54 protein-coding genes and 1 pseudogene (1 of these 55 cut by a window edge) are annotated in these 56,941 nt (G+C 67.4%); 37 read left to right on the top strand and 18 right to left on the bottom strand.

Annotated elements, in window-relative coordinates:
* Positions 1-204: 204 nt before the first annotated feature.
* From qcrB to ctaE, 4 genes are read right to left on the bottom strand one after another with little or no spacing between them, the layout of a single operon-like run.
* Positions 205-1,842: a cytochrome bc1 complex cytochrome b subunit gene (gene qcrB, locus M1247_RS24635; protein WP_317159020.1), complete on the bottom strand. Its 1,638-nt coding sequence runs from the start codon at positions 1,840-1,842 to the stop codon at positions 205-207.
* Complete coding sequence (gene qcrA, locus M1247_RS24640) at positions 1,839-3,005, bottom strand: cytochrome bc1 complex Rieske iron-sulfur subunit (RefSeq protein ID WP_317159021.1); 1,167 nt, start codon at positions 3,003-3,005, stop codon at positions 1,839-1,841. The genes qcrB and qcrA overlap by 4 nt, the downstream gene beginning before the upstream one ends.
* Positions 3,002-3,808: a cytochrome bc1 complex diheme cytochrome c subunit gene (qcrC, locus tag M1247_RS24645; RefSeq protein ID WP_458695250.1), complete on the bottom strand. Its 807-nt coding sequence runs from the start codon at positions 3,806-3,808 to the stop codon at positions 3,002-3,004. The genes qcrA and qcrC overlap by 4 nt, the downstream gene beginning before the upstream one ends.
* A gap of 35 nt (positions 3,809-3,843) precedes the next feature.
* Positions 3,844-4,455, bottom strand: coding sequence for an aa3-type cytochrome oxidase subunit III (ctaE, locus tag M1247_RS24650; RefSeq protein WP_317159022.1), 612 nt, complete (start codon positions 4,453-4,455; stop codon positions 3,844-3,846).
* A 113-nt stretch (positions 4,456-4,568) separates the two neighbouring features.
* Between ctaE and trpD the strand changes: the two genes are divergently transcribed.
* The gene (gene trpD / locus M1247_RS24655) at positions 4,569-5,663 is read left to right on the top strand and encodes an anthranilate phosphoribosyltransferase (RefSeq protein WP_317159023.1); all 1,095 of its coding nucleotides are present in this window, start codon (positions 4,569-4,571) and stop codon (positions 5,661-5,663) included.
* Here trpD and M1247_RS24660 read toward each other — a convergent pair.
* Positions 5,601-7,511, bottom strand: a pseudogene (locus M1247_RS24660) (DEDD exonuclease domain-containing protein); the annotation flags it as partial. The gene trpD and the pseudogene M1247_RS24660 sit on opposite strands and share 63 nt — an antisense overlap.
* A 113-nt stretch (positions 7,512-7,624) precedes the next feature.
* Between M1247_RS24660 and M1247_RS24665 the strand changes: the two are divergent.
* The 4 genes from M1247_RS24665 to pimB all read left to right on the top strand — a co-directional run bounded on the left by M1247_RS24665 (position 7,625) and on the right by pimB (position 11,135).
* Positions 7,625-7,867 carry a hypothetical protein gene (locus tag M1247_RS24665; protein ID WP_317159024.1) on the top strand — a complete coding sequence of 81 codons (243 nt, stop codon included), beginning with the start codon at positions 7,625-7,627 and terminating at the stop codon, positions 7,865-7,867.
* Between the two features lie 153 nt (positions 7,868-8,020).
* A complete protein-coding gene (gene ripC, locus M1247_RS24670; RefSeq protein WP_317159025.1) occupies positions 8,021-9,157 on the top strand; it encodes a peptidoglycan hydrolase RipC in 1,137 nt (378 codons plus the stop codon).
* Positions 9,126-9,971 (top strand): peptidase, encoded by an 846-nt coding sequence (locus M1247_RS24675; RefSeq protein WP_317159026.1) that lies wholly within the window; start codon positions 9,126-9,128, stop codon positions 9,969-9,971. The genes ripC and M1247_RS24675 overlap by 32 nt, the downstream gene beginning before the upstream one ends.
* Positions 9,972-9,989: 18 nt before the next feature.
* Complete coding sequence (gene pimB, locus M1247_RS24680; protein ID WP_317159027.1) at positions 9,990-11,135, top strand: GDP-mannose-dependent alpha-(1-6)-phosphatidylinositol monomannoside mannosyltransferase; 1,146 nt, start codon at positions 9,990-9,992, stop codon at positions 11,133-11,135.
* Here the strand turns inward: pimB and M1247_RS24685 are convergent.
* Positions 11,132-12,955 carry an AMP-dependent synthetase/ligase gene (locus tag M1247_RS24685; RefSeq protein ID WP_317159028.1) on the bottom strand — a complete coding sequence of 608 codons (1,824 nt, stop codon included), beginning with the start codon at positions 12,953-12,955 and terminating at the stop codon, positions 11,132-11,134. The two genes, pimB and M1247_RS24685, sit on opposite strands and share 4 nt — an antisense overlap.
* A gap of 93 nt (positions 12,956-13,048) precedes the next feature.
* Between M1247_RS24685 and M1247_RS24690 the strand changes: the two genes are divergently transcribed.
* The 5 genes from M1247_RS24690 to M1247_RS24710 all read left to right on the top strand — a co-directional run bounded on the left by M1247_RS24690 (position 13,049) and on the right by M1247_RS24710 (position 16,448).
* Positions 13,049-13,447 (top strand): polyketide cyclase / dehydrase and lipid transport, encoded by a 399-nt coding sequence (locus M1247_RS24690; RefSeq protein ID WP_317159029.1) that lies wholly within the window; start codon positions 13,049-13,051, stop codon positions 13,445-13,447.
* A gap of 84 nt (positions 13,448-13,531) precedes the next feature.
* Positions 13,532-13,969 (top strand): SRPBCC family protein, encoded by a 438-nt coding sequence (locus tag M1247_RS24695; RefSeq protein WP_317159030.1) that lies wholly within the window; start codon positions 13,532-13,534, stop codon positions 13,967-13,969.
* A complete protein-coding gene (locus tag M1247_RS24700; protein ID WP_317159123.1) occupies positions 13,962-15,248 on the top strand; it encodes an ArsA family ATPase in 1,287 nt (428 codons plus the stop codon). Before M1247_RS24695 ends, M1247_RS24700 begins: the two co-directional genes overlap by 8 nt.
* Complete coding sequence (locus M1247_RS24705; protein WP_317159031.1) at positions 15,245-15,631, top strand: hypothetical protein; 387 nt, start codon at positions 15,245-15,247, stop codon at positions 15,629-15,631. The genes M1247_RS24700 and M1247_RS24705 overlap by 4 nt, the downstream gene beginning before the upstream one ends.
* A 97-nt stretch (positions 15,632-15,728) precedes the next feature.
* Entirely contained in the window at positions 15,729-16,448 is a 720-nt protein-coding gene (locus M1247_RS24710) for a lysophospholipid acyltransferase family protein (protein ID WP_317159032.1), read from the top strand.
* 9 nt (positions 16,449-16,457) lie between these two features.
* Here the strand turns inward: M1247_RS24710 and M1247_RS24715 are convergent, their stop codons facing one another.
* The gene (locus M1247_RS24715) at positions 16,458-17,735 is read right to left on the bottom strand and encodes a glycosyltransferase 87 family protein (protein WP_317159033.1); all 1,278 of its coding nucleotides are present in this window, start codon (positions 17,733-17,735) and stop codon (positions 16,458-16,460) included.
* Between the two features lie 82 nt (positions 17,736-17,817).
* On the opposite strand from M1247_RS24715, the gene M1247_RS24720 reads away from it, so the two are divergent.
* Genes M1247_RS24720 through M1247_RS24730 form a run of 3 tightly spaced genes read left to right on the top strand, consistent with a single transcriptional unit; the run spans position 17,818 to position 20,624 of the window.
* Positions 17,818-18,684: a hypothetical protein gene (locus tag M1247_RS24720; protein ID WP_317159034.1), complete on the top strand. Its 867-nt coding sequence runs from the start codon at positions 17,818-17,820 to the stop codon at positions 18,682-18,684.
* Positions 18,685-19,215, top strand: coding sequence for a polyadenylate-specific 3'-exoribonuclease AS (locus tag M1247_RS24725; protein WP_317159035.1), 531 nt, complete (start codon positions 18,685-18,687; stop codon positions 19,213-19,215).
* Positions 19,216-19,235: 20 nt separating this feature from the next.
* Positions 19,236-20,624: a class II 3-deoxy-7-phosphoheptulonate synthase gene (locus M1247_RS24730; protein WP_317159036.1), complete on the top strand. Its 1,389-nt coding sequence runs from the start codon at positions 19,236-19,238 to the stop codon at positions 20,622-20,624.
* Between the two features lie 11 nt (positions 20,625-20,635).
* Here the strand turns inward: M1247_RS24730 and M1247_RS24735 are convergent, their stop codons facing one another.
* Positions 20,636-22,084, bottom strand: a complete 1,449-nt coding sequence (locus tag M1247_RS24735; RefSeq protein WP_317159037.1) for a serine hydrolase domain-containing protein — start codon at positions 22,082-22,084, stop codon at positions 20,636-20,638.
* The gene (locus M1247_RS24740) at positions 22,084-23,502 is read right to left on the bottom strand and encodes an APC family permease (RefSeq protein ID WP_317159038.1); all 1,419 of its coding nucleotides are present in this window, start codon (positions 23,500-23,502) and stop codon (positions 22,084-22,086) included. Before M1247_RS24740 ends, M1247_RS24735 begins: the two co-directional genes overlap by 1 nt.
* Here M1247_RS24740 and M1247_RS24745 point away from each other — a divergent pair.
* Positions 23,501-24,337, top strand: a complete 837-nt coding sequence (locus M1247_RS24745; protein ID WP_317159039.1) for a TetR/AcrR family transcriptional regulator — start codon at positions 23,501-23,503, stop codon at positions 24,335-24,337. The genes M1247_RS24740 and M1247_RS24745 overlap by 2 nt on opposite strands.
* Here M1247_RS24745 and M1247_RS24750 read toward each other — a convergent pair.
* Positions 24,334-25,578 carry a protein kinase domain-containing protein gene (locus M1247_RS24750; protein ID WP_317159040.1) on the bottom strand — a complete coding sequence of 415 codons (1,245 nt, stop codon included), beginning with the start codon at positions 25,576-25,578 and terminating at the stop codon, positions 24,334-24,336. The genes M1247_RS24745 and M1247_RS24750 overlap by 4 nt on opposite strands.
* 42 nt (positions 25,579-25,620) lie before the next feature.
* Between M1247_RS24750 and M1247_RS24755 the strand changes: the two genes are divergently transcribed.
* Positions 25,621-26,025, top strand: a complete 405-nt coding sequence (locus M1247_RS24755) for an Rv2175c family DNA-binding protein (protein ID WP_317159041.1) — start codon at positions 25,621-25,623, stop codon at positions 26,023-26,025.
* Here M1247_RS24755 and M1247_RS24760 read toward each other — a convergent pair.
* The 4 genes from M1247_RS24760 to M1247_RS24775 all read right to left on the bottom strand — a co-directional run bounded on the left by M1247_RS24760 (position 26,012) and on the right by M1247_RS24775 (position 30,053).
* Positions 26,012-27,532, bottom strand: coding sequence for an alpha-(1->6)-mannopyranosyltransferase A (locus M1247_RS24760; RefSeq protein ID WP_317159042.1), 1,521 nt, complete (start codon positions 27,530-27,532; stop codon positions 26,012-26,014). The two genes, M1247_RS24755 and M1247_RS24760, sit on opposite strands and share 14 nt — an antisense overlap.
* A gap of 4 nt (positions 27,533-27,536) precedes the next feature.
* The gene (gene idsA2, locus M1247_RS24765; RefSeq protein ID WP_317159043.1) at positions 27,537-28,625 is read right to left on the bottom strand and encodes a bifunctional (2E,6E)-farnesyl/geranyl diphosphate synthase; all 1,089 of its coding nucleotides are present in this window, start codon (positions 28,623-28,625) and stop codon (positions 27,537-27,539) included.
* An 82-nt stretch (positions 28,626-28,707) separates the two neighbouring features.
* Positions 28,708-29,349 carry an LppM family (lipo)protein gene (locus tag M1247_RS24770; RefSeq protein ID WP_317159124.1) on the bottom strand — a complete coding sequence of 214 codons (642 nt, stop codon included), beginning with the start codon at positions 29,347-29,349 and terminating at the stop codon, positions 28,708-28,710.
* A gap of 95 nt (positions 29,350-29,444) precedes the next feature.
* The gene (locus M1247_RS24775; protein ID WP_317159044.1) at positions 29,445-30,053 is read right to left on the bottom strand and encodes a GNAT family N-acetyltransferase; all 609 of its coding nucleotides are present in this window, start codon (positions 30,051-30,053) and stop codon (positions 29,445-29,447) included.
* A 221-nt stretch (positions 30,054-30,274) separates the two neighbouring features.
* On the opposite strand from M1247_RS24775, the gene M1247_RS24780 reads away from it, so the two are divergent.
* From M1247_RS24780 to M1247_RS24875, 20 genes are all read left to right on the top strand, one after another.
* A complete protein-coding gene (locus M1247_RS24780) occupies positions 30,275-30,673 on the top strand; it encodes an SCO2097 family morphological protein (RefSeq protein ID WP_317159045.1) in 399 nt (132 codons plus the stop codon).
* 401 nt (positions 30,674-31,074) lie between these two features.
* Positions 31,075-31,506 (top strand): division/cell wall cluster transcriptional repressor MraZ, encoded by a 432-nt coding sequence (gene mraZ, locus M1247_RS24785; protein WP_317159046.1) that lies wholly within the window; start codon positions 31,075-31,077, stop codon positions 31,504-31,506.
* Positions 31,481-32,635 (top strand): 16S rRNA (cytosine(1402)-N(4))-methyltransferase RsmH, encoded by a 1,155-nt coding sequence (gene rsmH, locus M1247_RS24790; RefSeq protein ID WP_317159047.1) that lies wholly within the window; start codon positions 31,481-31,483, stop codon positions 32,633-32,635. The genes mraZ and rsmH overlap by 26 nt, the downstream gene beginning before the upstream one ends.
* A complete protein-coding gene (locus M1247_RS24795) occupies positions 32,632-33,672 on the top strand; it encodes a cell division protein FtsL (protein ID WP_317159048.1) in 1,041 nt (346 codons plus the stop codon). The genes rsmH and M1247_RS24795 overlap by 4 nt, the downstream gene beginning before the upstream one ends.
* Positions 33,669-35,594, top strand: a complete 1,926-nt coding sequence (locus M1247_RS24800) for a peptidoglycan D,D-transpeptidase FtsI family protein (protein ID WP_317159049.1) — start codon at positions 33,669-33,671, stop codon at positions 35,592-35,594. The genes M1247_RS24795 and M1247_RS24800 overlap by 4 nt, the downstream gene beginning before the upstream one ends.
* 68 nt (positions 35,595-35,662) lie before the next feature.
* The gene (locus M1247_RS24805) at positions 35,663-37,198 is read left to right on the top strand and encodes a UDP-N-acetylmuramoyl-L-alanyl-D-glutamate--2,6-diaminopimelate ligase (RefSeq protein WP_317159050.1); all 1,536 of its coding nucleotides are present in this window, start codon (positions 35,663-35,665) and stop codon (positions 37,196-37,198) included.
* The gene (locus M1247_RS24810) at positions 37,195-38,694 is read left to right on the top strand and encodes a UDP-N-acetylmuramoyl-tripeptide--D-alanyl-D-alanine ligase (protein ID WP_317159051.1); all 1,500 of its coding nucleotides are present in this window, start codon (positions 37,195-37,197) and stop codon (positions 38,692-38,694) included. Before M1247_RS24805 ends, M1247_RS24810 begins: the two co-directional genes overlap by 4 nt.
* Complete coding sequence (gene mraY, locus M1247_RS24815) at positions 38,691-39,770, top strand: phospho-N-acetylmuramoyl-pentapeptide-transferase (protein WP_317159052.1); 1,080 nt, start codon at positions 38,691-38,693, stop codon at positions 39,768-39,770. The genes M1247_RS24810 and mraY overlap by 4 nt, the downstream gene beginning before the upstream one ends.
* 1 nt (position 39,771) lies before the next feature.
* Complete coding sequence (murD, locus tag M1247_RS24820) at positions 39,772-41,241, top strand: UDP-N-acetylmuramoyl-L-alanine--D-glutamate ligase (RefSeq protein WP_317159053.1); 1,470 nt, start codon at positions 39,772-39,774, stop codon at positions 41,239-41,241.
* Positions 41,242-41,246: 5 nt separating this feature from the next.
* Entirely contained in the window at positions 41,247-42,800 is a 1,554-nt protein-coding gene (gene ftsW / locus M1247_RS24825; RefSeq protein WP_458695251.1) for a putative lipid II flippase FtsW, read from the top strand.
* The gene (gene murG / locus M1247_RS24830; RefSeq protein ID WP_317159054.1) at positions 42,797-43,966 is read left to right on the top strand and encodes an undecaprenyldiphospho-muramoylpentapeptide beta-N-acetylglucosaminyltransferase; all 1,170 of its coding nucleotides are present in this window, start codon (positions 42,797-42,799) and stop codon (positions 43,964-43,966) included. Before ftsW ends, murG begins: the two co-directional genes overlap by 4 nt.
* Entirely contained in the window at positions 43,963-45,447 is a 1,485-nt protein-coding gene (gene murC, locus M1247_RS24835; protein ID WP_317159055.1) for a UDP-N-acetylmuramate--L-alanine ligase, read from the top strand. Before murG ends, murC begins: the two co-directional genes overlap by 4 nt.
* A complete protein-coding gene (locus tag M1247_RS24840; protein ID WP_410506932.1) occupies positions 45,444-46,355 on the top strand; it encodes a cell division protein FtsQ/DivIB in 912 nt (303 codons plus the stop codon). The genes murC and M1247_RS24840 overlap by 4 nt, the downstream gene beginning before the upstream one ends.
* Before the next feature lie 205 nt (positions 46,356-46,560).
* Positions 46,561-47,715 (top strand): cell division protein FtsZ, encoded by a 1,155-nt coding sequence (gene ftsZ, locus M1247_RS24845; RefSeq protein WP_317159056.1) that lies wholly within the window; start codon positions 46,561-46,563, stop codon positions 47,713-47,715.
* Between the two features lie 36 nt (positions 47,716-47,751).
* On the top strand, positions 47,752-48,462 hold the full coding sequence (gene pgeF, locus M1247_RS24850) for a peptidoglycan editing factor PgeF (protein ID WP_317159057.1): 711 nt from the start codon (positions 47,752-47,754) through the stop codon (positions 48,460-48,462).
* On the top strand, positions 48,459-49,292 hold the full coding sequence (locus M1247_RS24855) for a YggS family pyridoxal phosphate-dependent enzyme (RefSeq protein WP_317159058.1): 834 nt from the start codon (positions 48,459-48,461) through the stop codon (positions 49,290-49,292). Before pgeF ends, M1247_RS24855 begins: the two co-directional genes overlap by 4 nt.
* The gene (locus M1247_RS24860; protein ID WP_317159059.1) at positions 49,289-49,930 is read left to right on the top strand and encodes a cell division protein SepF; all 642 of its coding nucleotides are present in this window, start codon (positions 49,289-49,291) and stop codon (positions 49,928-49,930) included. Before M1247_RS24855 ends, M1247_RS24860 begins: the two co-directional genes overlap by 4 nt.
* A gap of 121 nt (positions 49,931-50,051) precedes the next feature.
* Positions 50,052-50,342, top strand: a complete 291-nt coding sequence (locus tag M1247_RS24865) for a YggT family protein (protein ID WP_317159127.1) — start codon at positions 50,052-50,054, stop codon at positions 50,340-50,342.
* Between the two features lie 205 nt (positions 50,343-50,547).
* On the top strand, positions 50,548-51,366 hold the full coding sequence (gene wag31 / locus M1247_RS24870; protein ID WP_317159060.1) for a DivIVA-like cell division protein Wag31: 819 nt from the start codon (positions 50,548-50,550) through the stop codon (positions 51,364-51,366).
* A 75-nt stretch (positions 51,367-51,441) separates the two neighbouring features.
* Positions 51,442-51,828, top strand: coding sequence for a hypothetical protein (locus M1247_RS24875; RefSeq protein WP_317159061.1), 387 nt, complete (start codon positions 51,442-51,444; stop codon positions 51,826-51,828).
* Here M1247_RS24875 and M1247_RS24880 read toward each other — a convergent pair.
* The 4 genes from M1247_RS24880 to M1247_RS24895 are packed head-to-tail and all read right to left on the bottom strand — an operon-like array spanning position 51,825 to position 55,601.
* Positions 51,825-52,499: a phosphoribosyltransferase gene (locus tag M1247_RS24880; RefSeq protein ID WP_317159062.1), complete on the bottom strand. Its 675-nt coding sequence runs from the start codon at positions 52,497-52,499 to the stop codon at positions 51,825-51,827. The two genes, M1247_RS24875 and M1247_RS24880, sit on opposite strands and share 4 nt — an antisense overlap.
* Positions 52,500-52,545: 46 nt before the next feature.
* Positions 52,546-53,268, bottom strand: coding sequence for a type 1 glutamine amidotransferase (locus M1247_RS24885; protein ID WP_317159063.1), 723 nt, complete (start codon positions 53,266-53,268; stop codon positions 52,546-52,548).
* Between the two features lie 43 nt (positions 53,269-53,311).
* Entirely contained in the window at positions 53,312-53,971 is a 660-nt protein-coding gene (locus M1247_RS24890) for a response regulator (protein WP_317159064.1), read from the bottom strand.
* Positions 53,964-55,601, bottom strand: coding sequence for a sensor histidine kinase (locus M1247_RS24895; protein WP_317159065.1), 1,638 nt, complete (start codon positions 55,599-55,601; stop codon positions 53,964-53,966). Before M1247_RS24895 ends, M1247_RS24890 begins: the two co-directional genes overlap by 8 nt.
* Before the next feature lie 121 nt (positions 55,602-55,722).
* On the opposite strand from M1247_RS24895, the gene M1247_RS24900 reads away from it, so the two are divergent.
* Together M1247_RS24900 and M1247_RS24905 are read left to right on the top strand one after the other, a co-directional pair.
* The gene (locus M1247_RS24900; RefSeq protein ID WP_317159128.1) at positions 55,723-56,676 is read left to right on the top strand and encodes a Bug family tripartite tricarboxylate transporter substrate binding protein; all 954 of its coding nucleotides are present in this window, start codon (positions 55,723-55,725) and stop codon (positions 56,674-56,676) included.
* Positions 56,673-56,941, top strand: partial view of a tripartite tricarboxylate transporter TctB family protein gene (locus M1247_RS24905; protein ID WP_317159066.1) — the 5' portion only. The gene runs 256 nt beyond the window's last position; only the first 269 of its 525 coding nucleotides appear in the window; its start codon is at positions 56,673-56,675; the stop codon falls past the right edge of the window. The genes M1247_RS24900 and M1247_RS24905 overlap by 4 nt, the downstream gene beginning before the upstream one ends.

The raw sequence follows: 56,941 nt of genomic DNA on the forward strand, positions 1-56,941 counted from the left end.
CCTGGCGAACCCCGGTGAGCGATGCGGGGGGAGGGGAGTGGCCCAACCCAACACCGCGTCAGTAACGCCACGGCGAGAATATTGCCGTTCCAGCGCCGTGGCGTTACCGGCGCGGACAGTGATCCTCCGGCGGAAAAGACAATCGCCGCAACCTCTCGGTGGAGAGTGTTGCGGCGATTGCGGAGAAGCTACCGGCGGGGCAGATCAGTGGTGACCGTTGGTCTCCCCGTCGCCGTTTCGCTCCTGCTGCTCCTTGAGAGCCGTCAGCGCCTTGTGCTCGGAGGCATGTGCGGCCTCGGTGAGCGCATCGTGCTCGACGGCGGGATCGGCGAACAGGAAGCTGCCGGATCCGGGTGCACCGCCGGAGCCGAGCTTGTTCATCCGCTTCGGCAGCGCCGAACCCTGGTATTCCAGAGGGATCGGGTGACCATGGTCGTCGACCGGTCCCAGCGGCTGATGCAGCTCGACGTAGGCACCGTGCGGCAGGCGCTTGATGATGCCTGTCTCGATGCCGTGCTCCAGCACCGCACGGTCGCTGCGCTGCAACGAAACAGCCCAGCGGTAGGCGATGTAGTAGACGATGCCGGGCAGCACCACCATGCCGATACGGCCGATCCAGGTGGTCGCGTTCAGCGAGATGTGGAACTTCAGCGCGATGATGTCGTTCATCGCCGCCAGCGTCAGCACCATGTAGAACGCGATCGCCATCGAGCCGATCGCGGTGCGCACCGGTGCGTCACGGGGACGCTGCAGCAGGTTGTGGTGCGCGGTGTCGCCGGAGACCTTCTTCTCGATGAACGGGTAGGCGATCAACAGCCCGAACACCAGGCCCATGATCACGGCCACCCAGACCACCGCGGGGATGGTGTGGCCGAACGGGTAGAACTCCCAGGCCGGCCAGATACGGGCCAGACCCTCGGTCCACATCATGTAGAAGTCCGGCTGGCTACCGGCCGAGACCTGAGATGGTTTGTAGGGGCCAAGGTTCCAGATCGGGTTGATGGTCAGCAGACCGCCCATCAGGCCCAGCACACCGGTGATCATCGCGAAGAACGCGCCCGACTTGACGGCGAACACCGGCATGACGCGCACGCCGACCACGTTCGTCTCGGTGCGGCCGGGCCCGGGGAACTGCGTGTGCTTCTGGAACCACACCAGCGCCAGGTGCGCGCCGATGAGCGCCAGGATGATGCCCGGGATCAGCAGGATGTGCAGTGCGTAGAGGCGCGGGATCAGGATCTGGCCGGGGAAGTCTCCGCCGAACAGTGCCCAGTGCAGCCAGGTTCCGATCACCGGCATGCCGAGTGTGATCGACGACAGCGCGGCACGCAGGCCGATTCCGGAGAGCAGGTCATCGGGCAGCGAGTAGCCGAAGTAGCCCTCGAACATCGCCAGGATCAGCAGCAGCGAGCCGATCACCCAGTTGGCCTCGCGTGGCCGCCGGAAAGCGCCGGTGAAGAAGATGCGGGCGAGGTGCACCATGATCGCGGCAGCGAACATCAGTGCGGCCCAGTGGTGGATCTGCCGGACGAACAGACCGCCGCGGATCTCGAAGCTGATGTCCAGTGCCGATTCGTAGGCGCGCGACATCTGCACACCGCGAAGCGGTTGGTACACACCGTCATAGGTGACGTGTGCCATCGAAGGATCGAAGAACAGCGTCAACCAGACACCGGTGATCAGCAGGATGATGAAGCTGTACAGAGCGATCTCACCCAGCAGGAATGACCAGTGGGTGGGGAACACCTTGTTCAGCTGACGTCGGACCGCCGCCGACGGGTGATATCGCGAATCAATCGCATCGCCTTGGGCGGCTGCGATTTTGGCAAGGTCAGGGCTCATGATCTGCGCTCCCAGAATGCCGGTCCGACGGGTTCGATGAAGTCGCCGTTGGCGACGAGGTATCCATCTTTGTCGATGGTGATGGGCAGCTGCGCCAGGGCGCGTGCGGCCGGACCGAAGATCGGCTTTGCGAAGTGCAAGGCATCGAACTGCGACTGGTGGCACGGGCACAGAATCCGGTAGGACTGCTGCTCGTAAAGCGAAGAGGGGCAACCCAGGTGCGAGCAGACCTTGGTGTAGGCGAACAGCTCACCGAAGTTGAAGCTCTCCTGGCCCTTGCGCTTGACGACCCGGGGCATGTCCGCGGGCTTGATGCGGATCAGCATCACCGGGTTACGTACACCCATCGCGATCTCGGTCAGGTGATGCTCGGATTCCACAGTGGTGCCGTCGCCGTCAGAGGCCCGCCACGGGAACACCGTTTCCATGCCGCCGGCGTCGAGGTCTTCGGGCCGCATCTTCACGAACGGTGAGGAACCGGGCCGACCGGTGGCACGGGCCAGGTAGATCGTCTCGCCGTGGAACCGGGGGGTCCAGCCGGACGTCCACAGCACGGCCTTCTTGCCCTCGGCGGTGGGTACCACGGGCTTCCACGGGTTCTTGATCAGACCACCGATGAACGCGACCAGCGTGCCGGCCCCGAAGGCGCCGAGCCCGATTCCCAGCGACAAGCCGATCAGCTTGCGACGCTTGACCGTCGAGCCCTCGAGCGCATCGGTGAGGTTGGCCGCGACGGTCTTGCGGTGGACCTCGGGCGAGCTTCCGTCGTGGCGGTCCTGGACCGAGATCTCCTCGGGGATGAACTTCTTCTGGAACAGCACGGCGCCGACGCCGATCGCCAGGATCGACAGGCCGAAGGTCAGGCCGTACAGCGGCGTGGCCAGGGAGTAGAGGAACTCACCCTCGGAGCCGAACGGCTGGTATTCCCACGGCCAGAAGAGGAACACCAACAGCAGCGCCAGGCCCGAGAGGCCGCCGAGCAGAAGCCAGTACGCAACCAGGCGTTCGGTGCGCTTCTCGGCCTTGGTGCCGGGTACCGGCCAGCGCGGCTCCTTGAAGATCGTCTCGACGCCGTCGATCTTGCCGCCGAGTTCGACCAACTGCTCTCGTGACATCGAGGCCAGTTCGGCGTCGCTGGGAATCTTCGGAGTGTTGTCGGTCATGCTCGTACCCCGATCCACATGGCAATGCCGATGGCGGCGACCATTCCGATGATCCACATGGCCATGCCCTCCGGGGCAGGGCCGAAGCCACCGAGTCCGTAGCCTCCGTAGCTCGGGGTCTCGGCTGATTCGCGGACGTAGGCGACGATGTCGCGCTTCTCGTCGGGGGAGAGCTGCCGGTCGGAGAACTTCGGCATGTTCTGCGGTCCGGTCAGCATCGCGGTGTAGATCTGGGCCGGCTCGGCGTCGCCGAGGTCCGGTGCGTACTTGCCGGAGGACAGCGCGCCACCCTTGCCGGTGAAGTTGTGGCAGGAGGCGCAGTTCAGGCGGAACAGGTCACCGCCGCGGGCCACGTCGGAGCCCATCAACGACTCCTGGGCCACGGCGCCGTTCTCGTCGCGAACCACGGTGGGGCCGCCACCATTGGCCTGCACGAAGGCGCCGAGCGCGTCGATCTGGGACTCGTCGAAGTGCGGAGGCTTCTGGGGTGCCTGCGCCTCGCCGCGCATGGCAGGCATGCGGCCGGTGGACACCTGGAAGTAGACCGCTGCCTCGCCGGTGCCGATCAGGCTCGGGCCACGATCAGGCACGCCCTGCAGATTGGCGCCGTGGCATGACACACACGACGTGTCGAACAACTGCTTGCCGGTGCGCAGCAATGCCGACTGCGACTCGTCGGCGACAGCGACCTGCGGTGTGGGCGTCAGCGTGGCCGCAACACCGCCCGCGACTGCCAGTCCGATCAGCAGCAGCAGTCCTGCTGACAATCGCCGACGCAGCCGACGGCGCGACTTGGTCGTCATCGAACCCCTTCTCATCGAACCGATCGGCGAGCCGATCATCGGACAAAGTAGATGGTGGCGAACAGTGCAATCCAGACGATGTCGACGAAGTGCCAGTAGTACGAGACGACGATCGCCGCGGTGGCTTGTGCAGGGGTGAACTTACTCATCTTCGTGCGGGCCAGCAGGAAGATGAACGCGACAAGGCCACCGATCACGTGCAGGCCGTGGAAACCGGTGGCCAGGTAGAAGACCGACCCGTACGCGCTGCCGGGGATCGTGGTGCCGTGCTCGACCAGGTGGATGTACTCGTAGCCCTGACCGAGCACGAAGAACAGGCCCATCAGGAAGGTGAGGACATACCACCGGCGCAGGCCGAAGACGTCGCCGCGCTCGGCGGCGAACACGCCCATCTGGCAGGTGAACGACGACGCGATCAGCACCAGCGTGACCGGCACCGCGAGCGCCAGATTCAGCTCGGTTGGGTGCGGCGGCCAGTCACCGTCGGCCTGCGCCCGCGCGGTGAAATACATCGCAAACAACCCAGCAAAGAACATCAACTCACTGGAAAGCCACACGATCGTGCCGACACTGACCATGTTGGGTCGGTTCAGCGAATGCACGCGCGACGTGATGGCGGTTCCCGAGGTCCCTACAGCGCTCGTCACATCCGCAAGTATGACGCTTTGTAGTTGTCGAACTCCACCCGGGTCGAGCAATTGGTCGGATTCGTGTCGCAACAGGTGCCGGTGGTATGCGGTGCGGGCGATAGCATTCGGCGGTGTCCACAGGATCCTCGTCGCCCTACCCGTCAACGCCGCGACCCCCGGAGGGGCCGTCGTGGTCGAACATCCTCGGCAGGTTGACCACCGTCCAGAGCCTGCCCGGCGGTCACACGGCATGGGCGATGGACCAGATCATGACCGGAGTGGCGACTCCCGCGCAGATCGCCGCTTTTGCCGTGGCCATGAAGATGAAGCGGCCCACCTCGGCCGAGGTGACCGAGCTGGCCGACATCATGCTGTCGCATGCGCGCCGGGTGCCGACGGATGTGATCGGCACCGAAACCGTCGACATCGTCGGCACCGGCGGTGACGGCGCCAACACGGTCAACCTGTCGACGATGGCCTCGATCGTGGTGGCGGCCTGCGGTGTCCCGGTGGTCAAGCACGGCAACCGGGCGGCGTCCTCGCTGTCCGGCGGGGCCGACACGCTGGAGGCGCTCGGGGTGCGCATCGATCTGGGACCCGAGCAGGTGGCCAGAAGCGTGGTCGAGGTCGGGATCGGGTTCGCGTTCGCGCCCCAGTTCCATCCCTCCTATCAGCACGCGTCCGTGGTGCGCCGGGAAATCGGGGTGCCGACGGTGTTCAACCTGCTGGGCCCGCTGACCAATCCGGCCACGCCCCGGGCCGGGCTGATCGGTTGTGCCTGGGCTGACCTGTCCGAGGTGATGGCGGGGGTGCTCGCCTCCCGCGGTTCCAGCGTGCTCGTGGTCCACGGCGACGATGGCCTCGACGAGCTGACCACCACGACGACCAGCACGATCTGGCGCGTGCAGGCCGGCACGGTGGAGCGGTTGACGTTCGATCCGGCCGCGTTCGGCTTCCGCCGTGCCGAGATCAGTGAACTGGTCGGTGGTGACGCCGCCGCCAACGCCGAGGAGGTGCGGGCGGTGCTGGGCGGCGTCAAGGGCGCTGTCCGTGATGCGGTGGTGCTCAACGCGGCCGGGGCGATGGTCGCCCACGCCGGGCTAGCCAGCGACGCCAAGTGGGTTCCGGCGTGGGAAGCCGGGCTCGCGCGTGCCGCCGAGGCCATCGACTCCGGTGCGGCCGAAAAACTGCTCGCGCGATGGGTGCGGTTCGGTCAACAGCTCTGAGCTGAGGAAGTCTCTGCTCCTCGCGTCCGGCTGCTGCGCCGCCAGCCGGGCGGAGCGTGCTGCGGCGGCCCACTCCGCGTAGACGCCCGCGGCGCCGATCGGGGTGGCATAACCCGGCTGGACGTCTGATTGCTCCTCACGTCCGCAGAAACCTGATTGCTCCTCACGTCCGCAGAATTCTGATTGCTCCTCACGTCCGCGAGTCCGCACGATGCGCACCCCCGGCCGCGCCAACCAGCGGGCGATGAGCGCGGTCTCCTCGACCAGGGCACCGCCGAGCGGTGCCTGCGTCGTCAGCACCGCCTGGGCGGCCGCGCTGATCGCATCGACGACCGGCATCGGCGGCACGCCCCGGCGCGCAGTGCCCGCGGCCGCCAGCTGTCCGTACCGGATGACGCTCAGGTGCCACCCGCCGTCGCCGTCACTGCGGGCGGCCACGAGCTCGGGCAGGGTCGCCAGTGCCCGCAACTGCTGGCCCCGCCAGAGCGCCTCGATGGCCACGCAGGCGTGATCGCGCAACCGCGCCGCGGTTTCGTACCGGTTGGCCGCGGCGAGTTCGGAGATGCGGGCCAGCGCCGCCGTGAGCGCGGTGTGGTCGGACCCGTCGATCAGTGCGCCCGCGCGCCGGGATGCCTCGGCGTACTCCGATGCACCGATGCTCTGCGGGGCCGGACATGGGGACACCTCAAGTTCGGGACACCGGTGCGCAGCTGCGGCGCCCAGCCGTTTCGTGCAGGTGCGCACGCCGGTGAACCGGGCCAGCAGCGCCGCGGTCTGGGTGGCGTCGGCCCGGGAGGAGAACGGGCCGACGGTGTTGCCGTGTTTGGGATTGCGGACGGTGGAGAAACGCGGAAACGCCTCATCGGTGAGCACCACCCACCACCATTTGTGCGGAAACTTCGACCGGCGGTTGTAGGGCGGCGCGTGTGCGGCGAGCAGCCGCAACTCGCGCACACCGGCCTCCAGGGCGTGCGCGCATTCCACGTGGTCGACCGCGCGGGCCAGTGACGACATCTCTTTCATCCGGGCGCGGGGATCGGCGCCGGTGAAGTACTGCCGAACCCGTCGACGCAGATCGACCGCGGTGCCCACGTACAGCACCTCGTCGGAAGGTCCGCGGAACAGGTATACGCCGGGGCGGCGGGGTAGTTGGTCGGCCAGCGCCCGGTTGCGACGCTGGGCCGGAGTGGTGTTGGGCAGGTACGCGCGCAGATCCGCATAGGTGTGGATGCCCTGGTTGCCGACCCGTTCGATCAGTGCGTGCAGGACGTCGACGGTGGCGCGCGCATCGTCGAGGGCCCGGTGGGTCGGTGTGGTCGAGGCACTGAACAGCCGGGCCAGCTCGGAGAGCCGGACACTGGGCGCCTCATCACGCGTCAGCACCCGCCGCGCCAGCCGCACCGTGCACAGCACGGGCGGTTTCGGCCAGTTCAGTTGCGCGCGCTGGGCGGCGGCCCGAAGGAACCCGATGTCGAACCCTGCGTTGTGCGCGACCAGGACCGCGCCCCGCGAGAACTCAAGGAACGTGGGTAGGACGCTGTCGATTTTCGGCGCATCGCACACCATCGCGGTGGTGATCCCGGTCAGCTCGACGATCTTCGGGGGGATGGCGCGGCCGGGGTCGACGAGGGTGGCCAACTCGCCGAGCACTTCACCGCCGCGGATCTTCACCGCACCGATCTCCGTGATGGCGTCGAAGGGGCCGCCCGGCTCGGCCGCGCTCGCCCGGCCACCGGTGGTTTCCAGGTCGACCACCACGAACGTGGTGTCGGCCAACGAGACCGAATCCAGGCCCGCATCGAGATCCAGCGCCAACTGCCCGGTATCGGCGACGCGGCGCTGGCCCATGTCACCGGACCGTACGCACCGGCACCGACAGGATCATGCGTGTCCCGCGGTGGCGAAGCTTGTCGGTACCCGGCGATACCGTGCGCTCGAAACCGATCGAGAGGACGGTCAAGATGACATATGCGCAACTGCCCGACGGCGGGGTGCCCGACGCCGGCAGCGTGACCATCGACTGTGACGACTGTGCGGTCCGCGGGCCCGGTTGTCAGGACTGCGTCGTCAGCGTATTGCTCGGCGTGCCCGAAACATTGTCCGGCGATGAGCGTCAGGCCCTGGAAGTGCTCGCTGACGTGGGGATGGCCCCGCGGCTGAGGCTCGTGCCGATTCACCGGAACCGCAATACCGGAGTCGCCTGACGACACGCGCCGGCAGGCTCACAGGAAGATATGGTCGGCGGGCTGTTAAATTTGCATCTTCCGTTGGACAACCCCGTTGCCGTTTCGTAACCTATCTGAGACCTAAGAGCAGTTCGAGGCGGCTCGCTATCGCCAGTTGTGAGGACGAATAACTTGAGGCACGCTCGCGCGCACCGGCCCACAAGTCGTTTCAAGCGATCCATCGCAGGTGCCATAGCGGGCTTGACCGTCATTTCCGGACTCATGGCCGGCAGCTCGCAGGCCGATCCGGCCGAGGACGCGCTGGCCAAGCTGACCGAGCTTTCCCGACAGGCCGAGCAGACCACCGAAGCGATGCACTCGGCGCAACTCGACCTCAAGAACAAGTTGGCCGCGCAGAAGGCCGCCGACGACAAGCACGCGACAGACCTCGCGGCGGTGGACGAGGCCAAGGCGCAGCTGGCCACGTTCCAGTCTTCGGTGAACAAGGTCGCCGCCACCCAGTACATGGGCGGTCGTACCTCGGGTCTGGACGCGATCCTCACCGCTGATTCGCCGCAGCAGCTGATCGAACAGCTCGCCGTTCAGCGCGTGATGGCCACCGAGATGGCCGTGCAGATGAAGAACTTCCGTTCGGTGGGAGACAAGGCCGCTGCCGCCGAGCAGGCTTCGGCGAAGTCGGCGGCCGACGCCAAGACCGCCGCCGAGCAGGCCGCCGCGGTGCGCGCCGATCTGCAGTCCAAGCAGAGTCAGCTGCAGGTGCAGATCGCCGTCGTCAAGTCGCAGTACCAGGTACTGACCCCGGGGCAGCGCGAGGCACTCGCCGCCACCCCGCCCCCGCCGGTCCCCGCGCCCGATGCGTTGCCGCCGGCCAACGATCCCGGTGTGCTGGCCTCGGCGCCCGAAGGCATTCCGCCCGGCGACGTGGCACCGCCGGAGGCTGCCATTCCCGGTGGATCGCCCAGCGACCATTCGGCCACTGTGATCCAGGCGGCGCTGAGCCGGATCGGTTCGCCGTACTCCTGGGGCGGCTCCGGTCCCGGCCAGTTCGACTGCTCCGGTCTGGTGATGTGGTCGTTCCAGCACGTCGGCATCTCGCTGCCGCACTCCAGCCAGGCCATGGCCACCGGCGGGCAAGCGGTCTCCCAGGATCAGATGCAGCCCGGTGACGTGGTGACGTACTACTCGGACGCATCACATGTGGGCATCTACATCGGTGACGGAATGATGGTGCACGCGTCGACCTACGGCACCCCGGTACGGGTCGCCCCGGTCAACAATGCGCCGATCCACAACATCCGCCGGTACTGATCGCTGGGTCCTGGCCCTGGCGCTGCTGGCCGAGCTGAGCCTGGCGGTCGCGTTGCTGTGGCCGTCCGCGCCACCGCCCGCCCAGGTTCCCACGACCGCAACCGTTTCCCCGTCGTCCAAACCCGCTCCGGTTTCGGGGCCGCGCACCTCGGTGCTGCCGGATGGGCGCACCGCGCAGTTCCTCGCACTCGGCGGGTCGTCCTCGGCTGCGTTGCTGGAGCAGGTCGTCGCGGAGCTGCCGGGCGCCTCCGCTGCGGTGACGCAGTTCTGGGGACCTGACTGGCCGCGGGACATCGTGATCGTCGCCGCCGGATCCGATGATCAGTTCCGCGCGCTGACCGGCGGTGGCGGTGATATCGCCGCCACCACCACCGCGCAACACATCATGTTCTCGCCGCGCGCCGCCCAGATGAGCCCGGCCACGCTACGAATCGTGCTGCGCCACGAACTGTTCCACTATGCGGCCCGCGCACGTACCGCCGCGGACGCGCCGCGCTGGCTCACCGAAGGCGTCGCCGACTACGTCGGCCGGCCACCGGCGGCGCTGCCGGGCCCGACGCAGGCCGCAGCGCTGGCACGGTTGCCCACCGATGCCGATCTCGACACTCCCGGAGCCGTCCGGTCGCAGGCCTATGACCGGGCCTGGTGGTTCGCCCGCTACGTTGCCGACCGATACGGTGCGCAGACCCTGCGTGAGCTGTACCTGAAGGCGTGCGGGTTCGGACATCCCGACGTGCCGAGCGCGGTCCGGCAGACCCTGGGCACCGATATCGACGGGGTGCTGACCGGGTGGCGTCACTGGCTGGCCGGCTGAGCCGATAGCGTGGCTCAGATGACACGGGTCCTGCTGGTTACCAACGATTTTCCGCCGCGCCGTGGCGGGATCCAGTCGTACCTGGAGGCCTTCGTCGGAGAACTGCTGCGGATCGGCTCGCACGAACTGACCGTCTACGCCCCGAAGTGGAAAGGGTCCGACCAGTTCGACGCCGCAGCGCAGCAGGACGCGGGCTACACCGTGGTGCGTCATGCCACGACCCTGATGGTGCCGGAGCCGATCGTGGCCAACCGCATGCGCGGGCTCATCGCCGAACATCAGATCGACACGGTGTGGTTCGGGGCCGCCGCCCCACTGGCTTTGCTGGGGCCGCTGGCCCGCCGTGCCGGGGCATCGCGTGTGGTGGCCAGCACCCACGGCCACGAGGTGGGCTGGTCGATGTTGCCGGGGGCGCGCAGCGCCCTGCGCCGCATCGGCGACGATGCCGACGTCGTCACGTTCGTCAGCCGCTACACCCGAAGCCGGTTCGCTTCTGCGTTCGGACCTGATGCGGCACTGGAGCATCTGCCGCCGGGAGTCGACACCGAACGTTTCGCCCCTGATCCTTCCGCCAGGGCGGCCATGCGTGACCGTTACGGGCTGGGGGAGCGCCCCGTGGTGGTGTGCCTGTCCCGGCTCGTGCCTCGCAAAGGCCAGGACATGCTGATCCGGGCGATGCCTGCCATCGGCCGCCGGGTGCCGGGGGCCACCCTCGTCATCGTCGGCGGCGGCCCGTACCTGGACACGCTGCAGCGGTTGGCGCACACCCACGGAGTGGCCGAGCACATCGTGTTCACCGGCGGAGTGCCCGCCGCGGAGCTACCCGCACACCACGCGATGGCCGACGTGTTCGCCATGCCGTGTCGGACGAGGGGCGCCGGCCTGGACGTCGAAGGTCTCGGGATTGTCTACCTGGAGGCATCGGCTTGCGGGGTGCCGGTCGTCGCGGGCACTTCTGGAGGGGCGCCCGAGACCGTTCTGGACGGGCAGACCGGTGCGGTCGTCGACGGCACCGACGTCGGCGCGATCGCCACTGCGGTCGGTGATCTGCTGGCAGATCCGGCGCGCGCGGCCGCGATGGGCGTGGCAGGAAGGCACTGGGCGGTGGACAACTGGCAGTGGCGGGCCAAGGGTGCCCGCCTCGCCGAACTGCTGTCCGGCTAGCCGTACAGCGCTTCGATATCGGCGGCGAACTTCTGCGCCACCACCTTGCGCTTGACCTTCAGCGTCGGCGTCAACTCGCCGGTGTCTTCGGTGAAATCCAGCGGCAGGATGCGGAACTTGCGGATCGCCTCGGCCTTGGACACCACCCCGTTGGCATCCTTGATCGCCAGTTCGACCTCGTTGCCCAGATCCGGATCTTCGGCCAGATCGCCGACAGTGGCGTTGTCCGCCTTGCCGTTCCGCTGCTTCCAGCCCGGGAATGCCTCCGGATCGATGGTGATCAGGGCGGCGATGAACGGCTTGGCATCACCGACCACCATGGCCTGGCTGATCAGCGGGTGGGCCCGCAGCTTGTCCTCCAGGATCGCCGGTGCCACGTTCTTGCCGCCGGCGGTGACGATGATCTCCTTCTTGCGGCCGATGATGGTGAGGAAGCCGTCGGAGTCGATGGCGCCGAGATCGCCGGTGTGGAACCACCCGTCCGTGGCGTTTTTGCTCCTCGCGTCCGCAGAAAAGACCGCGTCGGTCTCGGCCTCGTTGTTCCAGTAGCCGCCGAAGACCACGCCGCCGCGGACCAGCAGCTCATCGTCATCGCCCAGGCGCATGCTGTTGCCGGGCACCAACTTTCCGACCGATCCGACCTTGAGGTCATTGACGCGGTTCACGGTGATCGCCGCGCTCGTTTCGGTCAGCCCGTAGCCCTCGTAGATGGTCAGCCCGACCCCGCGGTAGAAGTGGCCCAGCCGCGCGCCCAGTGGTGCGCCGCCGGAGATCGCGGCATGGCAGTCACCGCCGAGCGCGGCCCGCAGCTTGCCGTACACCAACCGATCGAACACCGCGTGTTTGGCCCGCAGCAGCAGTCCCGCATTCCCGGTGTCCTGCGCCTTGCTCCACTCGATCGCGGTGTCGACCGCGATCTGAAAGATCTTGCCCTTACCGTCGTTTCGCGCGTTCTGCTCGGCGGTGTTGTACACCTTCTCGAACACCCGCGGCACCGACACCACCAGCGTCGGCTTGAACACGCCGAAGGTCGGGACCAGGTTCTTGATATCGCTGGTGAAGCCGAGCGTGACCTTGTTGGTGAAGGCCGCGATCGTGATGGCCCGCGCCAGCACGTGGGCCAGCGGCAGGAACACCAGCATCCGCTCGCCCTTGGCGAGCTGGCTGGGGAAGCAGTCCTTGGCGCCGCGAATCTCGTAGACCAGATTCGAGTGCGTCAACTGGCAGCCCTTGGGTTGGCCGGTCGTGCCCGAGGTGTAGATCAGGGTGGCCGGGTCGGCTGCACGGATCCCCGCCAACCGCTTGTCCAGCTCGGCAGCGTCGACCGATTCGCCGGCTTCAGCGAGCGCTTCGAGCGCAGGCGTGGTCGAGCCGTCGATCCGGAACACCTTGCGCAACTGGGGCAGCTGACCGGCGAGTTGCTCGACAGTCTCGGCGTGCGCGTCGGTCTCGGCGAACACCAGCACCGCGGCGGAGTTGTCCAGGACGAAACGCACCTGCTCGGCCGCAGAGGTTTCGTAGACCGGAACGGTGACCGCGCCGGCGGCCAGTATGGCGAAGTCGATGATCGGCCATTCGTAACGGGTCGCCGACAACACCGCCACCCGGTCACCGGGCTTGACCCCTTCGGCGATCAGTCCCAGTGCTGTCGAACGGATCTGGCCGGCCGCCTGGGCGCAGGTCACGTCGGCCCAGGCGCCGTTGACCAGGCGCCGGAAGATCACGTGGTCGGGGTCGTCGGCCTCGTGGCTGAACACCGAGCTGACAATGTTGTCGTGCTCGCCGACGGTGAACGATGCGGGAACACTGAACTCACGCACGATCCTGGCCTCCAGGCTTGTGATAGGGGCTTTGCGGTCAGCCTAGTCGGCCTCTGCAGACCCCAGTGAGCGCATATGTGAAGCTTGTCGTCGATGAACAGCATTCAGATCGCTGACGAGACGTTCGTCGCGGCCGACCCGGTGGTGGTCGGCGAATCGGTCGCGGATCGGGCGAGTTGGCGTCGGTGGTGGCCGGACCTGACCTTGACCGTCATCGAGGACCGCGCCGAGAAGGGCCAGCGCTGGACGGTGGCCGGTGCGTTGACCGGGACCATGGAAGTTTGGCTGGAGGAAATGCTGGACGGGGTGATCCTGCACTATTTCCTGCATGCGGAACCGGCGGGGGCGACGGCCTGGCAGCTGGCGCGCCTGGACCTGGCCAAAATGAACCATCGGCGCCGGGTCGCGGGGAAGGCGATGGCTTTCGAGATCAAACAGCGTCTGGAGGCGTCGCGGCCGGTCGGCGTTTCGCGGCTGGCGTCTCAGGGGTAATGACCGGTCTGGGAGGGTAGATTTCTCCCAGGGAGGCCCTGACAGGTCGTGGACCTCCGCGCGGCGGGGGAGATAGGGCGGGTAGTGGCTGACAAGACGGCGCAGACCATTCACATCGATGCCGATCCTGCGACGGTGATGGACGTCATCGCCGACATCGGCTCATATCCTGATTGGGTTGCCGAGTACAAGGAGACCGAGGTACTCGAGGTCGACGATGCCGGCTTTCCGAAGAAGGCCAGTCTGGTGCTCGATGCGGCGGTGCTCAAGGACACCATGGTGTTGTCCTACGTGTGGCCGCCTGATCACACCTCGGTGACCTGGACGCTGGTGTCGAGTTCGCTGCTCCGTTCGTTGCAGGGTGCATACCGCTTGGCGCCCAAGGGCTCCGGTACCGATGTCACCTATGAGTTGTCGGTCGATCTGATGATTCCGATGATCGGGTTGCTCAAGCGCAAGGCCGAGCGCCGGTTGACCGACACCGCGCTGAAAGACCTCAAGAAACGAGTCGAGGCTGAATGATCGAACACCTGCCCGGATCAGTCTGTTCGTCGGCAAGGGCGGGGTAGGCAAGTCGACGTTGGCGACCGCGACGGCGGTGCGCGACGCCCGCTCGGGTCTGCGGGTGCTCATCGTCTCGACCGATCAGGCGCATTCCACCGGTGACGTCCTCGGCACCGGCCTGATCCCGACGGGGCAGCGGTCGCCTACCCGGGTGCTCAGCGATCTGGAAACCGGACTCGCCGACGCGGGTGGGTTCCTCGACGCCCTCGCGTTGGACACCCTGGCGCTGCTCGAAGCGCGCTGGGCCGAGGTCGCAGGCCCGTTGGCGGCTCGTTTCGGCGAGTCCGATCTGGGTGATGTTGCCCCGGAAGAACTTTCGGCGTTGCCCGGTATTCAGGAAGTGCTCGGCCTCCACGAGGTGGCGGAGTTGGCCGATACGGGGCAGTGGGACCACGTGGTCGTGGACTGCGCCTCCACCGCCGACGCGTTGCGGATGCTGACGCTGCCGTCGACATTCGGGCTCTACCTGGAGCGGGCATGGCCGCGGCACCGCCGGTTGTCCGGCGGTTCAGCGCACGCGAGGAGCAATCAGGGGTCAGACGGCGCCACCGCTGCCATCGTCGCGCTGCTTGAACGTATCGACGCCGGCGTCGGGCGGCTCGGCACGCTGTTGACCGACGGCAGCAGGGTCACCGCCCACCTGGTGCTGACCGCCGAGCGGGTGGTGGCGGCCGAGGCGGTGAGAACCCTGGGTTCGTTGGCGCTGATGGGAGTGCAGGTAGCCGAACTCATCGTCAATCAGATTCTGGTCCAGGATGATTCGTTCGAGTACCGGAATCTTCCTGCCCATCCCGCGTTCGACTGGTACGCCGAGCGGATATCCGAGCAGCAGTCGGTCCTTGACGAACTCGACGCAGGCACCGGTGACGTGCAGCTGATCCTGGTTCCGCATCTGGCCGGGGAGCCGATCGGCCCCAAGGCGCTGGCGGAGCTGCTCGAGGGAGCCCGACGCCGTGACGGATCGCCGCCGCCGGGGCCGCTGCGCCCGATCGTGGACCTTGAATCAGGGTCTGGCCTCGAAGCGGTGTACCGGATGCGGTTAGAGTTGCCGCACGTCGACTCCGCTTCGCTGACGTTGGGCCGCGTCGACGACGACTTGATCATCGGCGTCGGCGGTATGCGGCGCCGGGTGCGGCTGGCGTCCGTCCTGCGGCGATGCATTGTGACGGAGGCGCAGTTGCGAGGCAGTGAGCTGACGGTGCGTTTTCGACCGAATCCGGAGGTGTGGCCGGCATGACTGGGTCCCATACCGACCTCGGGCCGGAACTACGGCAATTGGCGCAGGCTGTCCTCGACAAATTGGACCCCGCGGTGCGCATGGCCGCAGCGCGCGCCGCAGCCACCGCCGCCGGTGGCCCCGGCAAGTGTCAGCAGCTGTGGTGTCCGGTGTGCGCACTCGCGGCCGCGGTCAATGGTGAGCACCACCCGTTACTGGGGGTGATCGCCGAGCACAGCGTGGCGTTGCTGGCGGTGATCCGTGCCGTGCTGAACGACACCGACGATTCTGGTGGTCCCGGGCCCGACGGCGGCCCGGACGGCCCCGGTCCCGCACCGTCAGACGATTCCCCGCCGCCGGGCCCCGGCCGCTATCAGCCCATCCCGGTCATCGTCGAGGATTGAGAGCGCCGGCGTGCAGCGGGCTTGCTGTGGTCGCAATGACACCCGCTGGGTAAAGTTGTCGCAGAGCGCCGTCTGAGGCGCGCAATTGGGAGGGTCCATGTGGTACTGGCTGTTCAAGTTCGTCTTCATGGGACCCGTGCTGTCCTTGCTCGGTCGGCCGAAAGTGACTGGCCTGGAGCATGTTCCGTCGTCGGGCGCGGCGATTCTGGCCAGTAACCACCTCGCGGTCGCCGACAGCTTCTACCTGCCGCTGGCGGAGAGTCGCCGGATCACCTTCCTGGCGAAGTCGGAGTACTTCACCGGCACCGGGATCAAGGGCAGGTTTCAGCGTTGGTTCTACACGGTTGCCGGGCAGGTGCCGATCGACCGCACAGACGCCGACTCGGCCCAGAGCGCGTTGAGTACAGCTCAGCGGATTCTGTCCGAGGGCAAGCTGCTCGGCATGTACCCCGAGGGCACCCGTTCGCCGGACGGACGGCTCTACAAGGGCAAGACGGGGCTGGCCCGGCTGGCGCTGGAGACCGGTGTGCCGGTCATTCCCGTGGCGATGATCGGAACCAATGTGGTGAACCCTCCCGGCAGCAAGATGTGGCGGTTCGGCCGGGTCGAGGTCAGGTTCGGCAAGCCGATGGAGTTCAGCCGGTTCGAGGGGCTGGCCGGTAACCGGTTCATCGAACGCGCCGTGATCGATGAGGTGATGTACGAGCTGATGGATCTGTCCGGTCAGGAGTACGTCGACATCTACGCCGCCGCCGTCAAGGAAAGCTCTGAGCCGGCCAAGCCTGCCGCGCGGATGCCGCACGCGGCCGCCGGCTAGCACCGGAGGTCAGTGGGAGGACGCGACGGCGGCGACAGACGTCCTGGCCCGCGGCACCACGACCGAGACCGTCCCGGCGGCCACGATCACCACGAGCGCCCACCACACGTACGAACCGCCTGCGAGCTGTCGCCACAGCGACGCCGCGGTCTCCCGATGCTCGGGCATCAGGGTGATGGGTGTCCAGACGGTCAGTGCGATCCCCGCCGCGGTCACCGCCGCGAGCAGGATGCTGCGGCGCCGGTAGGTCAGGATCGCCGTCACCAGCAGCGTCGGCAGGATCCACACCCAGTGGTGTGACCACGACACCGGCGAGACCACCAGGCCGAACATCGCCACGCAGATCAGCGCCAGCACCGATGATTCGGGAGCCGTACTGCGCAGGGCCTGTCGGGCCGCCCATACGGTGAGGGCCAGCACCACGAGGCAGGCCAGCACCCACAGCACGAATCGTGGCCCCTCACCGAGCCCGAGCCGGGCCAGCGCGCCCGCGATGTTCTGGTTGGTGTTCAGCGTCGCGGTGCCGATCCGGTCGGTGTTGCGCACCGTTTCGGTCCAGTACTCGACCGAGTCCTTGGCGGCCAGGGCAAACCCGGCCAGTGTCGCGATGATCGTGGCGGCCGCGGTCCGCAGCAGGGCGCGCATGTCCCGGTTCAGCAGGAAGTACAGCAGGAACACGGCCGGGGTGAGTTTCAGCGCGATGGCCAGGCCGAGCAGCATGCCGCGGGGCCACGGGGTACGGCGCGGCACGCAATCGGCGATCACCAGCGTCATCAGCACCACGTTGATCTGGCCGAACTCGAAGTTCGACCGCAGCGGTTCCAGATAGATCACCGCAGGTGCGACGATCGCGGCGGCCAGCCAAACCCGCCGCAGCCAGGCCGGTTCGCCGGTGATGGCGGTCTGCGGCCAGACGTCGAGGCGGGTGAGCACGATGACCGTCGACACGATCAACAGCAACAGGGTGGTCACGGTGATCGCCGCGCTGGCCGCCGGCAGGGACAGCCACGCGAACGGCGCGAAGGCGATGGCGGCCAACGGGGGATAGGTGAAGGGCAGATCGAGTCCGCCCTGGGTGTGGAAGATGGCGCCGTCGGCGTACAGCGGGCCGCCGTTCAACCAGGCCCGTCCGCCCATGCGGTACACGTCGATGTCGATGCGGTACGGGGTGTGTCCCAGCAGCCGCCACGAGGTCCAGACCAGCGCCGCCAGGGTCAGCAGCTGGAACACCCGCCACGCGATGGTTGGCACCCAACCGGCCCCGTCGGGCGACCGCCGCTTTCTCATGTCCTCAACAGACTATCGGGGGTTGCCGGACACCGGTGCATCCGCGGTCGCGACGCGCGCAGGTCGGCTAGGTTTTCTCAACGTGCATCTGATCGTCAATTTCGACTTCGTCTCCCACGATCGCTTGCCGTTGCTGTGTTGCCTGGTGGCTTTCATCTCGACCTTCTTCGTGACCCGCACCGTGGTGCGCTACATCCGGAGACATGCCGACAGCGATCGGCCGCCGCGCTGGTGGCAGCCCCGCAATATCGGCCACGGGTCACTGCACATCCACCACGCGGTCTTCGGGGTGATCCTGGTGATGGTTTCGGGAGTCACCATGGTGACCCTCGCGGTCAACGGCGGGATGGCCGAATTCACCGTGGCGGCCACGTTCTTCGGCATCGGTGCGGCGTTGGTCCTAGACGAGTTCGCGTTGATCCTGCACCTGTCCGACGTGTACTGGGCCGAGGACGGTCGCACGTCGGTGGACGCGGTGTTCGCCGCGGTGGCCGTGGCGGGGCTGCTGATCCTGGGATTCAACCCGCTGTCATTCTTTGATGTCGGTATCTGGCGGTCGGATCACACGTGGGTCGCTCGTGCCATTGTGGTGTTGATTGCGGTGCTGACCCTGCTGCTGGCGGTGGTGGTGCTGCTAAAGGGCAAGGTGTGGACCGGATTGGTGGGCATGTTCATTACCCCGTTGCTGTTCGTCGGCGCGGTCCGACTGTCCCGTCCGCATGCGCCGTGGGCGCGCTGGCGCTACACCAGTCGGCCCCGCAAGATGCACCGCGCGCTGGAGCGGGAGCGTTGGCTGCGCCGTCCGGTGGTGCAGGCCAAGCTGTGGCTGCAGGATGCGATCACCGGATTGCCGCGATTCCCCGACGACGCCGAGGTCGACGAGCAGCTCGACCGGGAGATCCATGCCGCTCCTGCCCCTGGCGCCACCACGACACGACGGGACGGGTAGATGCGGTACTTCTATGACACGGAGTTCATCGACGACGGGCGCACCATCGAGCTGATCTCGATCGGCGTCGTAGCCGAGGACGGCCGCGAATATTACGCTATCTCAACGGAATTCAATCCGGACCGGGCCGGCACCTGGGTGCGCAAGAACGTGCTGCCCAAGCTGCCGTCACCGTCCTCGCAGCTGTGGCGCTCGCGGCGGCAGATCCGCTCGGAGCTGGAGGATTTCTTCGATATCGACGGCGACGAACCGGTCGAGCTGTGGGCCTGGGTGGGCGCCTATGACCATGTGGTGCTGTGCCAGCTGTGGGGGCCGATGACCGATCTGCCGCCCGCGATGCCGCGGTTCACCCGCGAACTGCGGCAGTTCTGGGAGGAGCGTGGGTCGCCGCGGATGCCACCGCGGCCGCGCGATGCGCATGACGCCCTGGTCGACGCCCGGCACAACCTGCTCCGGTTCGAATTGATGACCGGCTCGGTGGCGGCCCCGGCGCCGCACCGGGGCGCAGCATACGGCGAAAAGCGCAGTTGACCGGCGGCTACCATGTACGGGTGAACTGGACCGTCGACATCCCCATCGACCAGCTTCCGCCGCTGCCGCCGCTGACCGACGAGCTTCGGCAACGGCTGGACACCGCGCTGGCCCGCCCGGCTGCTCAGCAGCCCAGTTGGGACGCGGATGCGGCCAAGGCGATGCGGACCGTCCTGGAGAGCGTGCCGCCGGTGACGGTCTCCTCGGAGATCGAGAAGCTCAAGGGTCAGCTGGCCGACGTGGCCCAGGGCAACGCGTTCCTGCTGCAGGGCGGCGACTGCGCCGAGACGTTCGTCGACAACACCGAACCGCACATCCGGGCCAACATCCGGACGTTGCTGCAGATGGCGGTGGTGCTGACCTACGGCTCGAGCATGCCGGTGGTGAAAGTGGCCCGCATCGCCGGCCAGTACGCCAAGCCGCGTTCGGCCGACGTCGATGCGCTGGGGCTGAAGTCCTACCGCGGTGACATGGTCAACGGCTTTGCCCCCGACGCCGCGGTGCGTCAGCATGACCCGTCCCGGTTGGTGCGGGCCTACGCCAACGCCAGCGCGGCGATGAACCTGGTTCGCGCCCTGACCTCCTCGGGTCTGGCGTCGCTGCACCTGGTGCACGATTGGAACCGCGAGTTCGTCCGGACCTCACCGGCCGGCGCCCGTTACGAGGCCCTGGCCGGGGAGATCGACCGTGGCCTGAGGTTCATGTCGGCCTGCGGGGTGGCCGACCGCAACCTGCAGACGGCGGAGATCTTCGCCAGTCACGAGGCCCTGGTGCTGGACTACGAGCGCGCCATGCTGCGGCTCTCGAACGCCGCCGAGGGCACCCCCAAGCTCTACTGTCAGTCTGCCCATTACCTGTGGATCGGTGAGCGGACCCGCCAGCTCGACGGTGCGCACGTGGCGTTCGCCGAGGTGATCGCCAACCCGATCGGCGTGAAGCTGGGTCCCACCATGACACCGGAGCTCGCGGTGGAATACGTCGAGCGGCTCGATCCGCACAACGAGCCGGGCCGGCTGACCCTGGTGACCCGGATGGGCAACAACAAGGTGCGCGACCTGCTCCCGCCGATCATCGAAAAGGTTCAAGCCACCGGTCATCAGGTGATCTGGCAGTGCGATCCGATGCACGGCAACACCCACGAATCCTCGACCGGTTACAAGACCCGGCATTTCGACCGCATCGTCGACGAGGTGCAGGGATTCTTTGAGGTGCACCGTGCGCTGGGCACCCATCCGGGCGGTATCCACGTCGAGATCACCGGTGAGAACGTCACCGAGTGTCTCGGTGGGGCGCAGGACATTTCGGATTCTGATCTGGCCGGCCGGTACGAGACTGCGTGCGACCCACGGCTGAACACCCAGCAGAGCCTGGAGTTGGCTTTCCTGGTCGCCGAGATGCTGCGCGACTGAACCGCTGCCCCTCAGGCTTTTTCGGCGGCCACGGCCTCCACCGCGAAGGTGTGGATGCGGGGCGGATCGGTCGGGGTCAATGCGATGGTGACGTCGATTCTCCCGCGCGTGCCCGGCAGGCGATACGTCGCTTCGGTGGGTGATCGCAGCGCCATCTCTGCCTGACCATCGCGGTCGCCCACCGCATTTCGTGCGGCGGTGATCGCCGCGACCCGTTCGCCGAGCGGCACGTCGAGCAGCACGTTGTCGGCGAATGCCGGTTCCTGCAGTGCCGTCGGCTCGGCGATCACCCGTTCTACCAGCTCGAGGGCTGACCGCATGGCCGGCGTCGGGCGTGCCTCGGCCCGGCGGCTCGGGTGCTGCCGCAGTAGCGCATCGAGGGCTGCGCGGGCCGGTGCTGCCACCGGCGCATAGGTGCCGTTGGCGAAGGCGACGACGCCAAGGCCGCTGTCTTGATGCCAGCCCATGTAGGACCCGAAGCCGGGATAGCCGCCGAGGTGTTGGCTGATCGCCCCCCATCGGGGGTCGGTCTCGACGAAGAGGCCGTAGCCGTATCCGGACAATCCCCAGTCGAAGCCGTTGCTTTTCAACCGGTTCCGCTCGCCGGGTGCCTCCGCGAGGTGGAACGGCACGAGTCGGTGTGGCTGCTGCATGTCACGCCGGGATGCGCGGGCCAGCACCGCGTCGTCACCGCCGCCTGCGGGGAAGGCCTCGGCGAGCCAGCCGATCCACCGCGCGATATCGCCCGTCGTGCTCAGCAGCCCTCCGATGGCAGAGAAGCTGCCCGGGGCGCTGAACGGTTGCAGCTCCCAATCGCCGCTGCGGGTCAGGCGGTAACCGTTGGCCAGCCGCCCGGACGGCACCGTGCGGTAATCGTAGGTGGTGTCGGTCAGTCCCAGCGGTTCCAGCAGTTCGCTCGTGAGGTAACCGACGAAGTCACGACCGGTGACCGCTTCCACGACGCGGCCCAGGATGGCGAACCCCAGATTGGAGTAGACGAACGCGGTGCCCGGGGCGTAGGCGCCCGCCACCGGACGGGCAAGCAGTTCGTCGAACGTGTCCTGCGACATGCTCTCCTGCCGGTCGGCCCATGGATCGTCGCTGGGCAGTCCACTGCTCATCGTCAGACAATGGCGCAGGGTGATCGGCGGCGAGTCCCTGGTGTGGCCGCCCAGCCCGGTCGCCTGCGGCAGATGGCCGATGACGGGATCGTCGAGCCGGAGCAGGCCCTGATCCCGTAATTGCAGGAGCGCGGCCGCGGTGAAGCTCTTCGACATCGACGCGATCCGGAACACCCGTTCGTCAGCCGCCCGGGCGCCGGTGGCGCAATCGGTGACGCCATGGCCGGCGACGTGTACCGTCCGGCCGTCTGCGACCACCGCGAACCGCACACCGGGAGCGCGTCGGCGTTCGTGGAATTCGGCGACGATGTCGTCGGCGGCGCTGAAGTCGAGGTCCATCAGGCGACCTCGACATCAGCGTCGCGGCGGTCCTCATCCGGCGGAGCGAGCATCAGGAAGTGTGTGTCACTGCGCGGCCGCAGGTAGCAGAGGTAGTAGCCCAGGGCGAGCAGCACGGATGCGCCCGCGACGATCAGATCCGAGCGGACCTGTTGGCTCAGTACGGCAACGGACATGAGGATCGCGACGACCGGCCACACGGGCCACAGCGGCATTCGGTAGGGGCGGTCCAGGCCGGGGGAGCGCAGCCGGCTCACCAGGGCCGATGCCGCGACGAGAATGAACTCGACCGCGAGCAGCGCGCCGGTCCACGTCGTCAGTGTGGCGACATCCGAGGACAGGATCATCACCGCGCCGCCGATCCCCACCAGAATCGTTGCCAGCCAGGGCGTGCCGTACTTGGGGTGGACCACGGCCAGGGCCCGGCTGATGGGCGCGGGCCAGGCCATGTCACGGCCGGTGCTGTACAGGATCCGCGCGTAGTACGGCATGAGGGCGATGACGGCGTTGAGCACAGCGACCGCGATGCCGAGACTGATGATGGTGTTGAAGGTCTCGCCACCGATGGAGGTCAGGACATACCGCCAGGGGTTGTCCGACTGGGACATCTCGGTCAGGGAGGGCGCGGCGAGGGTGGCGGCCGCCACCGGAAACACCTCGCATGCGACGGCGACGCCCAGGGCGATGAAAACGGCGCGGGCCACGTTGCGGCGGGCGCCGACAGTCTCCTCGGAGAAGATCAGTGCACCCTGGAAGCCGTTGTAGGCGAAGCTACCGACGGCGATACCCGCTACCAGTGCGCTCAGGGTGAGGGGGCTGGCGATTCCGTGGGCATCGAAGACCTCGGGATGCAACAGCGTGGTCACCGGGCGTTGCACGTTGATGAATCCGAACACCGCCACCAACACGACGGCCACGATCTCGACGACGAGCAGGACGGTCACGGCGATCGCGTTCAGGCGGACCCCGAACAAGGCGATCACGGCACCGCCGATGATGATCACGGCGCCGAGAATGTTCGCGTCCACGTTGACGATGACGCGCAGATATTCGGCCATTCCGAGCGCGACGACGGATGGGATCAGGACGGCCTGCACGGGACCGGTGATGAACATCGAGACGAATCCGGGGGCGCGGCCCATGATGCGGGCGATGAACGTGTAGTCACCGCCGGCGATCGGGTAGGCCGCGCCCAACTCTGCCCAGCAGAACGCCAGCGACAATCCGAGAACCGCCGCGATGCAGAAGGTCAGCGCGGCGCCGGTGCCGTTCAGGGCGAACAGGACCGGCGCGATGATGAACGCCCCGGTCGCCGGGGTGGTCGCGGAGACGACCAGCGAGGCGTTCTCCCACAGGCTGAGATCGCGTTTGAGCTCTTGCTTGTATGCCCGGGAACCGCCGGGCTTGGAGTCGCGCATGTGTGCCTTTCTCGTGGCCGGAACCGCACCGGACCGGATCATCGTGGCCGCAGTTGTGACGGTTGTCAACAGTGATGACAACAGTGATGTCCACAACGTTTACCGGGCCTGTCGGGTTCTGGCCGCTCGGCATGCGATGCTGGCTGTCGTGAACAGCAGCGGACGACCCGGGGCAGCCCGCGCACGCAACGGCGCCGTCCGACTGGACCGTGCGATGATCCTCGCCGCGGCCCAGGAAATCTGCGATCGCGAGGGATTGCGCGCGCTCACCGTGCGCCGGCTGGGCAACGAACTCGGTGTGGATGCCACGGCCATGTACCGGCACTTCCGGGACAAATCCGAGCTGATATCGGCGCTCATCGACGAGTTGTTCCGACTCGAGGTCGACGAGCCGGACCCCGCGGGTCACTGGCGCGCCAACCTACGGAAACTGATGCTCCAGTGGTGGCAGATCTATCGCCGCCACGAGGGCCTGGCCGCCGCCATGGCCGGCCAGCCGGACGACGAACCACAGCTGTTCCACCTCACGGAGTGGACCGTTCGCGAACTGATCCGGGCCGGGATCGGCGAGGACGAACTGGGTCTCTACCACCAGACCATCTACAACCACACGGTCGGAAACGGCTTGGTCGCGGCGCTGTCGCCGTGGCTGACCGACGCCACGCTGCGCGACGAGCAGCGTCGCCAGTACGCCGCGCTGGACCCGGGCAGATTCCCATCGTCGGCGGCGGCGGCCCCGACGATCTACCCGGACACCGCAGAGGTTTTCGAGTTCAGCGTCGAAGTGTTGCTGGATGCCATCGAGAATCGTGGTCGCAGGCCGGTGGGTGGCTAGATGAGCGTGCCGATATTGCTTCCCAGCATCCAGGCCGCGGCGGCGACAAGGCCGGTCGTGGTGAGCACCGCGAGCACCCAGAACACCAACACCCGCCGCGCGCGTTGCTGCGCCCAGTAGAACTCGCTCATCTCGATCCCGGCGAATTGCCCTGAGACCCCGACGTGTTCGTCGTAGTCGGCAGGCTCGGCCGGCATCGGTGACCACCCCTGTTCGGCGGTCAGCTCGCGGGTGAGCTGTCGGGGTGCCGCAGGCGGTGGCGGCGCTGCCGTCATATCTGTGGTCGCCGAAGCGTCGCGGCGGCTGTGAAAACGCGTGGCGGCCAGGTGTTGTGCAGAGTTGCGCGGCGCCGGGACGTGAAAGTCGGGCAGGCCCAATTCCTCGACGATGGTTTCCAGATCGCTGCGCATGGCGTCGGCATCGGCGTAACGCTGCGTCGCCTCACGTACGGTTGCCCGCCGCACCAGATCATCGAATTGCCTTGGTACCCCGGCGATTACCGTGCTCGGCGGGCGAACGTCGTTGTCCATCCGCTGATATGCCACCGCGAGCGCGGAGTCCCCGGTGAAAGGCGTGACGCCGGTCAGGAGTTCATAGATGAGGATCCCGACCGCGTAGACATCGCTACGCGGATCGGCGTCGCCGGTGCTCACCTGCTCGGGTGACAGGTACGCCGCAGTGCCCAGAATCACACTCGTGGAGGTGATCTTGGCTTCCGCGACCGCACGGACGAGCCCGAAATCGGCGATCTTGACCTCGCCGTCGTCGGAGATCAGCACGTTCTCCGGCTTGATGTCGCGGTGCACCAGACCGGCCCGGTGGGCCACCGCCAGACCGCTCAGCACCGGGGCCAGCACCGCGGCGACCGCATGCGGTGGCATCGGGCCGCGTTCGGTCAGCAGTTCGCGCAGCGTGCCACCCTCGATCAATTCCATCACCAGGAACGGGTGGCGCCGGTCACGCTGGAGGTCAACGCCCTGGTCGTACACGGCGACCAGCCCCGGATCCTTCAGCCGGGCCACCGCCCGGGCCTCCCGCTGGAACCTGGTGAGGAAGTGCTCGTCGCCGGCGTACCGGGAGTCCATGACCTTCAGGGCGACCGGACGGTCGAGACGAACGTCCAGACCGCGGTACACCGTTGACATCCCGCCCGTGGCTATTGCGCCGTCGACGCGGTACCGCCCGTCCAGCACAGTGCCGACGAGTGGATCCGATTGCTCCGAGGGCTCCACCGCAGACATGTTACGGAGTGCTTGGGCTCGACAGGCTCTACACTCAGTGCGGTGAGCAGCATTCCGGCCGCTGAGGATGTCCTGGATCCCGGCGAGGTCGTCTACGACCTACCCGCCGTTGCCGAATTTCTCGGCATCCCGGTCACCAAGGTCCACCAGCAATTGCGTGAAAACCATCTGATCGCCGTCCGCCGGGACGGTGTCGTGGTGGTGCCGAAGATCTTCTTCGACGACAACGGGCACGTGATGAAGGCGTTGCCGGGGCTGCTGGTGGTGCTGCGCGACGGCGGATTCAACACCACCGAGATCATCCGCTGGCTGTTCACGCCCGATCCGTCGCTGACGATCACCAGGGACGGGGCGCCCGAGGGCCAGGCCAATGCGCGCCCGGTCGACGCGCTGCGTTCACATCAGGCCCGTGAAGTGGTCCGCCGCGCCCAGGCTATGGCTTACTGACCGCACCGCCTTCGGGCTCCGGCACCTTGTAGAGCGAATACCATGCCACCGCGGCACAGGCCGTGGTGAGCAGGACGTGCGCCCATGAGTACATGCCATGGGCGCCATCGGGTTTCCACATCACCATGATCCAGGTCGAGAATCCGGCGATCGCGGCGATGGCGGGGCGGGTCTGGATCAGTGCAGCGGCCACGGCCAGCGGCCAGGTGTAGTACCACGGCAACGCTGCGGGCACGAACAGCACCACGACTGCCATTGCCAACGCGATACCCGTCAGGGCTTCGCGATCGGTGTGGCGGTACCGCCACCACAACAGCGGCAGCGCGATCACGATGACGGCGATGCCGATGATCCGGGCCACCTCAAGCACGGCGTAGAAGTTGACCGGGAAGATCAGGCCGCCAAAGACATTGATGAGGTTCGATGCTGCGGTGGGCACGGTGAGCCAGTTGATGATCTTGACCGAGCCGGCCAGCGCGGTCAGCCAGCCCAGGCCCACCCCCGCCAGCCAGGACAGCACCGCGAACACCGCCACGAAGATCAGTACCGAGGCCGCGGTGGCGCTGGCGAACGCTCGCACTCCGGACATGCTGCGGCGTTCTCGCAGCTGCCGCATCCACACCCAGACCAGGAACGGGAGAGCCAGGCCGGCAGTGGCTTTCACCGCTACCGCCGCGGCGATCAGGCCGGCGCCCCAGGCGGGGTGGCGATCGAAGGTGAGCGCGATACCGGCCATCATCAGCCCGACCATCAGCATCTCGTTGTGTACGCCGCCCATCAGGTGGATGATCACCAGTGGGTTGAGTACACAGATCCACAGTGCGGCAGCACCACTGGTACCGACATGGCGGGCCACCCGCGGTGCTGCCCAGATCAGCAGGGCCAGTCCGGGCAGCATGCACAGTCGAAGCAGCATGGTGCCTGCGACGACGTCGTCTCCGACCAGTATGGTGACGAACTTCGCCACCAGGATGAAGGCCGGGCCGTACGGCGCGGTCGTCGTGGTCCAGATCGGGCTGACGTCCTCCAACAACGAATTCGGGTTGTCCACCGGGCCGACCACATAGGGGTCGAATCCATCGCGTAGCAGCGCGCCCTGGGCGAGATACGAGTAGGTGTCCCGGCTGAACAGCGGAACGCTCAGCAGCAGTGGCGCCAGCCAGATGCCGGTGGTCGCCACCATCGTGTACTCGGTGGCGCTGCGGTCGATCACGCGGCGGCCCAGCCACAGCCAGGCGATCAGCATCAGCGCGACCCCGGCCCACAACAGCACCGACGACAGCACCAGACCGTGGCCGAACCGGAGCCACGACAGGTGCAGGGATTCCAGTAACGGGTCATGCAAACGGGTGCTGCCCGCGCCGAGCCCGCCGATGGTCAGCAGTGCCGCCCCCAGGCATCCCAGGCGTGCCTGCCGTGCCTCGGCCGAGACCGTGAACGAGGCGAAGCGCGAGACATGTTGTACCAGGCCGGTTTCCGAGGACTGGGTGGGGTTCGAGGTTGTCATGCTCCTATGCCGACCGGTTAGCTGCCAATCGGGCGAGTTCGGACAGGCCGGACTTGGCGTCGTCGTGGACCGGCGCGGCGGCCAGCACGTCGAGGGCGCGGCGGGTGAGCATCTCGATGTGGTCCTCCACGGCGGTCAACGCGCCGACCGATTCGATGGCCTGGCGCAACTCGCGCACCTGCGGATCGGACAGCTCGGTGCCGATCGAGGTCCGCAGCAGTTCGGCGGCCGCCGGATCGGATTTGTCGGCCAGCTCAAGCGCCTCGGCGAGCAGCACCGTGCGCTTGCCGGATCGTAGGTCGTCCCCGGACGGCTTACCGGTCACCGCGGGATCGCCGAAAACGCCCAGCACGTCGTCGCGCAACTGAAATGCGACCCCGAGGTCGTTGCCGACCCGGTGGAAGATCTCCTGGACGTCCGGACGGTCCGCAGCCGCAGCGGCACCGAGCTGCAGGGGCCGGGCGATCGTGTACGAGGCGGTCTTGTAGGTGTTGACGTTCATCGCCGAGGCCACCGATTCCGCGCCGCTGGATTCGGCGACGATGTCCAGATACTGACCGCCGAGCACCTCGGTGCGGATGTGAGCCCAGACCTGCTGGACCCGCCGGTGCGCGTCGACCGGTAGGTCCGCGCAGGCCACGACGTCGTCGGCCCAGGCCAAAGCCAGATCACCGAGCAGGATTGCCGCGGAGAGGCCGAACTGTTGGGAGGACCCGCGCCAGTTCTGCGCGCGGTGCCGCTCGGTGAACAGCCGGTGCACCGTGGGCAGGCCGCGGCGGGTCGCGGAGTCGTCGATCACATCGTCGTGAACCAGAGCGCAGGCCTGCAGCAGCTCGAGGGCGGCGAACAGTCTCAAGGCGTCGCCGTCGGCGGCCGCGTCGGCCGGGTCGACCACCGCCCGCCAGCCCCAGTAAGCGAAGGCGGGGCGGAGTCGTTTACCGCCGCGCAGGACGAATTCCTCGAGCGCCGCGGTCAGCTCCGCATACTCGGTACCGATGTAGGCGCAGTCTCGACGACGCTCCCGCAGGTATTCGCGCAACTGGTCGGTGACGGCGCTGGCCAACTCGACGGTTGACGGTGCCGCTGCATCCACGCTCAGCGCCCGCCCCTTTCTATGTCTGCTGCATGACCCCCGAGTGGGTCCAGCCTAAAGCGTGCCACCGGTCGGCGATCCCTCAGTCGTTGGAGGCGGCGGGCTCGCCGGGTTTGGGGGAGCGGTCCCGACTGGTCCAGGCGAGTGCGCCGATGACACCGGCGACAAGGAAGGCACCGACCACCAGCCAGATGGCCGCGGTGGTGAACGAACGGGCGCTGGGATCGGTGTAACGGGCCTGGGCGTTCATCGTGCTCACCACGCCGGGTCGTAGCTTCCATTCGACGATCGAGGAGCTGACCTGGTCGCCGTTGGTGGAAGTCACTTCGCCCGGAAACGAGACCGTCAGCAGCACGTCGGCTTCCGGATCGCTCAGCGAGGTCAGATCGACGCGGCCTTCCAGGATCACCAGGTCGCCCGCCCGGCGCAGCGAAATGTCGACGCCGGCCGCATCGCGGTTCATGGACGCCAACTGCGGGAGTTCGGAGAACGAGAGGTCGGAGAACACCGCCTGTGACCCGACGTAGTCGTCGCGGCTGTACTCCGAGACCGCCACCTTGGTGGCGAACGGCACATTGTTGAGTAGCTGTGGACCTTTGTCGTCGGCGTCACGCGGCTTTGCCGCGGCGATGATCTGGCCGGACACCCGGTCGTCGGGGGACACCGTGATGGATGCCCGCACGCGGACACAGCCGACCGCCATCGGCAGGATCAGCAGCAACATCGCCAGCGCCAGCAGTCGGGATCGACGGTGTCTGGATTGCCCGGTGCGCACGAGGTCATCGTGCCAGATGAGCGCGCCCGTATCGGACGGACGCCTCACAGTGGCAGTGCGCGTCCCAGGATGGCGAATGGCCGCGGGTCGCCGGCGAAGTGATAGCCCCGGATGATGTCGGTGAACCCGAGGCGCCGGTACAGCCGCCAGGCCCGGTTGGATTCGCCGGTGATCTCCGGGGTGGAGAGCAGGACGTGGGATTCGCTGCGGCCGGCCAGTAGCCGCCTGGCCAGCGCCTCGCCGAGTCCGCCGCCCTGAGCACGCGGTTCGATGTGCAGCTCGGTGAGTTCGAAGTAACTGCTCATCAACTCAGCGATGCGGCCCGGTGTGGTGCCCATCTGACGCAGGCCGCCGACGACCTGTTGCTGCCACCACTGATCGGGCGCCCCGCAGTAGCCGTAGGCGATGCCGAGAATTGGGGCGGTGGCCAGGTCGGCGCTGTTCGGTGGGGTGCCTGCCCCGTTTTCAGGGCCGGGGATCTCGACGGCGGCGACGCCTTTCCAGCCCTGGCGGCGGGTGTGTTCGAGCCACAGTGACGCGCGTTGTTGCTCGGTGCCGCGCGGATAACGCATGGCGGCCACGTACACCCGCAGCGCGTCGGGTAGCCGGAGTTGCATAGCATCCGGCGACAGATCGATGAGATACGTCGCCAATTCTGGTGCCTTCCCCGAGCCACGGTGTGTCCGAACCCATTATCGAAGCCATTATGGAGTGGCGGGCGGTCAGTCCCGCCCCCGGCGAACGACCTACAATCGACAGTGAACTAGGTGGTACGCCTCGGATCGACCTCGTATCATTAGTGTCAGGTGCCCGTACTTGCGGGCATACACCGGTTTTGAACTACCCCGACGGCCGCGTCGGCAAGGAGGGACGAATGCCACTCTCCGATCATGAGCAGCGCATGCTCGATCAGATCGAGAGCGCGCTCTATGCCGAGGATCCCAAGTTCGCGTCCAGCGTCCGAGGTGGGACTCTACGCGCGCCGTCGGCGCGGCGCAGGCTGCAAGGAGCAGCGTTGTTCGTGGCCGGTCTGGCAATGCTGGTTGTCGGCGTCGCAGTGAAGGCCACAATGATCGGAGATTTTCCGATCTTGTCCGTAATCGGCTTCGTGGTGATGTTCGCTGGTGTGGTGTTCGCCATAACCGGCCCGCGCGTAGCCGGCGGCCGTGACCGTTCCGCGCCGGAGCCCGGTGCGCCGCGGCAGCGTCGCCCACGCGGTGGTTCGTTCACCAACCGGATGGAGGATCGCTTCCGTCGCCGGTTCGACGAGTAGGCCGGTAGCGGTTCCGGGGTAGCCCTCACGGGCTACCCCTTTTTTTGTGCCGACGGCCGCCTCGGCGACACGCCGAGGCGGTGCCCAGCGCACTGTTGTGGGCCGGGTGACCGACGGTTGCGTGGCCGCGGCGCCCATTCCCGCCCCACTACGCCCCACCGCAGGCTGGCCGCCGTCGACCTGCGGTTTTGCGTGAAATCGTGCGAGAAAAACGCCGTGGGCACGCTTCTGCACGGACTTTTTGGGGGCCGTGGTGGGGAGAATGACCGAACTGATGACATCAAATGGAGCAAAGTGGGGGATCGTGGGGTAAAGTGGCGCCCAACGGGGAATCCGGAACCCCGTTCGGAGAGCAGAAGCGAAGCGACTCGGACTCCGACCGAGGAGCGGGAGGTGGCCAGATGTTTCTGGGTACCTACACGCCCAAGCTCGACGACAAGGGGCGGCTCACGCTGCCCGCCAAGTTCCGCGACGCACTGGCAGGAGGGTTGATGGTCACCAAGAGTCAAGATCACAGCCTTGCCGTCTACCCGCGTGACGAGTTCGAGAAGTTGGCCAGGCGCGCATCGCAGGCATCGCGGAGCAATCCGGAGGCCCGGGCGTTCCTGCGGAACCTGGCTGCGGCAACCGATGAGCAGCACCCCGACGGGCAGGGCCGGATCACCCTGTCGGCCGACCATCGCCGCTACGCGAGCCTGTCCAAGGAATGCGTGGTGATCGGCTCGGTCGACTACCTGGAGATCTGGGACGCCCAAGCCTGGCAGGAGTACCAGCAGATGCACGAAGAGAACTTCTCCGCGGCTACTGATGAAACCCTGCGCGACATCATCTGATCCGACTACCGATCGGCACGCCCGTGCAGCGTGGCCCTTGCCCGAATCGGCCCTGGCGTACTTCCCCAACGCCAGGTCCGGCAACTCGGACAGGGACCTCGATGCAGGGGCGGCCCCAACCGGAGGAGTTGGAGTGGCTCAGGACTCTGGGGATCAGCGCGATCACGGGCATATCCCGGTCCTGCTGGATCGCTGCGTACAGCTGCTGACCCCCGCGCTCACCAGGCGCCACAGTGACGGCACCGATGCCGTTCTGGTCGATGCCACCCTCGGTGCAGGCGGGCATTCCGAGCGTTTTCTGACCGATCTCCCTGGCTTACGGCTGATCGGCCTGGACCGGGATCCCAATGCACTGGCCATCGCCGGCGAGCGGCTCGCCCCGTTCGGTGAACGGGTGAGCCTCGTCCGTACCCGCTACGACGGCATCGCCGCGGCAATCGCCGATTCGGGTCACTCCCACATTGACGGCGTGCTGTTCGACCTCGGGGTGTCGTCGATGCAGCTGGACCAGGCGCAGCGCGGATTCTCCTACTCCACCGACGCGCCGCTGGACATGCGGATGGACCCGGACGCGCGATTGACCGCCGCCGAGATCCTCAACACCTACGACGCGAAGGCCATCGCCCGGGTGCTGCGCGATTTCGGCGACGAACGTTTCGCGGGCCGGATCGCGGACAAAGTCGTTCGCCGCCGTGCCAAGCAGCCGTTCGCCACCACCGGTGAGCTGGTCGAGCTGCTGTACGAGGCGATCCCCGCCCCGGCGCGCCGTACCGGAGGTCATCCGGCCAAGCGCACATTCCAGGCACTGCGTATCGCGGTCAACGGAGAGCTGGATTCACTGCGTGCGGCGATGCCTGCGGCGCTGGCCGCGTTGCAGCGCGGTGGCCGCATCGTGGTGATGGCCTATCAGTCGTTGGAGGACCGGATCGTCAAGACCGCGTTCGCCGCCGCGACGGCATCACGAACCCCGCCTGGCCTTCCCATCGAACTTCCCGGCCATGAACCCGAGTTCGTCGCCCTGACGCGCGGTGCCGAGCGGGCCGACGAGCAGGAGATAGATCGCAATCCACGTAGCGCCCCGGTGCGGCTGCGAGCACTTGAAAAGGTTGGGGGAAGGGGCAACTCATGAAGGTCAAGCAACCCACGCCGATGCGCGACGGCGACCGCAGAGCGGGGAAGCGGCAGCCGGCGCGGGCCGGGCAGCGGCGCGGTACCGAGGCGCCCCCGCGCAAACGCAGGCCCAACCCCGAGCAGCGTCCGGTGCGCCCGGCGCCCAGGACCGGACCGATTCCACGGCCCAGGAGCGGCCCCGCCCGTCCCAAGAGTGCGAGTCAGGCCAAGGCCAGGGCGAAGGCGCGGAAAGCCAAGGCCCCCAAGATCGTCCGCCCGCCATTGCGCGAGCGGTTGCTGGTCAGACTCGCCTCGATAGAGCTGAATCCGCGCGCGCTGATCGCCAGGGTCCCGTTCGTGGTGCTGGTGATCGCCGCACTGGGTCTCGGCCTGGGGGTCACGTTGTGGCTGTCGACCGGATCGGCAGAGCGGTCCTATGAATTGGGCCACGCCCGTCAGACCAATCAGGGTTTGTTGCAGCAGAAAGAGGCACTGGAACGCGACGTGCTCGAGGCGCAGGCCGCTCCAGCGCTGGCCGAGGCCGCGCGCAATCTCGGCATGATTCCATCGCGCGACACCGCGCACCTCGTGCAGGACCCCGGCGGCAACTGGGTCGTGGTCGGCACGCCGAAGCCGGCCGAAGGTGTGCCACCGCCACCGCTGAACACACCGTTGCCCGAAGAGGTGCCTCCTCCGCGCGCGGCGCCCCCGGCGCCCCGCGTGGTCGACCCGCGTGAAGTGACGGTGCGGATCCCGCAGGCCGGCGAGCCTGCGGTGGCGCTGCCCGGGGCGGTACCGATGCCCGGTGTGCCGCCGGTCGAGGTACCGCACCTGGCGACCGGGCCGCAGTTGCCCGCCCCGGCACCGGCCGCGCCCGCCCCGCCCGCGCCCGCTGAACCCGTGCCCGCTGAACCCGTGCCCGCTGAACCGGCGCCGGCGCAGGCCGCGCCGGGTGCAGCCACTCAACTGGCCGTCCCAGGGGTGCCCATCGCGCCCGGACCGACCACTGCGGTAGAACAGTTCACGCCCGCTGTCGACGCCGCCCCGGCCGCATGAGCCGCGGCGACACTCGCCGAGGCGAGTCCAAGCCGCAGCGGGTGAAGAAGGATCAGGCCGGCCAGGGGCATTCCGCCCGGATCCGGCGTACCCGTGTCGCTGCCACCGAAACCGGCTTGGGCAGCGCGTCATTCGTGTTTCGGCAGCGCGCGGGGAGTGTGGTCATCTTCGTCGTGCTGCTGATCGCCGGCGTGCAGCTGTTCATGTTGCAGGTGCCGCGCGCAGCGGGCTTGCGGGCCGAGGCCGCCAGCCAACTCAAGGTCACCGACATAGAACAGGCGTTGCGCGGCAGCATCGTTGACCGCAACAGCGACAAGCTGGCATTCACCATCGAAGCCAGGGCACTGACCTTCCAGCCGGTTCGGATCCGTAAGCAACTGGCCGAGGCCAAGGCCAAATCGCCGGAGGCGCCAGATCCGAACCGCAGGCTGTCCGAGATCGCGACCGCCGTGGCGGCCCGGCTGAACAACAAGCCCGATGCCAAGACCGTGCTGAAGAAGCTGAAAGGCAATGAGACGTTCGTCTATCTCGCCCGCGCGGTCGATCCGGCCATTGCCGACGCGATCACCGAGAAATACCCGGAAGTCGGTTCGGAGCGACAGGATCTGCGCCAGTACCCGGGTGGCTCGCTGGCGGCCAACATCGTGGGTGGTATCGACTGGGATGGTCACGGCCTGCTCGGGCTGGAGGACTCGCTGGATGCCTCGCTGGCCGGGTCGGATGGGTCGGTCACCTATGACCGGGGTTCTGACGGTGTGGTGATTCCGGGCAGCTACCGCAACCGCCATGACGCGGTCAACGGCTCGACGGTGCAACTGACCATCGATGACGACATCCAGTACCACGTGCAGCAGCAGGTGCAGATGGCCAAGGATGCGTCCGGGGCCAAGAACGTCTCCGCGGTGGTGCTCGATGCGAAAACCGGTGAGGTGCTGGCGATGTCGAACGACAACACGTTCGATCCCAGCCAGGACCTCGGCCGTCAGGAGAACCGGCAGATGGGCAACCTGTCGGTGTCGTCACCGTTCGAACCCGGTTCGGTGAACAAGATCGTCACGGCGTCCGCGGCCATCGAGTACGGATTGACCAACCCAGACGAGGTACTGCAGGTGCCCGGCTCCATCGACATGGGTGGGGTCACCGTGCGCGACGCGTGGAATCACGGTGTCATGCCGTACACAACCACGGGCGTGTTCGGGAAGTCGTCCAATGTGGGCACGCTGATGCTGGCCCAGCGGGTCGGGCCGGGACGGTTCTACGACATGCTCCGGCGGTTCGGGCTCGGGCAGCGGACCGACGCCGGGCTGCCCGGCGAGAGTTCCGGCCTACTACCGCCGATTGATCAGTGGTCAGGCAGCTCGTTCGCCAATCTGCCTATCGGGCAGGGGCTTTCGATGACGCTGCTACAGATGACCGGGATGTATCAGACCATCGCCAACGACGGGGTGCGGATCCCCCCACGGATCGTGAAATCGACCATCGAGTCGGACGGCACCCGTACCGACGAGCCGCGCCCCGAAGGGGTGCAGGTGGTGACGCCGGAGACGGCGCGCACCGTGCGGGGCATGCTGCGGGCGGTGGTGCAGCACGATCCGACGGGCATCCAGCAGGGCACCGGCTCGCAGGCCGGGGTCGACGGGTACCAGATCGCCGGTAAGACGGGTACCGCACAGCAGATCAATCCCGCGTGCGGCTGCTACTACGACGACGTCTACTGGATCACTTTCGCCGGGATGGCGCCGTCGGACGATCCGCGGTACGTGGTGGGAATCATGATGGACGCACCGCACCGGGCGGCCGACGGGAGCCCTGGATCGTCGGCGGCTCCGCTGTTCCACAACATCGCCTCCTGGTTGCTGCAGCGACAGAACATCCCGCTGTCGCCGGACCCCGGTCCGCCGCTGACTTTGCAGGCAACCTGACACCGTCGCGGGCGAGTTGGGCAGGGGTGGCGACAGGTTAGCGATGGGGTGGCGATGGGTACTGTGGCATGGCCATGAAGCCGCGTCCCAGCCATCCCGCCGGCGAATTCCTCGCGGTACTCGCCGGTCAGGTCCAGGCAGTGCCCGCCGCGGGTTCGACCCTGCCCGAAGTCAGGGTGACCGGCGTGACCTTGCGCGGTCAGGATGCTCTACCTGGGGATATGTTCGCCGCCCTGCCCGGCTCGACCGCCCACGGCGCCCGCTACGCCGAGGACGCGATCTCCCGGGGAGCGGTGGCCGTACTCACCGACCCGGCCGGGGTCAGCGAACTCGGGCACGGGCCCGCTGTTCCGGTGCTCGTGCACCCCGAGCCGCGCTCGGCGCTCGGCGAGTTGGCCGCCAGTGTGTACGGAAACCCCGCGGCGCGGCTGCGGGTCATCGGTGTCACCGGCACTTCCGGCAAGACCACCACCACCTATCTGGTGGAGGCCGGGCTGCGGGCCGCGGGCCGGATCGCCGGCCTGATCGGCACGGTCGGTGTCCGCATCGACGGTCGTGCTCTGCCGAGCGCACTGACCACCCCCGAAGCTCCCGATCTGCAGGCACTGCTGGCGGTGATGGTTGAACGCGGCGTCGACACCGTCGTCATGGAGGTCTCCAGCCACGCGTTGATGCTGGGCCGCGTCGACGGGGTGCGGTTCGCGGTCGGCGGATTCACGAACCTGTCCCGCGACCACCTGGATTTCCATCCCACGATGGCGGACTATTTCGATGCCAAGGCCCGGTTGTTCGATCCGAAGTCGCCGAATCATGCTGCCGCCGCGGTGATCTGTGTCGACGATGAAGCCGGGGTGGCGATGGCGTCCCGCGCCGCCGCGCCGGTCACGGTCAGCACCGGCAGTCACGAGGCGCACTGGCGCGTGCAGGACATCACCGTCTCCGGACCGGGTGCGCAGGAATTCACCGTGGTCGATCCCGCAGGCGTCCATCACGCCCTGGGCATCGGCCTGCCCGGCAGGTACAACGTGGCCAACGCCGCGCTGGCCGTTGCGTTGTTGGACGCCGCGGGGGTGTCACCCGAACAGGGCGCCCCCGGACTGCGCACCGCGACCGTGCCCGGCCGTCTGCAGGCGGTCGATCGGGGGCAGGATTTTCTGGCCCTGGTCGACTATGCGCACAAGCCCGGCGCGCTGCGGGCGGTGTTGGAGACCTTGCGGGCACAGACCACCGGTCGGGTGGCTGTCGTGTTCGGCGCCGGTGGCAACCGCGATGCCGGTAAGCGCGAGCCGATGGGACAGGTGGCGGCCGAACTGGCCGATCTGGTCGTGGTGACCGACGACAACCCCCGTGACGAGGATCCGGCGACGATCCGCGCCGCGATCATGGCGGGTGCCGCCGGTGCGGGTGGCGCCGCGGAGGTGGTCGAGGTCGGTGACCGGCGCGCGGCCATCGACCACGCCGTCGGCTGGGCCGCACCGGGTGACATTGTGTTGATCGCAGGCAAGGGTCACGAGACCGGCCAGACCTGTGGCGGCCAGACCCGTCCGTTCGACGACCGCGACGAGCTGGCGGCGGCACTGCAGGCAGGGGAGACGCGCGCGTGATCGAGATGAGCATTGCCCGGATCGCGGAGATCGTCGGCGGCGAACTCGCCGACATCACCGCTGACGACGCTGCCGCGACCCGGGTGACCGGCACCGTCGAGTTCGATTCCCGGGCCGTGGGCGCCGGTGGCCTGTTCCTGGCCCTGCCCGGGGCCCGCTCGGACGGACACGACTTTGCGGCCGCCGCGGTGGCCGCGGGTGCGGTCGCGGTGCTTGCCGCCCGGCCGGTGGGCGTTCCGGCCATCGTCGTGCCGCCGGATCCGGGGGGCGCCGCGTCGGCCTCGGGTGCGCTGGAGTTCGACCGCGACGGATCGGGTGCGGCGGTGCTGGCGGCACTGGCCCGGCTCGCCGCGGCGGTGGCCGCCGAGCTGGTGGCGGGCGGACTGCGGATCGTCGGGGTCACCGGCTCGTCGGGCAAGACGTCGACAAAGGATCTGCTGGCCGCAGTGCTGGCGCCACTGGGTCAGGTCGTCGCGCCGCCCGGATCGTTCAACAACGAGCTCGGTCATCCGTGGACGGTGCTGCGGGCCACCGCCGACACCGACTTCCTGATTCTGGAGATGTCGGCACGCCATCCGGGCAATATCGCCGCGCTGGCCGCGATCGCCCCGCCCTCGATCGCGGTGGTGCTCAACGTCGGCACCGCCCACCTCGGCGAGTTCGGTTCGCGAGAGGTCATCGCGAAGACGAAAGCCGAATTGCCGCAAGCTGTCCCGGCCTCAGGGGTGGTGATCCTCAACGCGGATGATTCGGTGGTGGCGGCCATGGCCGAGGTGACCGCGGCGCGGGTGGTGCGGGTCAGCCGCGCCGAAGGCGCCGACGTCTGGGCCGGTCCGGTCACGCTCGACGCACTGGCCCGGCCGCGGTTCACGCTGCACGGTGCCGGTGGTCAGACCGACGTCGCGCTGGCCGTGCACGGTGACCACCAGGTGTCGAATGCCCTCTGCGCGGCCGCGGTCGCTTTCGAGTGCGGCGCCGGCCTGGAGCAGGTGGCCGCGGCGTTGGCCGCGGCAGGCCCGGTGTCCAAGCACCGGATGCAGGTCAGTACCCGCGACGACGGTGTGACGATCATCAACGACGCCTACAACGCGAACCCGGACTCCACCGCGGCCGGGCTGAAGGCGCTGGCCGCCATCGCCCGCGACGCCGACGAGAAGCGACGCAGCTGGGCGGTGCTCGGTGAGATGGCCGAGCTCGGCGATGACGCGATTTCCGAGCACGACCGCATCGGCCGATTGGCAGTGCGCTTAGATGTTTCTCGACTCATCGTCGTCGGAACCGGGAGGTCGTTGAGCGCCATGCACCACGGGGCTGTCATGGAAGGTTCGTGGGGTTCGGAGGCCACCATGGTCGCTGACGCCGACGCCGCACTGTCGTTGCTGCGTGCTGAGCTGGCGCCGGGCGACGTGGTGTTGGTCAAGGCGTCGAAGGCGGCCGGCCTGGGTGCGCTTGCCGAGGTATTGGCCGCTCCGGTGGCAGGGAAGCTCGGCGGATGAGGCAGATCCTCATCGCCGTCGGCATTGCGCTGGCGGTGTCGATCCTGTTGACGCCGGCGCTGATCCGGCTGTTCACCAGGCGCGGGCTCGGCCACGAGATCCGTGAAGACGGCCCGGCCAGCCATGCCAAGAAGCGCGGCACGCCCTCGATGGGCGGTGTGGCGATCGTGGCGGGAATCTGGGCGGCCTACCTGGGCACCCACCTGGTCGGGGTGGCTCTCGGCGGCGAGGGTCCGTCGGCCTCGGGTCTGCTGGTGCTCGGGCTGGCCACGATGCTGGGCCTGGTCGGCTTCATCGATGACCTGATAAAGCTGCGGCGGTCGCGAAACCTGGGGCTGAACAAGACTGCCAAGACTGTCGGTCAGCTGACCGCCGCGGTGCTGTTCGGCGTGCTGGCCCTGCAGTTCCGCAACGGCGACGGTCTGACGCCGGGCAGCGCCGAGCTGTCCTATGTCCGCGAGATCGCCACCGTGACGCTGGCGTCATGGCTGTTCGTGGTGTTCTGCGTGGTGATCGTCAGTGCCTGGTCCAACGCGGTGAACTTCACCGACGGGCTGGACGGGCTGGCGGCAGGCGCGATGGCGATGGTGTGTGCGGCGTACGTCCTGATCACGTTCTGGCAGTTCCGCAACGCCTGTGCCACCGCTCCGGGCCTGGGCTGTTACAACGTGCGGGACCCGCTGGACCTGGCGATCATCGCTGCGGCCACGGCCGGTGCCTGCATCGGTTTCCTGTGGTGGAATGCCGCCCCGGCGAAGATCTTCATGGGCGATACCGGGTCACTGGCATTGGGCGGCATCATCGCCGGTCTGTCGGTGACCAGCCGTACCGAGATCCTCGCGGTGGTGCTCGGTGCGCTGTTCGTCGCCGAGGTGACCTCGGTGGTGGTGCAGATCCTGGCATTCCGGACCACGGGCCGTCGGGTGTTCCGAATGGCGCCCTTCCATCACCATTTCGAGCTTGTCGGCTGGGCCGAGACCACGGTCATCATCAGGTTCTGGTTGTTGACGGCGATCGCCTGCGGGCTCGGCGTGGCCCTGTTCTACAGCGAGTGGCTTGCCGCCGTCGGGGCCTGAGATGTCCGATCTGGCTCCGCTCACCGCCGGCGCGGCAGTGTTGGTGACCGGCGCGGGCATCACGGGCCGGGCGATCCTCGCCGCGCTGGCCCCTCTGGGAGTGACCGCGACGCTGTGCGACGACAAGGCGACGGCTTTACAGCCGTACGCCGAAGAAGGCGTCGCGGTCGTGGATCCGGCCACTGCGATTTCGGGCATCGCCGACTACCAGCTGGTGGTGACGAGTCCTGGGTTCCCGCCGAGTGCGCCCGTGCTGGCCGCGGCCGCGGCCGCCGGGGTGCCGATCTGGGGTGATGTGGAGCTGGCCTGGCGTCTCGACGCGGCAGGCCGGTTCGGGCCGCCGCGGCGCTGGTTGGTGGTCACCGGGACCAACGGCAAGACCACCACGACCTCGATGTTGCACGAGATGCTCGTGGCCGACGGCCGGCGCAGTGTGTTGTGCGGCAACATCGGGGACCCGGTGCTCGCCGTTCTGGATCAGCCGGCCGAGTTGCTGGCGGTCGAGCTTTCAAGTTTTCAACTGCACTGGGCGCCGTCGCTGCGACCCGAGGCCGGCGTGGTGCTCAACGTGGCCGAGGACCATCTGGACTGGCATGGCTCCATGGCGGACTACGCCCGCGACAAGGCCAGGGTGCTCGACGGTCGCGTCGCGGTGGCCGGGCTGGACGATCCGGTGGCGGCGGGGCTGCTCGATGCCGCCGCGGCACCTGTGCGGGTCGGATTCCGGCTGGGTGAGCCGGCCGACGGCGAACTCGGCGTGCGTGGCGGCAAGCTCGTCGACCGGGCGTTCGGTGCCGGTGTCGAGTTGGCTGATGTGGCCGATATCAGTGTGGCAGGCCCGGTCGGGGTGCTCAACGGCCTGGCCGCCGCGGCACTGGCCCGTGCAGTCGGGGTGGCCCCGGCGGCAATCGCGGCGGCGCTGGCATCATTCCAGGTCGGCAGGCATCGGGCCGAGTTGGTCGGGGTCGCTGACGGGGTGAGCTACGTCGACGATTCGAAGGCGACCAATCCGCACGCCGCGCAGGCCTCGATCACCGCCCATCCGCGCGTGGTGTGGATCGCCGGTGGCTTGCTGAAAGGCGCGCTCGTCGATGAGCTGGTGCAACAGGTGGCGAATCGCCTGGTGGGGGTCGTGCTGATCGGGCGCGACCGGCAGGTGGTTGCCGATGCGTTATCGCGACACGCGCCGGATGTCCCCGTCGTCGAGCTGGTGACGGGGGAGGATTCTGGGGTGCTTGAGACAAAAGGGTCAGCTGAGTCAGTTGTGAATCCTGTGACTCGTGTGATCGAGGTTGTCGATCAGCCGGTCTCCGAGGCCGTCATGGCGGCCGCGGTCGAGGCTGCTCGCGGCCTGGCCGAACCCGGAGATACCGTGTTGCTGGCCCCGGCCGGTGCGTCCTTCGATCAGTTCAACAGTTACGGGCATCGCGGCGACGTGTTCGCGGCGGCCGTGCGCGTTGCGACCGGGTAGCCGTGGTGGGCAACATTCTCACCCGGTTGCGCCGCGCCAACAGCGACAGCGCGATCGAGACAGCCGGCGGCACCTCGGAGGCGGCGGCCTCGGTGAAGGTGCCGCGGACGAAATTCGGGGCCTGGCTGGGCCGGCCGATGACGTCTTTCCATCTCATCATCGCGGTCGTGGCATTGCTGACCACGCTCGGCCTGATCATGGTGCTCTCGGCGTCGGGGGTGTACTCCTACGACTTCGACGGGTCGCCCTGGGCCGTGTTCGGCCGCCAGGTGATGTGGACCGTCGTCGGGCTGATCGCCTTCTATGTGGCGTTGCGGATGTCGGTCAAGACCCTGCGTCGGCTGGCTTTTCCGGGCTTCGTCTTGACCATCATCCTGCTGGTGATGGTGTTGATCCCCGGAATCGGCAAGGTGGCCAACGGATCCCGAGGCTGGTTCGTCGTCGCCGGGTTCTCCATGCAGCCCTCGGAACTGGCCAAAATCGCGTTCGCGATCTGGGGTGCGCACCTGCTGGCGGCCAGGCGGATGGAACGGGCCTCGCTGCGCGAGATGCTGATCCCGTTGGTGCCTGCCGCGGTGATCGCACTGGCGTTGATCGTCGCGCAGCCCGACCTCGGACAAACCATCACCCTGAGCATCATCCTGCTCGGCCTGCTCTGGTACGCGGGCCTGCCGCTGCGGGTGTTCGTGTCCTCGCTGCTGGCCGCGGTGTTGGCGGCCGGCGTGCTGGCACTGTCCGCGGGCTACCGATCCGACCGCGTGCAGTCCTGGCTGGACCCGGCGGCCGATTCGCAGGGCATCGGCTATCAGTCCAGGCAGGCTCGCTTCGCTCTGGCAAACGGTGGCATCTTCGGCGACGGGCTGGGACAGGGCACCGCCAAATGGAACTATCTGCCCAACGCGCACAACGACTTCATCTTCGCGATCATCGGCGAGGAGCTCGGCCTCGTCGGCGCTGCCGGTCTGCTGGCCCTGTTCGGACTGTTCGCCTACACCGGCATGCGGATCGCGCGCCGCTCGGCCGATCCGTTCCTGCGGTTGCTCACCGCAACCACCACGCTGTGGGTGGTCGGGCAGATGTTCATCAACGTCGGCTACGTGGTCGGGCTGCTACCGGTCACCGGCCTGCAGCTGCCGCTGATATCGGCGGGCGGATCGTCGCAGGCGACAACGCTTTTGATGATGGGGCTGATCACCAACGCGGCACGGCACGAACCCGAGGCGGTGGCTGCGCTGCGGGCCGGACGAGACGACCGGATGAACCGGATACTGCGGCTGCCGTTGCCCGAACCCTACGTTCCGACACGGCTGGAGGCGGTACGCGACCGGTTGCGCTCAAAGCCCGGCGCGGCCGTGGCCAAGCCCCCACGTAAATCCGATCGCAAACCGACCGCACCCAAACGGCGCAAACCCCGCCCGGCTGACGCGCCGGTCCGCCGGTCCGCCCGCGCTGGCGGCAAGCAGCCCGTAAAGGGTGGCAGGTCGTCGGTCGGATATGGTTCTGGCCAGCGTCATCAGGGCCGTCGGGCCCGCACATTGGAAGGTCAGCGTTACGGGTGAGCGGGAGTTCGACCTCTGCGGGGGGTAGCCGGCGACTGTCTGTCGTGTTGGCCGGAGGCGGGACGGCGGGACACGTCGAACCGGCGATGGCGGTCGCCGATGCGTTGCGCGCGCTCGATCCGAACGTGCGGATCACCGCGCTGGGCACCGCACGGGGGTTGGAAACCCGGCTGGTACCGCAGCGCGGTTATGACCTTGAGCTGATCACGCCGGTGCCACTGCCGCGCAAGCCCTCGGGTGATCTGGTCCGGCTGCCCATGCGGGTGCGCCGGGCGATCCGCCAGACGCGGTCGGTGCTCGCCGACGTCGAGGCCGACGTCGTGGTGGGTTTCGGTGGCTATGTGGCGTTGCCGGCGTATCTGGCCGCCCGCGGCGGGTTCACGCCCGCGGGGCGCAGGCGTGCGGTACCGGTGGTGGTTCACGAGGCCAACGCCAGCGCCGGCCTCGCGAACCGGGTGGGTGCCCGGTCCGCGAGTCGGGTCCTCTCGGCTGTGGCCGACCCCGGTCTGCGCAACGTCGAGGTGGTCGGGGTGCCGGTGCGGGAGGCGATCACCTCATTGGACCGTGCCGCCTTGCGCGCACAGGCCAGGGCGCACTTCGGCTTTGCCGAGGACGCCAAGGTGCTTCTGGTGTTCGGCGGTTCACAGGGCGCGCAGTCGATCAACCGTGCTGTCTCTGCCGCGGCAAAAGCCCTTGGCGCCGCTGGTATTTCGGTACTGCACGCACACGGCCCGAAGAACACGTTGGAACTGCCGCCACCAGAGGGCGCGCCGCCCTACGTTGCGGTGGGATACCTCGACCGAATGGATCTGGCCTACGCCGCAGCGGATCTGGCGATCTGTCGGTCCGGAGCGATGACGGTGGCCGAGGTGACCGCGATCGGGTTGCCCGCAATGTACGTACCGCTGCCGATCGGCAACGGCGAACAGCGGCTCAATGCCCAGCCGGTGGTCGCCGCGGGCGGCGGCATCCTCATCGACGACGCCGACCTCAGCGGCGGTGCTGTCGCAGATGCGGTTGTCGGCCTGCTCACCGACGATTCCCGGCTGTCGGCCATGACAGCGGCCGCGTCGCTGTCGGGGCACCGCGATGCCGCACGTCGCGTTGCCGAGGTTGCGCTGGATGTCGCCCGCTCGGCGCGCGACAGACGAGAGGTGCTGCGATGAACGGTAATTCGCTGCCTCCAGAGTTGCAGCGGGTACACATGGTCGGAATCGGGGGAGCCGGGATGTCCGGGGTGGCCCGGATCCTGCTCGACCGGGGCGGTCTGGTCTCCGGGTCGGACGCCAAGGAATCCCGTGGTGTGGTGGCCCTGCGCGCGAGGGGAGCCCAGATTCGCGTCGGCCACGACCCGTCCTCACTGGACCTGTTACCGGGAGGGCCGACCGCGGTCGTCACCACGCACGCGGCGATACCCAAGACCAACCCGGAGTTGGTCGAGGCACGCCGCCGCGGAATCCCGGTGATTCTGCGTCCGGTGGTGCTGGCCAAGCTGATGGCCGGATACACCACGGTGATGGTGACCGGCACCCACGGCAAGACCACCACCACCTCGATGCTCATCGTGGCCTTGCAGCACGGTGGTTTCGACCCCTCGTTCGCCGTGGGCGGCGAGCTGGGGGAGGCAGGCACCAACGCACATCACGGCAGCGGACATTGCTTCGTCGCCGAAGCCGACGAAAGCGACGGTTCCCTCCTCGAGTACACGCCGGATGTGGCCGTGGTGACCAACATCGAGGCCGACCATCTGGATTTCTTCGGCAGCGAACAGGCCTACACCGCGGTGTTCGACGCGTTCGTCGACCGCATCGCACCGGGCGGGACGCTCGTGGTGTGCACCGATGATCCTGGTTCGGCCGCACTCGCCGATCGAACAGAGGCGCTGGGTATCCGGGTGCTGCGCTACGGCAGTGCCGGGCCTGCCGACGCGGGGGACGATGAATCACCCGGGCTCGCGGGAACACTGCTGAGTTGGGAACAGCAGGGTACCGGTGCGGTGGCCCACACCCAGCTCGCAGGCGAGCCGCATCCACGGGCGATCCGGCTGGCGGTGCCGGGCCGGCACATGGCGCTCAACGCGCTGGCCGCACTGTTGGCTGCGCTGCAGGTGGGAGCAACGGCAGAGACCGTCCTCGACGGGCTGGCCGGATTCGAGGGTGTGCGCAGACGTTTCGAGCTGGTGGGTGTCACCCACGGCGTCCGGGTCTTTGACGACTACGCTCACCATCCCACCGAAGTGCGGGCCACCCTGGACGCGGCCCAGATCGTCGCGGACCAGACCGACGGTCGCGTGATCGTGGCCTTCCAGCCCCACTTGTATTCACGCACAGCGGCTTTCGCGCAAGACTTCGGGGGTGCACTGAGCCTGGCCGATGAGGTCTTCGTGCTCGATGTGTACGGCGCCCGGGAACAGCCGTTGGCCGGGGTCAGCGGTGCCACGGTGGCCGGACATGTCACCGCGCCGGTGACCTACGTGCCGGATTTCTCCGCGGTGGCCGCGCTCGTCGCGGCATCGGCGCGCCCCGGCGATGTCGTGCTCACGATGGGCGCCGGTGACGTGACGATGCTGGGCAGCGAGATTCTGACCGAATTGCAGATCAGGGCCAACCGCAGTGTTCCAGGACGGCCGGGGACGGGATCGTCGTGACCGAGCCGGGTCCTGACGGCTTGACCGAACCGGCTGGGCCTGATTCGCCGCCCGCGGCTGGGCCCGATTCGCCGCCCGCGGCGGAAACCGATTTCGAGGGACCCCGACGGCGCGCCCGGCGCGAACGCGAGGAACGGCGCGCGGCGCGCGACCGCGCCACGGCGATCGAGCAGGCCCGCCGGGAGGCCAAGCGCCGGGTCGACGGGAAATCGGCCGATGCACCGAAAACCGTTGCGCGAGGCACTCTCCGGGGCTTGAAGGTGCTGCTGTGGTCGGCACTGGCCAGCGTGTTGGCGGTGTCGCTGGGCCTGATCTTGTACTTCACCCCGATCATGTCCGCCCGCAGCGTGGTCGTCACCGGGTTGGCGGTGGTGACCCAGGACGAGGTGCTCGCGGCCGCCGCCGTTCCGCCCGACGAACCGTTGTTGCAGATCAACACCGACGTGATCGCCGAGCGGGTGGCCACCATCCGTCGGGTCGCCAGTGCCAGGGTGCAGCGGGAGTACCCGTCGACGTTGCGGATCACCGTGGTGGAACGGGTTCCGGTCGTGGTCAAGGACTACCCGGACGGCCCGCACCTGTTCGATCGCGATGGGGTTGATTTCGCGACCGCGCCACCGCCGAATTTGTTGCCGTATCTCGACGCGGACAATCCGGGGCCCAATGATCCGCCCACGCAGGCTGCGCTCGAGGTGATGCTGGCCCTGCCGCCCGATGTGGTGAGTCAGGTCGGTCGGATCGCCGCACCGTCGGTCGCCTCGATCACGTTGACGCTCACCGACGGTCGGGTTGTGGTGTGGGGCACCAACGATCGCACCGATGAGAAGGCCCTGAAGTTGGCGGCCCTGCTGACGCAGCCCGGCCAGACCTACGACGTCTCGAGCCCGGACCTGCCGACGGTCAAGTAGACCGGTCGCGGGCACGAGGAGCAATCGGGTCGAGCGAAATTGCCATGCGACGCGTCGGCGCGCCTGCCGCGATACCCCGCGTTGTCGCCCTACCGTTCTGTTTGCGCGGAACTACTTGACATAACTCTAAGCCTATGGTTGAGGTTGAGAGTTTGCAGAAGGAGGGTTCGGCGCCCATTAACGGCAACCAGGGAGGAAGACGATCATGACCCCCCCGCACAACTACCTAGCAGTCATCAAGGTGGTGGGCATCGGCGGCGGCGGCGTCAACGCCGTCAACCGGATGATCGAACAGGGCCTGAAGGGCGTCGAGTTCATCGCGATCAACACCGACGCGCAGGCGCTGTTGATGAGCGATGCCGACGTCAAGCTCGATGTCGGCCGCGATTCCACCAGAGGTCTCGGCGCTGGCGCCGACCCAGAGGTCGGGCGCAAAGCGGCCGAGGATGCCAAGGACGACATCGAGGAACTGCTGCGCGGCGCCGACATGGTGTTCGTCACCGCAGGTGAAGGCGGCGGCACCGGCACGGGCGGTGCGCCCGTGGTGGCGACGATTGCCCGCAAGCTCGGTGCGCTGACCGTCGGCGTGGTGACGCGACCGTTCTCCTTTGAGGGCAAACGACGCAGCAACCAGGCCGAGACCGGCATCACCGCGCTGCGCGAGAGCTGCGACACGCTGATCGTGATCCCCAACGACCGGCTGCTGCAGATGGGTGATGCCGCGGTATCGCTCATGGATGCGTTCCGCAGCGCCGACGAGGTGTTGCTCAACGGCGTGCAGGGCATCACAGACCTGATCACCACTCCCGGCTTGATCAATGTCGACTTCGCCGATGTGAAGGGCGTGATGAGCGGTGCGGGCACCGCATTGATGGGCATCGGCTCCGCGCGCGGTGACGGTCGTGCGCTCAAGGCCGCCGAGATCGCGATCAACTCTCCACTGCTCGAAGCCTCGATGGAGGGCGCACAGGGTGTGCTGCTCTCCGTCGCCGGCGGCAGCGATCTCGGGTTGTTCGAGATCAACGAGGCGGCGTCACTGGTGCAGGACGCGGCCCATCCCGAAGCGAACATCATCTTCGGCACGGTCATCGATGACTCACTCGGCGACGAAGTCCGGGTCACGGTCATCGCGGCCGGCTTTGAGATGTCGATGCCCAGTCGCAAGCCGGTGGTCGGCCCAGGGCAAGCTCCGACGCAACCGATCGCCTCGGCCCGGGCGGGCAAGGTGACGACGTCGCTGTTCGAACCGAACGATGCGGTCACCGTCCCGGCACACACCAACGGTGCCACGGTCAGCATCGGTGGAGACGACGGTATCGCCGATGACGATGTCGATGTGCCACCGTTCATGCGGCACTGAGCCCGGCCCCGGGCAACGGACTCGGATACTGGGATTGTGAGTATTCGTGTGCGGCGCGTGACGACCACCCGCGCCGGTGGCGTCTCCAAGCCGCCGTTCGATTCGTTCAACCTCGGCGACCATGTCGGCGACGATCCCGCCGCGGTGGCCCAGAACCGCCGACGGCTGGCGGCTGCGACCGGTGCGGACGGCGTGATCTGGATGAATCAGGTGCACGGCGACCGGGTGGTGGCCGTGGACGCACCGCTGGCGCCAGGGGTCCCCGCTGTCGATAATGCCGACGCATTGGTGACGACCACCCGTGGTTTGGCTTTGGCGGTCGTGACCGCCGATTGTGTCCCGGTATTAATGGCCGACGCACATGCCGGGGTGGTCGCCGCGGCGCACGCCGGGCGCGTCGGGGCGCAGAAAGGCATCGTCGCCCGGACGCTGGAGGCGATGGTGGAGCACGGTGCGCGTGTCGAGGACATCTCGGTGCTCCTGGGTCCGGCGGTCAGCGGCCGCAACTACGAAGTGCCCGCGGCCATGGCTGCCGAGGTGGACGCGGCCCTGCCGGGCAGTCTCACCACCACCGGGCGCGGCACCCCCGGTTTGGACCTGCGGGCTGGAATTGCCCGGCAACTAACGGATTTGGGGGTCAAGGCAATCGACGTCGATCCGCGCTGCACGGTCGAGGACCGCGGTCTGTTCAGTCATCGTCGAGGTGCGCCGACCGGGCGCCTGGCGTCATTGGTGTGGATGGAATGAGTACCGGGACGTTTCCGCACGGCAGCGATCGGGCAGGCGAACTGACCGCCTCCTTCGGCCGGGCGCGGGCGCGCCTGGCGCGGGCCGCAGAAATGGCCGGGCGAAATGTCAATGAAATCGAATTACTTCCGGTAACGAAATTCTTTCCGGTCACCGATATTGTCATTTTGCACCGATTAGGATGCCTTGCATTTGGTGAATCCCGCGAACAGGAAGCGGCGAATAAAGTCGCGGCGGTGCGCGCTGAATTGCCGGATGCGCCGGTTCGCTGGCACATGGTGGGGCGCATCCAGCGGAACAAGGCCCGCGCGGTTGCCGGCTGGGCGTACGCCGCGCACTCGGTGGACAGCACCAGGCTGGTCTCCGCTCTGGACCGGGCGGCGCTCGCCGCACTGTCCGAAGGGGTCCGGTCCGAACCGCTGCGGGTCTACCTACAGATCAGTCTCGACGGTGACACCGAGCGCGGCGGGGTGGATGTCGGCCGGCCGGAACTTGTCGACGAGCTGTGCGCGGCAGCTCAAGGCGCGGAGGGGCTCGAGTTCATCGGTCTGATGGCGATCCCGCCGCTGAACTCTGAGGGCGATGAGGCCTTCGCGCGGCTGGAGGCGGAACTGGCCAGGGTGCAGCGCGACTATCCGCAGCGCCTCGGGCTGTCGGCAGGGATGTCGGACGATCTGGAAACCGCGGTCAAACACGGGTCGACCTGTGTGCGTGTCGGAACCGCGTTGATGGGGAAACGGCCGCTAACGTCTCCCGCAGTAGTCACTCCAGTCACATCTTCATCACAGACACCAGAATTTCCACCGTCCGCAGAGGGGTCGCCGAGATGAGCACACTGCACAAGGTCAAGGCCTACTTCGGCATGGCGCCGTTGGAGGACTACGACGACGAGTACTACGAGGACGATGAGCGCGGCGCCGTACGCGGCTACGCACGTCGGCCTCGTGAGGAACGCTTCGAGGACGAGGCTTACGGCTATGAAGGCCGTGAGTACGACGAGGGCCCGGCCTACCGGGCCGGGGGCTATGCCGGCGGCTTCGCGGACGAGCCGCGGCTGGAGCCCAGGCTGCGCGGTCCCCGTGAGTTCGACCGCGCCGCTCCGCGCCTCGGCGCGTTACGGGGTTCGACCCGCGGTGCGCTCGCGATGGACCCGCGCCGGATGGCTGAACTCTTCGAAGCGGGCAGCCCACTGGCGAAGATCACCACGCTGCGCCCCAAGGATTACAGCGAGGCCCGCACGATCGGTGAACGGTTCCGTGACGGCACCCCGGTCATCATGGACCTGGTCTCGATGGACAATGCCGACGCCAAGCGGCTGGTCGATTTCGCCGCAGGCCTGGCCTTCGCGCTGCGCGGATCGTTCGACAAGGTGGCGACGAAGGTCTTCCTGTTGTCGCCCGCCGATGTCGACGTGAGCGCAGAAGAGCGCAGGCGAATCGCCGAAGCCGGGTTCTACTCCTACCAGTAGTCCTGTTTTCTAGCTCACGCCTACCCGCCCGCCCCCCTCGCGGCCGGGTAGGCTGGCGGCGTCGCAATACCGGCGACCTGTATCGAATGTCACACATCTGCCTGTAGTGAGGTCGGCTCAGTTGTCGCTGTTCTTCCAGATTCTGGGTTTTGCGCTGTTCATCTTCTGGCTGCTGCTCATCGCGAGGGTGGTCGTCGAGTTCATCCGGTCGTTCAGTCGCGACTGGCACCCCAAGGGTGCGACGGTGGTGATCCTGGAACTCATCATGACCGTGACCGATCCGCCCGTGAAGCTGCTGCGGCGGATCATTCCGCAGCTCACGATAGGCGCGGTCCGTTTCGATCTGTCGATCATGGTGCTGCTGCTGGCAGCATTCATCGGTATGCAGCTGGCGTTCGGCGCAGCCGTCTAGAACTCGTTCGCGGGCTCGTCGAGACGGGGCCCAGAGCGTTTGCCCGACAGTGGAAAAGCCGGTAAGAACATTGAAATTCGTTCTTAAAATTTGCCCTCCACTGCAACCGCCGGGTCTGGTGTGACAGGATGGACGCCAGTTGCGTGCAAACAAGGCTTTACACTTTGAGATCGATTGACGGTCCAAGACTCCAAGGGGGCAGACAATGCCGCTCACACCGGCGGACGTGCACAACGTCGCGTTCAGCAAGCCGCCTATCGGCAAGCGCGGTTACAACGAGGATGAGGTCGACGCCTTTCTCGATCTGGTCGAGAATGAGCTGACTCGACTGATCGAGGAGAACGCCGATCTTCGGCAGCGTGTCGCCGAGCTCGACCAGGAGGTCTCCTCCGCACGGTCGAGCGGTGGCGGTGCCAAGTCGGCGCAGTCCATCCCGCTCTACGAGCCTGAGCCCGAGCCGGCTCCCGTGCAGCCGGTCTACGAGGCTCCGCCGGCACCGGCCGCACCTGCGGCGGCGCCGAACGAAGACACCGCGGTCCGCGCGGCCCGGGTCCTCAGCCTGGCCCAGGACACCGCCGACCGGCTCACCGGCACGGCCAAGGCCGAATCGGACAAATTGCTCGCCGACGCCCGCGCCCAGGCCGATGCGATGGTCAGCGATGCCCGCAAGACCGCCGAGACCACCGTGTCCGAGGCGCGTCAGCGTGCGGACGCCATGTTGGCAGACGCGCAGACCCGTTCCGAGACGCAGCTGCGTCAGGCGCAGGAGAAGGCCGACGCACTGCAGGCTGACGCCGAGCGCAAGCATTCGGAGATCATGGGGACGATCAACCAGCAGCGGACCGTGCTGGAAGGTCGGTTGGAGCAACTGCGCACGTTCGAACGTGAATACCGCACGCGCCTCAAGACCTACCTGGAATCCCAGCTCGAAGAGCTCGGTCAGCGCGGCTCGGCCGCCCCGGTCGACTCCAGCGCAAACAATGATGCAAGTGGTTTCGGTCAGTTCAATCGGGGCAACAACTGACGGTCGACGACCGTCTGCAGTAGTGCCGGACCGGAACCGGACCGCGTGTCGGTCCATCAGACCTAGGGTTGAACGATGCTGATCATTGCGCTTGTCCTTGCTGTCATCGGTCTGGCTGCGCTGGTGACCGCAGTGGTCACCAGTAATGAGCTGATTGCCTGGGTGTGCATCGGTGCGAGCGTTATCGGTGTGGTGCTGCTGATTATCGACGCATTGCGGGAACGGTCGCGGAGTGCGGCCGGATCGCAGGCGAACGGTGCAGTCCCGGATTCGGACGAGACCACCGAAGTCGAGGAATCCGAGGCGGTCGACTATCCCGAGGAAGCACCGGCGGTCGACGAGATCGAGCCCTACGACGCCGAGTCCGATGGCGGGTCCCACCCTGAAGAACAGGGCACCGAGGAATCCAGCGCCGTGTCCGACGAAACTTCCGACGAAAAAGCCGACGAGCCGAAGAACTAATCGGTTGTCGGTGTCGCCAGCAGGCGGCGCACCTCGTCGTCACTGACCTGGTGGAAGTCGGCGTACGCCTGACCGACCGCCTCGAAGTCCCGTGGCTTGCGGGTACACACCACCTCATCGGCCTCCCGGGCCAGCTGCACGCACACTGATTCGGGCCCCACCGGCACCGCCACCACCAACCGCGCCGCAGTTCGCACAGCGCGGACCGCCGCGAGCATGCTGGCACCGGTTGCCACTCCGTCGTCGACGAGTATCACCGTTTTGCCGGCAAACTCAGGACCGGGACGCTCGCCGCGATACGCCCGCTCGCGCCGGTTCAATTCCTGGGTCTCGCGTTCGATGGCGGCGTCCACATCGCGCTCGCTGATATCGAGCCTGCGCACCAGGTCTTCATTGATCAGCACACCCCCGCCGGTGGCGAGTGCGCCCATGGCCAATTCCTGCCATTGCGGCACGCCCAGTTTTCGCACCAGAAACACATCCAGCGGGGCGCGCAGGAATGCCGCGACTTCCCATGCGACCGGGACTCCGCCGCGGGCCAGACCCAACACCAGTAACTCCGGTTCATCGCGATGAGACACCAAATCCCCGGCCAGGACCCGGCCCGCCTCACGGCGATCCTGGAAGACGTGTCCGGCTTCTCGCTGGGCCAGACTGCTCCATCTGCTCATTGCTGGCTCCGCGGCAGGCTTGAACACACCTACCGACTGCACCAGCCTACGTCGGCAGCTCGGCGCGAGCCACCCTCGAGACGAACCCGGCGACCAGCGAGCGCACACGCAAGGCCGCATCATCAGCCAGTTCTTTTGTCCGCAAACGTAATTCATCATGGGTTCGGCCGGTTCCGACGACTTCGCCGTCGCGATCGTCGGCCAGCCACGCTTCCAGCAGGTCCGGATCCAGTTCGGGGTGGAACTGCAGGGCCAATGCCCGTCCCAGTACGAACGCCTGCGACGAATTCGCGGTTCTGGCGATCTCTGTGGCGCCCGGCGGCACCGTCCACCGGTCGAAATGCCACTGGAACCACGGGCCGGTGGATACCAGGTCAGGGTCGTCGGTGGCGATGTCGTACCAGCCGATTTCCGGGGTGGCAGACCTGGTGACCGAGCCGCCGAAGGCCTGGGCCAGGAGTTGCCCGCCGAAGCACACCCCGAGCAGTCCCACGCCGGCGTCTGCTGCCGTCCGCATCATGGTCATCTCCGCGCCGACCCAGCTGCTGCGCAACGCGTCGTCGTACACCGGCCAGCGGGCGCCGAGCGGCACGATGACGTCGTAACCCGTGGGGTCCGGGAACTTCACGTCGCCGGCAGGGGTGCTGACGCGATCGGCCGGGACCACCTCGAATGTGTCTATGTCAAAACCACATTCGCTGAATGCCTCGCCCAGCAGTGCTTCGGTCGCCATATGTTCGTTGCGGACGAACAGTACCTTCGATGCCACCTCGGCATTATCTCAGGACGGGCGCATCGCCGTCCAACAACAGCTAGGTTGCGCGGTAGCGGCGTTCGGGCCGGCCGGTGCCGTACTGCAGACGCAACTCGAGCGCACCGGTGCTCAGGAAGTGTTCGAGGTAGCGACGCGCGCTCACCCGTGAAATACCCACCAGTTCAGCGCATTCAGCGGCCGAGACCTCGCCGGTGCGGCGGACGGCGTCCATGACGAGGCTGCCGGTCTCCGGGCCGAGCCCCTTGGGCAGTGCCGTCCTACCCGTTGAGGTGCCGCCGAACAGGGCGTCGATCATCGATTGGTCCGCCCCGCCGTCGGCGGCCAACGCATCGGCCCTGGCGGCGAAGGCCGCCAGTTTCACGCGCAGCTGGTCGAAGTCGAAGGGTTTGATCAGATAGTCGGCGGCGCCGCCGTCCAACGCACCCCGCACGGTGTCGAGTTCGCGGGCCGCGGTGATCATGATGACCCCGACAAGGTAGCCCGCCGCACGCAGTCGCTGCAGCACCTCCAGGCCGGTCATGTCGGGCAGGTAGACGTCGAGCAGTACCAGGTCGGGTTGCAGCTCGAGCGCTGCGGTGAGTGCCTCGGAGCCGTTGTGTGCGACGGCGACCACGCGGAATCCGTCGACCCGGTCGACGAACCGGCGATGGATATCGGCGACCATGAAGTCGTCGTCGACGACGAGTACGTCACGCATGGGCGCCTTGTACCGCCAATGCGGTCGCGGGCAGCCGCACCACGAACCGCGCGCCACCGTCGGACCCGTCGGTCACCTCGACGGAGCCACCGTGCTGCGCGGTGACCAGCCGTACCAGGGCGAGTCCGATGCCGCGTCCGCCTGGCACCTGCGGCTTCGACGTCACTCCGCGGGAGAAGATGGTGTCCCGAAGGTGTCCGGGTACCCCTGGACCCGAGTCCGACACCACAATGAGCAACCCCGACGAATCGTCCACGCGAACACTCACCTGCGCGGGTACGGAGCCGACCGATACGTCGACCGCGTTGTCGATCAGGTTGCCCAGCAACGTGATCGCATCGGTGGCCAGTGCCGGGCGCAGCGCCCCGAGGTGACTGTCGTCGGTCACAGCCAACCGGACACCGCTTTCCGCAGCCAATGAGGTCTTGGCAATCAGCAGAGCCGCGACTGCCGGGTCGGAAATACGTTGTGTGACAGCCTCATTGATTTCCTCGCGGCGGCGGGTCAGAGTTCCGACCAGATCTCGCACCGCGTCGAACTCGCCCAACTGGGCCAGGCCGGAAATCGTGTGCAGCTGGTTGGCGAACTCATGTGTCTGTGCGCGCAAGGTGTCGGTGACGCTGCGGTGCGACGACAATTGGGCCTGTAGCGCCGCGAGTTCGGTGCTGTCGCGCATGGTGGTCACGGTACCGATGCGTTGTCCCTGGCTGGTAGCCGCGCGCCGGTTGAGCGCCAGCACCCGGGTGCCCGTCACGATCACCACGTCGTCCTCGTCGGGGCGGCCCTGCTGGCCGGACAGCAGGAACTCGACGACCGCAGGCTCCAAACCGATCTCGTCGACCCGGCGGCCCACCGCGTCGGCGCTGACGCCGAGCAGGTCGCATGCGCTGTCGTTGAGCACGGTGATGGCACCGTCGGTGCTCACCGCCGCGACACCTTCACGAATGCTGTGCAGCAACGCTTCCCGGTGATCGGCCAGGCTCGCGATCTCGGCGATCTCCAACCCACGGGTGTGCCGGTTGATCCGGCGGGACAGCAGCCAGGACACGAGCAGCCCCAGCGCCGCACCGAGCCCGAGGTAGATCAGCAGTCGTTCGCCCGCGCCGCCGAGCACCTGCCATACCGACGGATACTGCTCGCTGATCGATACGATCGCCAGCACATCGCCGTTGGTCGCCAGTATCGGTACCTGTCCGATGATGCTGTGGACGCCCTCGACGTCGCCGTCGCCGAACCACGCCCGGCCCTCATCTGCCCGGCTGACGCCGAGATCAACCCGTTGACCGACCCGATCGGGGTCCGAGGACGCCCGTACCGTGCCCTCGGGGTCCACGATCTCGGCCAGCCCGGCGCCCGACAGTGCCACCGCGCGGTCCACTTCAGGGGCGAGCACCTTGGCGGCGACCGGGTCGCTGTACCGCTCCCGCACGACCGGCGTCGAGGCCACATTCTCGGCGACCGCGATCATGCGCTGCCCGTGGACGTCGCGGAATTCCCGGGTGGATTGCGCGACGGACACCGCAGCGACCGCGACCAGCACCACCGCCACCACCAGTAACTGGAAAACCAGGAACTGGCCGGCCAGGCTCCGGCTCCGGAGTAGGCGGGAGACCGCGGATGGTGAACTCAATGACCACTACTTCCTTTGCGTACTCATCAGTGACGTGGGTCACTTCGTGGTTCAGTATTGCTGAGCACCACAAATCCGATGGGGGACTGCTGTGACGTTCAGACGATTGTGCGCCGGGGTGATGGCCGTCCTGGTCGCGGCGACGCTGGTGACTGCCTGCGGCGTGACGCGTGACGATGGCGGAACGGGCCTGCACCGGCTGCGCATGATGGTGCCCAACAGCCCCGGCGGTGGCTATGACCTCACTGCGCGCACCGCGGTGAAGATCATGGAGAGCACCGACATCACCGGTCGCGTCGAGGTGTTCAACGTGATCGGCGCCGGCGGCACCGTGGCGATGGCCAGGCTGATGAACGAACGCGGCAACGGCGACCTCATGATGACGATGGGGCTCGGCGTCGTCGGCGCGACCTACACCAACGGGTCGAAGATCAAGGCCTCCGATGCGACGGCACTGGCGAAGTTGATCGAGGACCCGGGTGCGGTCTTCGTGCCTGCCGATTCGCCGTTCAAGACGATCCACGACTTCGTCACCGCATGGAAGGCCGACCCGAGCAAGGTGACGATCGGTGGCGGCTCGTCACCCGGCGGGCCCGACCACCTGTTTCCGATGGAGCTGGCCAAGGCCGTCGGTGTCGATCCCAAGATGGTCAACTTCGTCACCTATGACGGCGGCGGCGATCTGCTGACCGCACTGCTGGGCAAGAAGATCACCGCAGGCACCTCGAGTCCGGGCGAACTCATCGACCAGATCGAGGCCGGCCAACTCCGCGTGCTCGCGGTATCGAGCGACGAACGGGTCGAGGGCGTGGATGCGCCCACCCTGAAGGAATCCGGAATCGACCTGACATTCGCCAACTGGCGCGGAGTCCTTGCGCCACCGGGCATTTCCGATGGCTCGAAGCAGGCGATGGTGAAAGCGCTCGAGGAGTTGCACGACACGCAGCAATGGAAGGAGGCACTGGTGAAAAACGGCTGGACCGACGCGTTCGTCACCGGGCCGGAGTTCGAACAGTTCCTGAAGGACCAGGACAACCGCGTGTCGTCGACACTGACCGAGCTGGGGCTGCTGTGACCACAACCGAAGAGCCGCAAGACGAAGCGCCGGCCAGAACGGTCGACAAGGCCCAGTACATCGTGTGTGCGGTGCTGGTCGCGGTCGGTGCGTTCCTTGTCTACGACGCACTCACGCTCGAAGCCGGTTTCGCGAAAGTGGATCCGGTCGGGCCGAGGTTTTTCCCGATGGCCATCGGCATCATCCTCATCGTGCTGGCCGTCGTTCTGGCGATCGCGATCCCACGCGGGTCGGTCGGGGAAGCCGATGCGGGTGAGGACATCGA

It is taken from the genome of Mycobacterium appelbergii, assembly GCF_032883035.1.
GTDB lineage: Bacteria > Actinomycetota > Actinomycetes > Mycobacteriales > Mycobacteriaceae > Mycobacterium > Mycobacterium appelbergii.

Excerpts from the sequence above, each read along its gene's own strand:
- qcrB (WP_317159020.1), bottom strand. The coding sequence starts at position 1,842 with ATGAGCCCTGACCTTGCCAAAATCGCAGCCGCCCAAGGCGATGCGATT.
- qcrA (WP_317159021.1), bottom strand. The coding sequence starts at position 3,005 with ATGACCGACAACACTCCGAAGATTCCCAGCGACGCCGAACTGGCCTCG.
- qcrC (WP_458695250.1), bottom strand. The coding sequence starts at position 3,808 with ATGACGACCAAGTCGCGCCGTCGGCTGCGTCGGCGATTGTCAGCAGGA.
- M1247_RS24665 (WP_317159024.1), top strand. The coding sequence starts at position 7,625 with ATGACATATGCGCAACTGCCCGACGGCGGGGTGCCCGACGCCGGCAGC.
- M1247_RS24675 (WP_317159026.1), top strand. The coding sequence starts at position 9,126 with ATGCGCCGATCCACAACATCCGCCGGTACTGATCGCTGGGTCCTGGCC.
- pimB (WP_317159027.1), top strand. The coding sequence starts at position 9,990 with ATGACACGGGTCCTGCTGGTTACCAACGATTTTCCGCCGCGCCGTGGC.
- M1247_RS24690 (WP_317159029.1), top strand. The coding sequence starts at position 13,049 with ATGAACAGCATTCAGATCGCTGACGAGACGTTCGTCGCGGCCGACCCG.
- M1247_RS24705 (WP_317159031.1), top strand. The coding sequence starts at position 15,245 with ATGACTGGGTCCCATACCGACCTCGGGCCGGAACTACGGCAATTGGCG.
- M1247_RS24710 (WP_317159032.1), top strand. The coding sequence starts at position 15,729 with ATGTGGTACTGGCTGTTCAAGTTCGTCTTCATGGGACCCGTGCTGTCC.
- M1247_RS24715 (WP_317159033.1), bottom strand. The coding sequence starts at position 17,735 with ATGAGAAAGCGGCGGTCGCCCGACGGGGCCGGTTGGGTGCCAACCATC.
- M1247_RS24725 (WP_317159035.1), top strand. The coding sequence starts at position 18,685 with ATGCGGTACTTCTATGACACGGAGTTCATCGACGACGGGCGCACCATC.
- M1247_RS24735 (WP_317159037.1), bottom strand. The coding sequence starts at position 22,084 with ATGGACCTCGACTTCAGCGCCGCCGACGACATCGTCGCCGAATTCCAC.
- M1247_RS24745 (WP_317159039.1), top strand. The coding sequence starts at position 23,501 with ATGTGTGCCTTTCTCGTGGCCGGAACCGCACCGGACCGGATCATCGTG.
- M1247_RS24740 (WP_317159038.1), bottom strand. The coding sequence starts at position 23,502 with ATGCGCGACTCCAAGCCCGGCGGTTCCCGGGCATACAAGCAAGAGCTC.
- M1247_RS24750 (WP_317159040.1), bottom strand. The coding sequence starts at position 25,578 with ATGTCTGCGGTGGAGCCCTCGGAGCAATCGGATCCACTCGTCGGCACT.
- M1247_RS24760 (WP_317159042.1), bottom strand. The coding sequence starts at position 27,532 with ATGACAACCTCGAACCCCACCCAGTCCTCGGAAACCGGCCTGGTACAA.
- M1247_RS24770 (WP_317159124.1), bottom strand. The coding sequence starts at position 29,349 with ATGTTGCTGCTGATCCTGCCGATGGCGGTCGGCTGTGTCCGCGTGCGG.
- M1247_RS24780 (WP_317159045.1), top strand. The coding sequence starts at position 30,275 with ATGCCACTCTCCGATCATGAGCAGCGCATGCTCGATCAGATCGAGAGC.
- mraZ (WP_317159046.1), top strand. The coding sequence starts at position 31,075 with ATGTTTCTGGGTACCTACACGCCCAAGCTCGACGACAAGGGGCGGCTC.
- rsmH (WP_317159047.1), top strand. The coding sequence starts at position 31,481 with ATGAAACCCTGCGCGACATCATCTGATCCGACTACCGATCGGCACGCC.
- M1247_RS24795 (WP_317159048.1), top strand. The coding sequence starts at position 32,632 with ATGAAGGTCAAGCAACCCACGCCGATGCGCGACGGCGACCGCAGAGCG.
- M1247_RS24800 (WP_317159049.1), top strand. The coding sequence starts at position 33,669 with ATGAGCCGCGGCGACACTCGCCGAGGCGAGTCCAAGCCGCAGCGGGTG.
- M1247_RS24805 (WP_317159050.1), top strand. The coding sequence starts at position 35,663 with ATGGCCATGAAGCCGCGTCCCAGCCATCCCGCCGGCGAATTCCTCGCG.
- mraY (WP_317159052.1), top strand. The coding sequence starts at position 38,691 with ATGAGGCAGATCCTCATCGCCGTCGGCATTGCGCTGGCGGTGTCGATC.
- murD (WP_317159053.1), top strand. The coding sequence starts at position 39,772 with ATGTCCGATCTGGCTCCGCTCACCGCCGGCGCGGCAGTGTTGGTGACC.
- murC (WP_317159055.1), top strand. The coding sequence starts at position 43,963 with ATGAACGGTAATTCGCTGCCTCCAGAGTTGCAGCGGGTACACATGGTC.
- ftsZ (WP_317159056.1), top strand. The coding sequence starts at position 46,561 with ATGACCCCCCCGCACAACTACCTAGCAGTCATCAAGGTGGTGGGCATC.
- M1247_RS24855 (WP_317159058.1), top strand. The coding sequence starts at position 48,459 with ATGAGTACCGGGACGTTTCCGCACGGCAGCGATCGGGCAGGCGAACTG.
- M1247_RS24860 (WP_317159059.1), top strand. The coding sequence starts at position 49,289 with ATGAGCACACTGCACAAGGTCAAGGCCTACTTCGGCATGGCGCCGTTG.
- wag31 (WP_317159060.1), top strand. The coding sequence starts at position 50,548 with ATGCCGCTCACACCGGCGGACGTGCACAACGTCGCGTTCAGCAAGCCG.
- M1247_RS24875 (WP_317159061.1), top strand. The coding sequence starts at position 51,442 with ATGCTGATCATTGCGCTTGTCCTTGCTGTCATCGGTCTGGCTGCGCTG.
- M1247_RS24880 (WP_317159062.1), bottom strand. The coding sequence starts at position 52,499 with ATGAGCAGATGGAGCAGTCTGGCCCAGCGAGAAGCCGGACACGTCTTC.
- M1247_RS24890 (WP_317159064.1), bottom strand. The coding sequence starts at position 53,971 with ATGCGTGACGTACTCGTCGTCGACGACGACTTCATGGTCGCCGATATC.
- M1247_RS24900 (WP_317159128.1), top strand. The coding sequence starts at position 55,723 with ATGGCCGTCCTGGTCGCGGCGACGCTGGTGACTGCCTGCGGCGTGACG.